Consider the following 56,324-nt stretch of genomic DNA (forward strand, 5'->3'; position numbering starts at 1 on the left):
CGTGCCGCCGCCCGTCCGGCGATGGCACGGCCGCGGCCCGGGTGCCGCCGCCGGGAGCGGGCCCCGAAGCATCCGCCGATCAGCGAAGAGGCCCGGTCCCCCACGCACCGGGCGAGCGAGTCCGAAAAGGAGACCCCTCGATGGCCGAACAGCAGGTGAACAGGTCCAGCCTGCCGATCGGGGACCCGCCCCGCCCGCCGGCGACGTCGATCGACGCGCGCGACCAGGACCCGCCCCACCGCCCGTCCGAACCGCCGCGGCCCCCGGCCGGCGCCCCGAACGTCGTGCTCGTCCTCCTCGACGACATGGGCTTCGGAGCGCCCAGCACGTTCGGCGGGCCCTGCGAGATGCCCGCCGCCGACAGGCTGGCCGGCGGCGGCCTCCGGTACACGCGCTTCCACGTCACCTCGCTGTGCTCGCCCACCCGCCAGTCCCTGCTCACCGGCCGCAACCACCACTCGGTGGGGATGGGCGTCACGACGGAGATGGCCAGTGCGGCACCCGGGTACTCCGGCATCCGGCCGCGCAGCGCGGCGACCCTCGCCCAGATCCTGCGCGCCAACGGCTACAGCACGGCCGCGTTCGGCAAATGGCACCAGACGCCCGCGCGCGACGTGAGCCCGGCCGGCCCGTTCGACCGCTGGCCCACCGGCGAGGGCTTCGAGAAGTTCTACGGCTTCCTGTGCGCCGAGATGAACCACTGGTACCCGGTGCTGTTCGACGGGACCACGCCGATCGAGCCCGAGAAGCGGCCCGAGGACGGCTACCACCTCTCCGAGGACCTCGTCGACCAGGCGATCGGCTGGCTGAACACCCAGCGGAGCCTCAAGCCCGACTCCCCCTTCTTCCTCTACCTCCCGTTCGGCGCCACACACGCGCCCTACCACGTGCCCCGGGCCTACCGGGACAAGTACAAGGGCCGGTTCGACCACGGGTGGGACCGGCAGCGGGAGATCACCATCCGGCGCCAGATGGAGCTCGGCGTCGTGCCGGAGGGCGCCGAACTCGCCCCGTGGGTCGACGGCGTACCGCACTGGGACGAGCTCTCCGAGGAGGAGCGCAGGGCCGCGGCATCGCTGATGGAGCTCTACGCCGGGTTCGCCGAGCACACCGATGTCCAGGTGGGGCGGCTGGTCGACGCGCTGACCGAGGCCGGGGCCCTGGAGGACACGCTGTTCGTCTACGTCCTCGGCGACAACGGGGCCTCGGGGGAGGGCGGCCTGGGCGGAACCCTCAACGAGCACCGCATCGCCAGCGGGATCCCCGACTCCGCCGAGTTCATCAACGCCCACGCCGACGCGCTCGGCGACGCGACGACCCACGCCCACTACCCGGCCGGGTGGGCCCTGGCGATGAACACCCCCTACCCGTGGACCAAGCAGGTCGCCTCGCACCTCGGGGGGACGCGCGACGGGATGGTGGTGCACTGGCCGAACGGCATCGGCGAGCGCGGCGGGATCCGCCACCAGTTCCACCACGTCATCGACGTGATGCCGACGATCCTGGAGGCCGCCGGCATCCCCGCGCCCGACGCGGTGGACGGGATCGCCCAGCAGGCCATCGAGGGCACCAGCATGCTCTACAGCTTCAACGACGTCGGAGCGCCCGACCGCCGGCGCCTCCAGTACTTCGAGATGGTGGGCAACCGCGGCATCTACCACGACGGCTGGATGGCGGTCACCCGGCACGGAACGCCCTGGGAGATGGTGCAGACCGGGCGCCGCTACTTCGACGACGACGTCTGGGAGCTGTACGACACCGGCGTCGACTGGACGCAGGCCCGCGACATCTCCGCCGAGCACCCCGGCAGGCTGCACCAGCTCCGGCAGCTGTTCCTCATCGAGGCCGCCAAGTACAGCGTGTTCCCGCTGGACGACCGGATGACCGAGCGGGAGAACCCGAAGGAGGCGGGCCGGCTCGACCTGTTCGGCGACCGCCCCACGGTGACCTTCCACGGCCCCGGTCTGCGGCTCACCGAGGAGACCGCGCCGAACGTGAAGAACCGCTCGCACACGATCACCGCGATCGTCGACGTGCCTCCGGGGGGCGGCGAGGGGGTGATCGTCGCGCAGGGGGGCCGCTTCGGCGGCTGGTCGCTGTACGTCCACGAGGGACGGCCCGCCTACGCCTACAACTACTTCGGCCTGCGGGTGGACAAGGTGTCGGGCGGCGGCGTCCTGACGCCCGGACCGCACGAGATCCGACTGGACTTCGGCTACGACGGCGGGGGCGTCGGCAAGGGGGGAACCGTCACGCTCCTGGCCGACGGGGTGGAGACCGCCGCCGGCCGGGTGGAGGCCACCATCCCCTACTACTTCGCCTTCGACGAGACCTTCGACATCGGGGTCGACCGCGCCTCACCGGTGACCGACGACTACCCCACCGCCGACAACGCGTTCACCGGGCGGCTGCACCGGCTGCGCCTCGACCTCGCCGACGACCAGTGCAGCGACTCGCGGAGCGAGGACGACCGCGAACGGTTCAGGGCCGCCCATGACTGACGAGCGGCAGCGCCCGCGCGGCGGGTGCTGTGCCCCGTCGGCCGACCGGCGGGGCGCCCCCGCCCTGGCGCCCCCCGCCGGCGCCACCGCGTCCGCTGCGGGCGGACCCGACGGGCTCGTGCCGCTCGCAGGCGGCGAGTTCCTCATGGGCAGCGCCGATGCCCGCGCCTACCCCGAGGACGGCGAGGGGCCCGTCCGGCGGGTGCGGATCGCCCCGTTCCGGATCAGCCCGGCGGCGGTGACCAACGCGGAGTTCGCGGAGTTCGCCGACGCCACCGGGTACCGGACGGAGGCGGAGCGGTTCGGGTGGTCCTTCGTCTTCGGCGGGCTGCTCCCCGACGACTTCCCGCCCACCCGCGGCGTGGCGGCGGCGCCGTGGTGGCGCCAGGTGGAGGACGCGAGCTGGCGCCGTCCCGCGGGGCCGCGGTCGGACCTGGACGGCCTCGCCGACCATCCGGTGGTCCACGTGTCCTGGAACGACGCCGAAGCGTACTGCGCCTGGGCGGGCCTGCGGCTGCCCACGGAGGCCGAATGGGAGTTCGCGGCGCGCGGCGGGCTGGAGCAGTGCGCGTACCCGTGGGGCGACGAGCGCGAGCCCGGCGGGGAGCACCGGATGAACGTGTGGCAGGGGACGTTCCCCGCGGAGAACACCCGCGACGACGGCTGGTACGGCACGTGTCCCGCCCGCGCGTTCCCGCCCAACGGCTTCGGGCTGTACAACACGACCGGCAACGTGTGGGAGTGGTGCCGCGACCGGTTCTCCGCGGGCGGCTCGCCGGACCCCGCAGGGGGGACCCGCCGCAGCGCACGGGGCGGCTCCTACCTGTGCCACGACTCCTACTGCCGCCGCTACCGCGTCAGCGCCCGCCAGGGGATCGCCCCCGACTCATCGATGGGGAACACCGGCTTCCGCTGCGCCCGGGACGCCTAGCCGTGTTCCGCGGCGCCGCGGACGCCTAGCCGGCGCCCCCATCCGGCCCTGGGTCCGGGGCCGGGTCCGGATCCCGAGCGGGGTCGTGGTCCGGATCCAGGTCGGGGTCCGGGTCGGAGCCGGAGTCCGGGTCCGGGTCGCCGCCGTCGCGGGGCCAGGCCCGCACGAGGTCGATGAACGCCTGGGCCGCCGGCGAGAGCACATCGGGCGGCCAGACGAGGACGCCCCGGCGGGTCAGCGGCGGGCTGAGGGCGACGACCACGGCCCCGAGCCGGCCGGCCTCCCAGGCCAGCCGCCGCGGCAGCAGCGCCGCCCCGGCTCCGCCGAGGACCAGCGACACGATCGCGGCACGGTGCGTCGTCTCGACGGCGATCCGCGGGGACGCCCCGGCGAGGCTCAGCGCATTGTCGAGCGCGCTCCTGGTGGTGCTGCCGCTCGGCGTCGTGACGAAGTCGAGGTCCGCGAGCTCCTCCGGCCGGAGCGGGTCCTCGGGCGTATCGGCGGTGGGCGGCAGCACCGCCAAGACGTCCTGTTCGGGCAGGTCGAGAAGGTGCATCCCGGCGGCGGGGGTGCCGTGCTCGGTGAGTCCCACCTCGCACTGGCCCCGCCGGACGACGTCGACGACCGCGGCGGCGCTCTCCGCGTCGACGATGTTGAACCTCACCCCGGGATGCCGGCGCCGGAAGGCGCCCACGAAGGACGCGAGCGGATCGACGGCCAGGGTGGTGGCCGCGACGATGTCGATCCGTCCCGAGACGAGCCCGGTCACCTGCCGTGCCGCGCTCCGCACGAGCGCGAAGTCGTCGATCACCTGCCGGGCGGGCGCGAGCAGCGCCTCCCCCAGCGGCGTCAGCACCGCCCCGCGGCCGACGCGGCGGAAGAGCGGCGACCCGACCTCCCGTTCCAGAACGTTGATGGCGTAGGAGAGCGACGGCTGTGCGATCCGCAGTGAGCTCGCGGCGCTGGTGAAGCTCCCGTGGCTCGCTATCGCGAGGAAGTACTCCAGGTGCTTTCGCTCCACAAGACCTTCCAACGGTTGGGGACGGGGACAGCCGCCGCTACCGGCCGGCCGGCGCACATCCGGGCGCGCTCCACGCCGGCGGCGGCCGCTCCGGGCGCCTTGTAGCAGGGTACGCCGCACACCCCGCCGGCGAGCCGTCACGGGCACCCCGGGACCGGCCCCCGGGACCGGAGCCGTCCGGGGCTCTGGTGCCACCGCCCGAGCACGGCGGCAAGCCCGCCGGAACCCCTATCGGCGATCCGGTCCCGACGACGCGAAGGACCCCGGCGCCCGCCGAGGCCGGTTCCCTCCACCGCTCTCCCTCCATCGGTGAGCCCTGGGACACCCGCCACGCGGCAGGCCCCGCCCCGCCGCCCCTCACCCAGCGCCGACCGGAACCCGGCACCAGAACCGAACCCGGCACCAGAACGGAACCCTTCGGAAACCGCCGGCCACCGGTCGCGCACGATCACGCGACCCGCAACGCGCGCTGTCCGCGATCCGCACCCAGCCGGCGTGAACGACCCGGCTCACACCGGGGGCCTCGCTCCGTCCGCCGGTCCCCCGCGCTCCAGCGGCCCTGATGTCGCGTGCCGGCCGTGGACGCGCACGTCCGACGGCGGGCACCGTTGCCCGTGGCACCGGCACCTGCTCGACCGCCCGCCTGCTTCCCCGCTGCGCCGAGGCGGTCGCCGCCCGATTCCCGCGGCGAGCCGCGGGGGCGGTGCGGCGGGTCAGGGGTGCATGCGGGCGCCCTTCAGCACCTTGTCGACCGCGTTGCGGGGACCGAATACGGCCATCCCCACCAGGTCGAGCCGGTCCTTGCCCACGGCGCGTACCGCCGCCCGGTTGGCACGGTCATTGCCCGTGGCGAACAGGTCGGAGGTGAACACGGCCGTCCGCAGCGACCGGGAGACCGCACGGCCGTGCGCGGTGGTCAGGGTCTCCTTCGCCGCCTCGAAGACCAGGACCGGCTGGCGGAACATCGGTAGATACGGGGTGTCGTCGGCGTCCGCGTACGGTGCGCCGACCACCTCGGGCGCCGTCGTGCCCAGCCCGCTGACCAGAAAGGCGGTCACGTTCAGCCGCTGCCAGGTCTCCAGGTCGTCGCGCAGCACGACGGCGATCTTGGTGTCGAACCGGACGGGCGCGTCCCGGTCCTCCGCTCCGGTCGCGGCGGCGGCTCCGGCTTCCGGCGCCGCGGCGGCTCCGGCTTCGTTCGTGGTCGTCATCCTCCCAGCATGCGACGCCTCCGACCTGCGCGTCTTGTACGTTTTAAACGTGCCGTCCCAGCAGGAGGTCTCCGCCTGGCGCCCGCCGATCGCGGGCGTCGTGGAGGTGTTCCATGCCCGCTTCACCGAGCACGCGTACCCCATGCACGTCCACGACGCCTGGACCCTGCTGATCGTCGACGACGGCGCGGTCCGCTACGACCTGGACCGCCACGAGCACGGGACGCCGACGGACACCGTGACCCTGCTCCCGCCGCAGGTCCCGCACAACGGCTCGCCCGCCACCGCCGGCGGGTTCCGCAAGCGCGTGCTCTACCTCGACACGACGCTCCTGGACGAGCGCTTCATCGGTCCGGCGGTCGACCGCCCGGATATCGCCGACCCCGTGCTGCGCCGGCGCATCGGCCTGCTGCACACCGCCCTCGCGGCGCGGGGCGAGGAGTTGGAGGCGGAGAGCCGGCTGGCCCTCATCGGCGAGCGGCTGCGCACGCACCTGCGTCCCGCCCCGGCCTCCGGCCGCGCGGCGGCGCCCGGCCGCGGCGTCGCCGACGGACTGCGCGGCCTGCTCGACGAACGGCTGACCGAGGGTGTCACCCTGGCCGAGGCGGCGCGCTCGCTCCACGCCCACCCGGCGCATCTCGTGCGCGCCTTCAACGGCGCTTTCGGGATGGCGCCGCACCGGTACGTGGTGTCGCGCCGCGTCGACCTGGCCCGCCGGCTGCTGCTCGACGGGTGGCCGCCGAGCGAGGCGGCGACGGCCGCGGGCTTCCACGACCAGTCGCACCTCACCCGGCACTTCAAGCGGATCATCGGCACCACTCCGGGGCGCTACGCCCGGGCCGTCCCCTGAGCCCGACCGCCCAGGTGTCGATCGGCGCTCCGAAGCGGCGCGCCAGGTCCGTCCTCTAAGCGCGACCGCCCACGCGTCAATCGGCGATGCCGGAGAAGGCGATCACCTTGTCGACGTCGGCGCGGACGAGGAGCGCGCCGGGGCCGCTATTGCGGGCGGCGTACTCCTCCGCCCGGTCCTCGCCCATGTAGCGGGCGCCGAGCCGGCCGGCCCAGTGCCGTAGCTCCTCCTGGGACCCGGACACCTCGGCGTGCCCCTGGAGGATGACGAAGGCGAAGGGCGAGCGGTCGTCGTCCACACAGAGGGCGAAGCGGCCGTCGCGGACCAGGCTGCGGCCCTTGACGCTGTCGCCGGCGGTGGTGAACACCACGTCGTCGCCGTCGAGGAGGAACCAGATCGGCGTCACGTGGGGACTGCCGTCGGAGCGGACCGTCGACAGCTTCCCGGTCCGCGTCCCGTGGGAGACGAAGGCGCGCCACTCCTCGTCGGTCATCTCCTGCATGCGTCCGCCCTCCGTGTACCGGGCCGCGGGCCCCCGGCCGCGGATCCGTCCTCTCAGGTCGACTCTACGAGCGGCCGGGTCCGGCGCCAGGGCGATTCACGACGTGTCGCCCGGGCCGCCGCGGGCCCGGTTCCCTCCCTTGACAGGGGTCCTTCCCGCGGAAAATCTGGGAGCGCTCCCACATTCGACGTCCAGGAGGCTCGATGAAGAACACCACCGCCATCGTCGCGGCCGGAGCACTGGCGGCCGGGCTCATGGTGGCGGCGCCGCCGCCGGCGTCCGCCGGTTCATCGCCACCCTCCCCCTGGACTGGTGACCGGGTCGCGGGCCGTCACCGGCCGCCCGACCGTGCGGGCGGACGGACGCGCCGGAGGGCCGGCCGACCGGGCACACCATCGACCGCAGGGACATCCCGCCCCCTCGACCACCCATCGTCACCGTGCGGCGCCGGGCGAACGCCGACCGCCACGGTCTTGACGCGCCCATGGCACCCTCCTACTGTGGTAAGCGCTTTCCTGCTCACCTCCCGGCTCTCCTGCCGAGAGCCGGCTCCCCCACCTGCCCCACACAGGTCCCCCTGGAGAAGGAGAAGCACCCCATGATCCCCACTTCCCCGCTGCCCTTACTGGCGAGCGCCGCTCTGGCACTCGGCTCCGTCGTGGCCCTGCCCGGAGCCGCGGCGAGCGCCGAGCCCCTCGGTCCCGAAACGGTCTCCCCGTCGTCGGCGCAGGCCGAACTGTACGTCGCGCCCGGCGGCGGCGACGGCGCCGCCGGAACGGAGTCGGACCCGACGACCCTGGTCTCGGCCATCGACCGCGTCAGCCCCGGCGGGACCATCTACCTGCGCGGCGGGACCTACCGCCACTCGGAAACGGTCACGATCCCACCGGGCAACAACGGAACCTCGGGCGACCGCACCGAACTGTCCGCCTACCCGGGCGAGACCCCGGTCCTGAACTTCTCCGCCCAGAGCGAGGACTCGGCGAACCGCGGGCTCGCCGTCAACGGAGCGTTCTGGCACATCTCCGGCATCGTGGTCGAGCGCGCCGGCGACAACGGGATCTTCATCGGCGGCAGCGACAACATCGTCGAGCGCACGGTGACCCGCTTCAACCGCGACACGGGGTTGCAGATCTCCCGGATCGCCTCCAGCACCCCCGATGACGAATGGCCGTCCGGCAACCTCGTCCTGAGCGTGGAGTCGCACGACAACGCCGACTCCGACGGCGAGGACGCCGACGGCTTCGCCGCGAAGCTCACCTCGGGCCCCGGGAACGTCTTCCGCTACGCGGTCTCCCACAACAACATCGACGACGGCTGGGACCTGTACACCAAGGACGACACGGGGCCCATCGGCGAGGTGACGATCGAGGACTCCCTCGCCTACGGCAACGGCACGCTCAGCGACGGATCCCAGGCCGGGAACGGCGACCGCAACGGCTTCAAGCTCGGCGGGGAGGACATCGGGGTCGACCACGTCATCCGGGGCAACATCGCCTACGACAACGGCAAGCACGGCTTCACCTACAACCGCAACCTCGGCACGCAGACGATCTCGGGCAATGTCAGCATCGGCAACGAGGAGCGCAACTTCAACTTCGACGGCGGCTCCTCCGTCTTCCGGAACAACACCTCGTGCGACAGCGGGTCGAACGACCGGATCATCGGCAACTCCGACGGCTCGAACCAGTTCTGGTCCGGCTCGAACGGGTCCCGGTGCTCCTCGTACAGCGGCGGCCTCGACTGGTCCTTCGCCAACGACGGCAGCCTCGTCGTGACCTTCGGCGGCAACCGCGTAACGCCGTAACCGCCCACCGCCGGCCGGTGGGGCGGGGGCCGTGCGGCCCCCGCCCCGTGGGCGCGGTGGCTGCGCGTGGTCCCCGCCCTCGCAATCAGCACGGCGCTACTCGGCCTCCTGGCCTGCGTGTGAGGGGGCGGGGCGGGCCGGGCGCACGGCCTCGGAGCGACCGGCGGTCACGGCCGGTGCGTGACGGGGGCCTGCCACATGCCGACGATCGCGTCGATGAGGCCGGTCGCGGTGTCGTGCCAGGTCTCGCGGGTGGTGGGGGTGCCGTCGGCCAGGGCGCGTTCCCGGTCGACGGTCACCTGCGCGATGAGGTGGCGCGCCATGGCGCCGCGTTCGGCGCGCACCTCGGCCGGGAGGTCGGGCAGGCACCGGTGCATGCCGTCGACCAGTGTCCCCAGGGAGGTGGAGGTGGCGAGGGACTCCTCCGTGACGATCTCCTGGAGGGCCGGGTCCGCGGTCGTCTGGGCGAGGAACCGCGCGTACCAGGTGGGGCTGCCCAGGTCGGCCAGGTGCTCGGTGACCGGGCGGACGAGGCAGGCGACCCAGTCCCGCAGGTCCGTGGAGTCGCCGACCTCGGTGACGAGGCGGACGCGGATCAGCTCCATCTGCTCGGAGTGCCTGCGGGCGATCGCGCGGACCAGGTCGGCCTTGGGGCCGAAGTGGTAGCTGACCGCCGCGTTGTTCCCCTGTCCGGCGGCTTCGCTGATCTGACGGTTGGCCACCGCGTGGACACCGTGTTCGGCGAACAGCCGCTCCGCTGCGGCCAGGAGCGCCCCCCGCGTCGCACTGACCTGTTCATCCCGCTTCGTCCTACCCGTCATGGTCACCACCGCATCGGAACGTCGGCCACCGCCGCGACGCCCCCGTCCCACAGGCCGCCGCGGGTCCTCCGCGCGATCCGGCGGAGTCGAACGACGGAAGCCTACGCAACCGCACGTCGGGGGCGGTCCGCCCCATGCGGTGGCCCGCCCGGAAGCCCGGCGCGTCCGTCGGATCGGATCAAAAAGTCAATCAAATAATTTAAACCTTTGCCAGGGGTGTACCCGCATCGGTTCGGCGGGGCGGACCCTCCGGTGTGGGGATCGGGCCCATCCGACACGTCCGCGCCGACCGCGGGCCGCCCTCGCTCCGCCGCGGCGGTCGACCGCCCGGTCGGACCCGCCCTCCGGATCCGGCCTCCCGGGACCGGCCGGTGAACGGCCCCGGGAGACGGGAGCGACCGGCGGTGCGCGCCGCGCCCCCGGCGGACCCGGTCACGCCGCCCGTTCCAAGGCCAGCAGGGCGAGCTTGGCCGCTTCCCCGCCGGCGTAGCCGCCCGGGGACCCGTCGGAGCGCACGACCCGGTGGCAGGGCACCACGACCGGCAGCGGATTGGTCGCGCACGCGGTGCCCACCGCGCGCACGGCCTTCGGGCTCCCCGAGGCGGCGGCCACCTCGGCGTAGCTCTCGGTGCGCCCGTAGGCGATCCGGGGCAGGTGGTCCAGGACGTCGCGGCGGAACCCCCGGGACAGCCGCCGGTCCAGCGGGAGGTCGAAGCGGGTGCGCCGGCCGGCGAAGTACTCCTCCATCTGCCGCACGGCGTCCTCCAAGCGGGGCGGCGCCTCCAGGATGCGCGGCCCGACCTTGTCGGCCAGCTGCGCCAGGACCGCTTGGTGGTCCTGCACCGCGTAGGCGACCCTGATCAGCCCCTCCTCGGTCGACGCCAGGAGCAGCGAGCCCACGGGGGTGTCGATCGTGCGGTAGGCGACGTCCAGGATCCCCTCCCGCCCCGCCCGCGCCGCCAGACGTTCGCGCAGCCGGGCCAGCGCGGGCTCCTCCCGCTCGGACACCCCCGCGAGGAGCCGTTCAGCCTCCGGGTTCGATGCGGTCGTCATCGGGCCGCTCCCTTCTCTCCGTCCCCGTCCACGGGGTAGGTGGCGCGCAGGGTCCGGACGCCGTCGGAGGCGGCCCTGCGCACGGCCTCGGCGGTGCCCCCGATCAGCGCGGCGACCTCCTTGTACGGCAGCCCCGCCAGATAGTGGTAGGCCACCGCCTGGCGCTGCCGCGGCGGCAGCCGCTTCAGCGCCGCCCAGAGGTCGCCGTCCCATGCCTCCGGCCGCCCCGTTTCACCCGGGCGTTCGGGAACATCCTCCACCGCCACGGGGCGGCGCGCGTTGGCCCGGGTGACGTCGATGGCCTTGCGGTGCGCGATCGTCACCAGCCAGGCCTCGATGTTGGCACCGGGATCGAGGCGCGGATATGCCTTCATCGCCGCGAGGAACGTCTCCGACCAGGCGTCTTCGGCGTCCTGCGGGCCCAGGACCGCGCGGCACACGCGCAGCACCATGGGCCCGTAGTCGCGCACGATCAGCTCGAATGGTTGCAACGTCACCCCCTGTAGACGCTCCGCGGTGCCGGGGTGTGAGGCCGCACGGCCGAGAAATCCCGTCCGGCGCGGAGGCGCCGGTTCCGGCGCCTCCGCGCCGGACGGGAACGGGGTGCGGTCCGGACCGCCCGCACGGCCGGTCCGACGCCCGTCGCCGCCCACTACCCGGCGGTACGGTGCGATCACCCGCAACGGGTCGCGGGCATCCGCCGCGCCCACGGCGTGCCGTCCCATCGCCGCCTCCCCTCCGCCCGCCGCGGCCGTCCCCCGGCGGAACCCTCAACGGGAAGACGCCGGCTCCGGCGGGAACGTGAGGTCGGCCGCTGACACCGGCCGCCGCAGCGGGGCGCCCGGCACAGCGGGCGGGGCGGTTCAGACGGCGAAGACCTGGGAGTCGTCGGCGAACGCCTTGAACTCCAGGGCGTTGCCGGCCGGGTCGAGGAGGAACATGGTCCACTGCTCGCCGGGTTCGCCCTCGAAGCGCACGTAGGGTTCGATGACGAACGCGGTGTCCGCGGCGCGCAGCCGGCCGGCGAGGTCGTGGAATTCCGGGACCGTCAGGATGAGGCCGAAGTGCGGTACGGGGACGTCGTGGCCGTCGACCGGGTTGTGGATCCGCTGGGACCGGGCCGGGGCGATGTGGGTCACGAACTGGTGGCCGTGCAGGTTCCAGTCCACCCAGGTGTCGGAGCTGCGGCCCTGCTCCAGGCCGAGCACCCCGCCGTAGAAGCCGCGGGCGGCGTCGAGGTCGTCGACCGGCACGGCCAGGTGGAACCGGGGGATCGGTGAGTCGAGCGTGGTCATGGCGGTGGCCTGCCTTCCTGAGGGACGCCTCCGGCGGACCCGCCGGAGCGCGGATGTAGGAATGTTAACATTAGGACAATCGAGGGAGGCAAGGGAGCATGGGTGAGCAGGGCAGGGTGGCCCCCGCCCGCCGGCGGGGACTGGCCGACGAGGTGGCGGACCGCGTCCGGGAGGCCGTCTTCAGCGGCGCCTACCCCCCGGGGGCCCAGTTGCGCGAGGTGGAGCTGTCGAACGCGCTGGACGTCAGCCGCGGCCCGGTGCGCGAGGCGCTGCTGCGGCTGGAGCGCGAGGGCCTGGTCCGCAGCGAATGGCACCGCGGTGCCACGGTGACGGCGCTCTCCGCCGACGACGTCGCCGAACTCGACAGCCTGCGCGGCGCACTGGAGCACCTCGCCGTCCGGCGGGTGGTCGACCACGCCTCCGACGCCGACATCGCGGCCATCGGGCGGGCGGCCGAGGACATGGCGCGCGCCGGGGACGAGCACGCGATGGTGCGCTGCGACATCGCGTTCCACGACGCCGTCTACGCGGCGGCCCGGCACGGACGGCTCCAGGAGGCGTGGGAGGCGATCCGCTCCCAGGTCCACCTGTTCCTGCTGACCCGGATCGGCTTCAGCTCCGCGGACTACCTCGCGCACATCCCGGGCGAGCACCGCGACCTCGCCGCGGCCCTGCGGGCACGCGACTCCGAGGCGGCGCTGGAGCTCTTCGCCGCCCACCGCCGCCACGCGTTCGACGTACTCACCGGCGCCCACCGCCCCGACCCGGCCGACGGTTCCCCCACCGGGACCCCGTGAGGTGGCCCCCGTGAGGGGGGTCCGATTCCGCCGCTGCCAGGCCCGTTCACGCGGGCCGTCCGTTCCGACCACATCCCCCACCACCGAGGCCCACCGCCCCAGGCCGGAGGCCCGTCCCTCCGCCTCCCTCGTTACTGGGCCGTTCAGCGGGCCCGGAAACCGTTCCGGTCACGCCGACCCCGATCCGGTCGCGCGGACCCGGGTCCGTCCGTTCCGCCCGCCCTGGCCGAGGGGCCGGGCCGGGCGCGGTCCACCGCGATCGCGATGGCGACCACGCCCCGTTCTCGGACCGAGGCCGGGTCGGGCGGTGTGGTCCCGAGGCCGCGTCGGTCGGCGGGCGCCCCCCGGCCCCGGGCCGTCGCGGCGCCGCGGCGGTCCGGGCCCGCGTCTCCCGGGCCCCCGGGCTCAGCGGATGTCGCCGCCGTAGACGTGGTCCACCGCGATCGCGATGAGGACCCGCCGGTCGGCGACCATCACCGACCGGTACTCGTCCCAGTCCGGGTGCTCCCCCGCCGCCGCGCGGTAGTAGTCCACGAGCGCCTCGACCTCCGGTCCGCGGGGATCGGTTCCCGGCCCGGTGAGCGTCGCCGTGCCCTCGGCCGTGGCCCACACCCGGCCGTCCGGTCCGGTCACCTCCAGAGCGGCCCGCGGGTCGCGGCGCAGGTTCGCCGTCTTGGCCAGTCCCTCCCTGGTCGAGACGTAGATGACGCCCGCCTCCCGGTCGTAGAAGGGCGTGACGGGAGAGAGCTGGGGGCGGCCGTCCGCCTTGATCGTCGCGAGCACGCCGAGTCGGCTCCCGGCGAGCAGCGTGCGCGGGTCGAAGGGCGCGCCGGCGGTCACGTCCGCGCTCCGGAGGACGCGCGGAACCGCTCGACCATCGCGGCGTATCCGTCGCCGCCGTGTCCGTCGGCCACGGCCCGGTCGGCCAGGGCCTTGATGAACCGCGGGAGTTCGGCGCTGACGCCGTGGGCCTCGCTCTCGTGGATGAGGTGGTCCATCGCGGCCAGGTGGGTGTCGATGGTGGAATCGGGGGCCGGGTAGGTCCCCTCGTCGACCTGCCGGGCCAGGCCGGGCAGCCAGCCGGTCACGGTCCCGATGCCCTCGACCGCGATGCGGGTGAAGGCCGCGGCGTCCACGCCCGCGGAGCCGAGCAGCGCGGCACCGTGGAGGAATCCGTTGAGGATGTTCCACATCAGGCCCATGACGGCCGCTTCGTGCAGCGACGACAGGCCGGGGTCCGCGCCGAGGTGCGTGGCCGCGCCGAGGACCCGTAGCGCCGGCTCGTGCCGGTCGAAGGCGGGGCGCGGCCCGCTGTAGGCGATGGTGGCGTCGCCCGTGCCGATGGCCTCGGGAGCCGCCATGATCGCGCCGTCGAGGTAGGCGGCGCCCTCCCGCCGTGCCCACTCGGCCGTTTCGCGTGCCTGGGCCGACGTCCCTGAGGTCAGGTTCACCACGACGCGGCCCGCCGCGACGCCGCTCAGTGGTTCGAGGAGCCCGCGCACGGCGTCGTTGTCCGAGACGCAGATGACCACCAGCGGGCTGGAGGCGATCGCGGCGCCGGCCGAGTCGGCGGGCTCCGCTCCCTGGGCGACGAGGCCGTCGGCCTTGGCCGCGGTGCGGTTCCACACGGTGGTGGGGTGGCCGGCGCGCAGGAAGGCCCGTGCCAGTGCCCCGCCCATCAGTCCCAGCCCGATGACCGCGACGGCGGTACGGCCGGAATCGGGGTTCCGCGTCGCGCGTTCGTTAACAGGTGGATCGGTGCTCATGGCCGCATCATCGACGTTCACACCGGTATCAAGGTCAAGGAGTGGTGCGCGTGTTGATCGGGGAGCTGAGCCGGCTGACCGGGGTCCCGGCGTACCGGCTGCGCTACTACGAGTCCCAGGGCCTGCTCGAACCCGGCCGCGGCGCCAACGGCTACCGCGATTACGACGACGCCGCCGTTGTGACGGTGACGCAGATCAGGAGGCTGCTCGACGCCGGGCTGTCGACCCGGGAGATCGGGTTCCTGCTGCCCTGCGCCACTGGCGCGGACCCCGTTCTGGAGCCCTGCCCCGAACTCCTCACCGCCCTCAGAAGGCGCCTGCGCCGGCTGGACGAGCACATCGACACGCTCGACCACTCCCGCCGGGTGCTCCGCGACTACATCGGCGCCGCTGAGCGCCGGATCCCGCAGGGCCACCGCGAATGCGCCCCCACCACCGCGGAGCCGGCCCCGAGCTGACCGGGTGGCGTCCACGCACGCTCTTCATCCCGCACCGGAACTCGAAGAGGCGCCACGGCTCGGCGTCCTCGCCGGAGGCAATGTCGGCGTCCAGGGGCGATCCGTCGGTCAGCCTCCGCTGGTAGTCGAGGGTGCCGATCACGGCGAGCGGGTGCGGGTCGGGCCCGGCGTCGTCGGCGCCGCCCTCGTCGTAGGGCTGCGGCCGGCCGGCGGACGCGCCGGGCTCGGGCGCGACCGGGCAGACCTGCGAGGGCGGGGGCGGCTCGGGGCCGAGACCGGGCAGGTTCCCGGACAGCACGAACACCAGCGCGACGGCCGGCCCGAAGGCGAGGCCCCACCAACCCGCACGCGGCGACATCGCCGCACGGTGGTACTCCGGTCCGGCGCGTACCGCCGCCCCGGCCGCCATCCCCCGCCCCATCCGTGGGTCCCGCACCGGGCTGCCCGCCCCGCGGCCGCCTGTACAGCGGGTGGACGCCTATGGACCACTCCTCAGCCGAACCCATTATGTGCATACGTATGCACATGATGCTAGATTGGCGTGCCGTGGACCAGCGCAACCGATGGCGCCGGCGATCGGATCACGGGAGGCCGACGATGCTCGGGGTACTGCGGAACCGGACCTACCGGCACCTGTTCACCGCCCAGGTCGTGGCGCTGGTGGGCACCGGGCTGGCCACGGTGGCGCTGGGGCTGCTGGCCTACGACATCGCCGGCGCGTCCGCGGGAGCGGTGCTCGGGACGGCCATGACCATCAAGATGGTGGCCTACGTGGGCATCTCCCCGTTCGTCGGCGCGGTTGCCGACCGGGTGCCGCGCCGGGCCCTCCTCGTCTCCGCCGACCTCATCCGCGCGGCCGTCGCGCTGTGCCTGCCGTTCGTCGACTCCGTCTGGCAGGTCTACGCACTGATCTTCGTGCTCCAGGCGGCCTCGGCCTCGTTCACCCCGGTCTTCCAGGCCGCCATCCCCGACGTCCTGCCCGACGAGCGCGACTACACGCGCGCCCTGTCGCTGTCGCGCCTGGCCTACGACCTGGAGAGCCTGTTCAGCCCCGCGCTGGCAGCGGCGCTCCTGACGCTGGTCACCTACCAGGGGCTGTTCGCCGGCACCGTCGCGGGGTTCCTCGCCTCGGCCGCACTGGTGGTCTCCGTCCTGCTGCCCAAGGCGACCCCCTCCGAGCGGAAGGAGGGGGTGCTGCGCCGGACCACCCTGGGCGCCCGCGTCTTCCTGGCCACCCCGCGCCTGCGCGCGCTGCTGGCCATGAACCTGGCCGTCGCCGCGGCGAGCGGCACCGTTATCGTCAACACCATCGTCATCGTCCGCGACGTCCTGTCCCGTTCCGAGGGGGACGTGGCCGTCGCACTCGGCTGCTACGGCGCGGGATCCATGCTCGTGGCGCTCGGCCTGCCCCGCGTCCTGGACCGCCTCGGCGACCGGCCGGTCATGCTGCCCGCCGGTTTCCTGCTCGCCGCGGTCCTGTCCGCGGCGGCGGCGATCGTGTCCGCGGACCCGGGCACCGCCTGGCCCCTGCTCCTCGCGGTGTGGGCGCTCCTCGGCGCCGGCACCGCGCTGATCCTCACCCCCGGGGCGCGCCTGCTGCGCCGCTCCTGTGGCCCGGCCGAACGGCCCGCGGTCTTCGCCGCGCAGTTCTCCCTCTCCCACGCCTGCTTCCTCATCACCTACCCCCTGGCCGGGTGGCTGGGCGCGGCGGCGGGCATGGGCACCACGCTGCTCCTTCTGGCCGGGCTGACCCTGGCGGCGGCGCTGGCCGCGGTCCGCGCCTGGCCCGCAGGCGATCCCCGCACCCTCCCCCACGTCCACACCGGCCTGGAGCCCGGCCACCCCCACCTGCACGACGCCGAAACCGCCGAGGCGGGGTGGGGGCACACCCACACCTTCGTCATCGACGACCTCCACGAGCGGTGGCCGACCCGCGCCGGCGAACCGGTCGACGCCCGCTGACCCCGTGGTGCGCGCCGGGGCCCGGGACGGCCGCCGCCCCGGGCCCGGCGGGCGGGGGCGGCGACGGCGCGTCCGCACCTGCGGCGGCCCGTCGCCGGCGGCGCCCGGCGCCCGTCAGTCGAGGTAGACGGCGTCGTGGAACCGGATCTCCGCGCGGAGCATGCCGGTGAACCACGCGTGGACCGTGGCGTCGGGGAGGTCGGCGGGGAGCGCGTCCACCTCCCCGCGCAGGAACGCCACCTGGTCGGTGAACGGGGAGCGGGCGTGCAACTCGATCCAGTCCTGGACCATCGGCGGCCGTGCCACGTCGCGGTCCGCCGCAGCCGAACACCAGGTCAGATACAGCTGTTCGGCCGCGAACATCGCGACGACGATCGCCGGGTAGCCGTGGTCGGCCGCGCCCGCCAGCACGTGGTCGGACAGGGTGTCGGCGGCGCGCCGCCCTTCGGCGCTCAGCCCGGCCCGGACCGGCCATTCCTCGCGGGCCCGGGCGAAGTAGTCCCGCTGCTCGGTGACCAGGCCGTGCAGGGAACGGGCGTGGCCCACCGCCGCCTCCCAGCCGGGCGCGTGCCACACGGCCGCTCCCAGCACGCGCGCGGCGGTGTGCACGAACCCCTCCTCGATCAGCAGGTAGCGCGCGTAGGCGACGGGGTCGACCCGGCCGGCGGTGAGGTCGGCGAGCAGCCGCGCCCCCGCGGCCCGGTCGAGTTCGTCCGCCGTCGCGGCGAGCAGCCGCTCGCTGCGCGTCGCACCGGCCCGGATGCCCGCGCCGTCTCCGGAGTGCGCGCCGGTGCCGGGCACGGCACCGGCGCCTCCCCCGGTGCCGCCGCTCCCGCTCCCGGGCGCCCGCGCCCCGCCGGTCAGCCGGTCAGCCATCGCACCAGCCCGTCGAAGACGCGTCCGTAGCCGTCCCACTCCTCGCAGAAGGCGGGCGGAGCCCAGTGCGGCGAGCAGTCGGAGGTGAACGCGGCGGTGCGCCCGCGCCCGTGCTCGCCGACCACCACGAGCGGGTCGCCGTTGATCGTGGCCAGGGTCGCGGCGCCGCCGCGCGCGGTGACGCGGTTGTAGCCGAGCAGGTGCGGCCACGTCCCGCCGGCGCCGCCGAGGGCGGGGTGGGCGGCGTCGACCGCAACGGGCTCGGCGCCGGCGGGAAGCTCCACCCGGTCGTCGTCGGGCAGCAGCTCCACCGGCAGGGCGTCGGCGATCGGGGTCTGCCGGAACGCGGCCTTGGCCTGGAAGCCCGTGAAGGACAGGTAGCCCCCGATCATCAGCAGGGCGCCGCCGTCGGCCACCCAGGCGGCCAGGTTGGCCAGGCGGTCGCGGCCGCGCTCGGAACGGTCGAGGACCGCCGGGTCGAGCTGGATGGAGTTGGCCCCGATGTCGGAGAGGATCACCAGGTCGTGGGCTGCGAGCGCCGCGGCGTCGCCGGGGAAGTCCGTGGGGACGAGGTGGGCGGGCAGGTGGGTGACCGTGTGCCCGGCCGCGGTCAGGGCGTCGCGCAAGGGGCCGACCCCCTCCACGTAGGAGTGCACGGTGAACGAGTCCACCCCCTTGACGTGCGTCGATTCGGTCATCCAGCTCTCGCCGGCGATGAGGACGCGACTCACGAGGGCTCCTTTCCATTCGGTGCCGGCGCGCGGTTCGCGCCGGTCTCGGTGATCACGGGGCCGGCGGTCACGCGCCGCCGCGGGCGGCGGCCTCGAAGAGCGAACGCGGGTTCGCCGTCAGCACCCGGTCGACGGCGGTGGCGTCCGCGCCCAGGTCGCGCAGCCGCTCGGCGAAGAGCACCGGCACATACGCGAAGCCGTTGCCGCCGTAGCGGGTCAGCATGCTCTTCAGGAAGACGTCGTGGCTGAGCAGCAGCCGGCCCCCGTGGCCGGCGCCGATGAGCCCGTGCACGGCGAGGGCGGTGTCGGCCGGCGCCGGCGACTGGCCCTCGCCGGGGTAGCGGAACGCCATGCCCACCATGTCGAACTCCAGCCACACGCCCCGCTCGGCGACGGCGCGCTGGTAGCCGGGGTCGCCGCCGGAGGGGTCCATGTGGCACAGCACGACCGCCCCCGGTGCCACGCCCTGCTCGTCGAGCACGATGTCGAGCACCTCGAAGGCGCGCCGCTGCCAGCCGGGCAGGTGCACGAACAGCGGGACGCCCACCTCGCGCTGCGCCGCGCAGGCCGCGCGCAGGGCGGTCCGCTCGGCCGGGGTGAACGCCGGGGAGACCCCGATCTCGCCGATGACGCCGGGCCGGACCTCCCCGGGGCCGGCCGCGCGGAACTCCGCGGCCAGTTCGGCTGCCAGCGCGTCGACCGTCGCCGTCGCGAGGTGGGGCGGGTGGAACCGCTCCAGGTACCAGCCGGCGCCCATGATGACGTTGAGGCCGGTCCGCCGGGCGATCCCGCGCAGCGCCGCGGGGTCGCGGCCGATGCCGGGCGGGGTCAGGTCGATCACGCTGCGGCCCCCGGCCGCGGCGAACACCTCCAGGTCGGCGGCCACGGCGTCGGTGTCGTCGAGCACGCAGTGGTCGCGGCAGGCGTAGGGGTCCTCGCGCAGCAGCCAGGCCAGCTCGGGCGTCACCGCGGCGTCGGCCAGGAACGCCCGCTCGGGCCGGCCGGGCGGCACGACCGCGGCCCGCAGGTCGTTGGCCAGGTGCTCGTGGGGCAGGGTCAGGCCGAGCCGGTCGCTGCCGATCGTGCCCGTGACCGTGCGCACCTCCACCGCGTCCACCGCGCCGCTCATGTGCCCCTGCCCAGCAGGGTGGCCGCCAGCCGGCCGATGTCGCGGCCGCGCAGGTTGATCCAGATGGCGAGGATCAGCACGCACCCGGTGATGATCGGTGTGAGGAAGGGGCTCATGCCCAGCAGGGTCAGCCCGTTGGCGATCGCCCCGGTGATCACGGCGCCGATGACCGTCCCCGCGATCGAGCCGCGCCCGCCGAAGAGGTCGGTGCCGCCGAGCACCACGGCGGCGATGACGGTCAGCTCGAACGCCTGCGCGGAGTTCGCCGACCCCGACCCCAGCCGGGCCGCGATCAGCAGCCCCGCCACCCCGGCGGCCGCGCCGGTGAGCATGAGCGCGAGCATCTTGATCCGCCGGGTGTCGACCCCGGCCCGGCGCACCGATTCCTCCTGGGAGCCGATGCCGGTGACGTACTGGCCGAAGCGCGTCCGGTGCATGAGCACCGCGCCGAGAACGGCGACCACCAATGCGATCCAGGCCGACGCGGAGAACCCGAGGAAGCCGGCGTCGCCGATCCGGGCCAGGAACAGCCGGCTGTCGATCGGCACCGAGAAGCCCTCGGTCCGCAGCAGCGCGATGCCGCGGATGACGGACATGGTCGCCAGCGTCACCACGAACGGCGGGATGCGGTTGTAGGCCGACAGCCAGCCGTTGACCACGCCCCAGAAGGCGCCCGCGGCGATGCCGATCACGATGACCAGCGAGGAGTCCAGCCCCGAGACCAGCAGTTCGGCGGAGACGGCGGCGACGAAGGCGATGGTGGAGCCCACCGACAGGTCGATCTGCCCGGAGGTGATGACGAACGTCATCGCCACGCCCACGATCACCACGGGGGCGATCTGGGTGGCCAGGTTGGACAGGTTCCCGAAGGTCAGGAAGGTCGGCTCGACCATGCCGAACAGGGCGAACAGGGCCGCTGTGACGCCGAGCATGATCAGGGTGGCCTTGTTGGTGCCCCGCCACAGCGCGGCCGCGCGCCCGGCCGGGCCGCCGGGCCCGTCCTCGCGCGCCGGCCCCGCCGCGGGCGCGGGCGCGGTCTCGGTGGTCATGAGTGGGTCTCCGTTCCCAGCGCGGCGGGTTCGTGCGCGGGCTCCGCGTCGGCCCGGGTGATCAGGGCGACGAGCTTCTCGATGTCCAGGTCGGAGATCCGCGCGTCGTCCACGCTGCGCCCCTCGTACATGACGGTGATGCGGTCGCACACCCGGAAGAGGTCCTGGAGGCGGTGGGTGATGAGGATGACGCCGACCCCCCGGGCGGCGACCTCGCCGATCAGCCGCAGCACCGATTCCACCTCGGCGACGGCCAGCGCGGCCGTGGGCTCGTCGAGGATGAGGACGTCGGGCCGGGTCGAGACGGCGCGGGCGATCGCCACGGTCTGGCGCTGCCCGCCGGAGAGGGTGCCGATCTCCTGGCGGGTCGAGGTGACCCGCACGTGCAGGTCCGCCAGGATCCGCGCGGACCGGGCGTGCATCTCCCGCCGGTCCAGGAACGGCCCTTTGCGGGGTTCGCGGCCCAGGAACAGGTTGCCGGCGACGTCGAGCGTGTCGCACAGGGCGAGGTCCTGGTAGACGATGCCGATCCCGGCGCGCCGGGCGTCGGCGGGGCTCGCGAACCGCGCCTTCTCGCCCTTGACCAGGATGTCGCCGTCGTCGTGGCGGACCGCGCCGGCGAGGACCTTCATGAGGGTGGACTTGCCGGCCCCGTTGTCGCCGACGAGCCCGAGCACCTCGCCGCGGGCGAGGGTGAGGTCGACGCCGTCGAGCGACCGCACGGGCCCGAAGGACTTGCGGATACCGCGCAGCTCGACGAGCGGCTGTTGGTCGCTCATGTCACTTCTCCAGGTAGTAGAGGTAGTCCTCGAAGTTGTCGGGGGTGACGATCTGGATCGGGACGGGCACCTCGGCGTCGGTGTCCTCGCCGCACGCCAGCCGGATCGCCGATGCCATGGACGCGTAGCCGAACTCGAAGGTGTTCTGCTGGACGACCCCGCTGATCCACCCGTCGCGCAGGCCCTCGACGGCGGGCTCCGACAGGTCCCAGCCCACGACGTTCACGCGGTCGGTGGCGTCCTGCCCGCGTACGGCGGCGGCCAGGCCGATCAGGGCGGGCTCGCCGGTGGCGTAGATGTAGGTCCCGTCGGGGTCCCCGGTGAGCAGGTTCTCGGCGGAGGTCTGGGCGTCCTCCTGGATGTTGCGGCCGTCAACCACGGTGTCGACGGCCATGCCGCCGTCCTCCACCGCCTCGGTGAAGCCCTCCTGGCGCTCCAGCTGGATGGTGCTGTTGAGCGCGCTGACGATGTCGACCTCGCCCTCGCCGCCCGACTGCGCGAGCAGGTGCTCGCCGATCTGCCCGCCGCCTTCGCGGTTCTCCACGCCGACCTGGACGGACACCGCGGGGTCGTCCACGGTGGCGTCGACCGCAACCACGGGCACGCCCGCGGCGTCGGCCGCGCGGATCGCGGGCTTGATGCCCTCGGTGTCGATGGCGTCGACGATGACCGCGTCGGCGCCTCCGGCGACCAGGTCGCTGATCGCGTTGGCCTGGGTGACGGCGTCGTCGTCGCCGTTGACCACCTGCAGCGTGGCCCCGGCCTCGTCGGCGACGCGCTGGGCGCCGCTGATGATCTGGTTGAAGAAGAGGGCCTGGAGGTTGATGGTGACCAGGCCGATCTCCAGCGGTGCGCCGTCGGCCTCGCAGGCGGTGGGGACGTCCTCGGGGTCCGGCGGCCCCTGGGCGGCGGCCGCCTCCTCGGCGGCCTGCTGCTCGCGGACCTCGGCGTCGCAGGCGGTACCGGCCAGCAGCAGGAGCGCGCACAAGGCCGCGATCCCCGGATTCCTGATCATGGTGTGCTCCGAATCGGCGTGGGCGGTCGGTCGGGGTCGGCGGGCGCGGACAGCAGCGCCTCGACGGCGTCGCGGCCGGGCGCGCCGCGGGCTCCGGGGACGGTGCAGGACAGGGCCGCCGCCGCGGCCGCCCGGCGGGCGGCCGCGGCGGGGGCGAGCCCGGCGTCGAGCCCGGCGAGGTAGGCGCCGGAGAAGCAGTCGCCGGCCCCGGTGGCGTCGACCGCGTCGACGGGGAAGGCGGCGCCCCGCCCGGTCTCGCCGCCGGGGCCGAACAGCCGCCAGCCGTCGGCGCCGTCGGTGACGATCAGGACGACGCCGTGCCCGGCGGCGAGTTCGGCGGCGGTGTCCTCGACCGGGCCGAACAGGGATTCCAGCTGGGCCCGCCCAGCGACCGCGTGCCCCGCGCTGGAGAGCGCGGTGCGGGCGGCGTCGGGGTCCGCGCAGCCGTCGAGGTCGACGAAGAGCGACGTCCGGCCCCCGGGGTCGGCGAGCGCGAGCGCCGTCGCGGCCCCGGGCCAGCGGTAGCCGTCGAGGTAGAGCCATCCCCCGCCGCGGGCGGCCAGGCGCCGGACCCCTGCGGCGATGCGGGCGGCGTCGAGGTCGTCGTCGCGGCTGATGACGGCGCGTTCTCCGTCGGGGGTGACCAGGACGACCGCGGTGGCGACGGCGGCGTCGGTGTGGCACCAGGAGGTGTCGACGCCGTCGGCGGCCAGCGCGGCGAGGAAGTCCCGGTCGGCCGGCGCCGTGCCGACGGCTCCGCCGAAGGCGGCCCGCGCGCCCATGCGGGCGGCGGCGACGGCGGCGTTGGCCCCCATGCCGCCGTGGCGGTGGTCGATCGCGGTCGCCTGCACCCGGTCGCCGCCCTTGGGGAGGGCGGGGACGCGGGCCACGACGTCGACGTTGGCGTAGCCGCAGAAGAGGATCACGGGAGGTCGGCCCCCGCGCGTTCGGCGGCGGCGGTCAGTTCGCGCACCTTGCGGGGGTCGACCCGGCCCCACCAGCGGTTGTTGTCCTTGAGCGAGGAGGCGACGATGACCCCGTCGCAGGCCGGCAGGAGGCCGCCGATGTTGCCGGCGCTGATCCCGGAGCCGATGACGACCGGCAGCCGGGTGTGGGCGGTGATGCCCTCGACCTCGCCGAGGGAGGCGGCGTCGCCCGTCCGGGAGCCGGTGGCGATGAGGACGTCGGCGTCGAAGAACTCGGCGTCCTCGGTCTGCTCGGCGAGGGTGCGGTCGGCGACGATGGCGTGGGAGCCGTGCTTGACGTGCACGTCGGCGAAGACCCGGACGCCGTCGGCGCCGATCCGGTGCCGGTAGCGGGTGGCCCGGGCCGCCTGGCCCTCGATGATGCCCTCGTTGGCCACGTAGGCGTTGGCCCACTGGTTGACGCGCACCCACCCGGATCCGGCCGCCCACGCCGAGGCGATGGAGCACTCGGCGGCGTTGGACAGCACGCTGACCCCGACCCCCCGGCCCGTCGATTCGCGCACCCGTGCGGTGACGACCGCCATCGCGGCGGCGGTCTCGTACCCGTGCTCGCCGGGCTTGAGGAAGGGGATGTCCCAGTGGTTCTCGACGATGACGCCGTGGCAACCGTTTTCACGATAGGCCGCCGCCTCCTCGATCGCGAAGCGCGAGATATCGTCGAGGGGCTGCCCGCGGTAGTGCGGGCTCCCCGGCAGCGGCGGGAGGTGGACGGCCCCGATGACCACGCGTGATGTCCCGAAGAGTTCCTGGATGGCGTTGTCCTTGAGCGGGAATACGCCGGGCTGCTGATGCTGCACCATGATCCTCACACCGATGTAATCGATTGCCGAAGAAGGTGCTGAGAATGTACGACCGCGTTCCGGCGCCGGTCAATACCTATGCTGTAAACCCGCAGTTAAGCCGCAATTCCCCCCACTCATGGAAGGCACGCGCGTGCACCGCGTAACCATCGCCCAGGTGGCGGCCCGAGCCGGTGTCTCAACGGCCACGGTGTCCCGGGCGCTTTCGGGCAACCGCCCGGTCTCAGCGGAGATCCGCCGCAGGGTCGACGCCGCGGCCGGGGAACTCGGCTATGCGGGCAACACCATCGCCAGCGCGCTGCGGCGCAGCCGCACCGACACCGTCGGCATGGTCGTCCCCAGCATCCGCAACCCGTTCTTCACCTCGCTGGTCGAGAGCGTGGAGCACGCCCTCCAGGACCAGGGCAAGCAGCTCTTCCTCTGCGATTCCCGGCAGGACGTCGCGGTCGAGGCGGGGCACCTGCGCTCCCTCGCCGCCCGCCAGGTCGACGGCATCATCATCAGCCCGTGCCACGGCACCGGCAGCACCCCCGCCGTCGAGGCCGCGGCCGCGGCCATCCCCCTCGTCCAACTGGACCGCCACGTCGCCGGGACCAACACCGACTGGGTGGGCGTCGACGACGGCGTGTCCATGCGGCTGGTCCTGGACCACCTGCACGCCGCGGGCGCGCGCTCGGCCGCGTTCATCAGCTCGACGCTGACCAACTCCTCGACCGAGCTGCGCCTGGCCGGGTTCCGCCGGCAGACCGAGCGGCTGGGCATGCGCACGCGCGACGCCTGGATCCTGCTGGGCGACTACTCGGTGGAGTGGGGCCGGCGCGCCGCCGGCGACCTGCTCGCGGGTCCGGGCCTGCCCGACGCGATCGTGTGCGCCGACGACCTCATCGCGCTCGGGGTGCTGCGCGCCTGCCGCGACCACGGGGTCGCCGTGCCCGCCGACGTCCAGGTCACCGGCTATGACGACATCGACTTCGCCGCGCTCTCCGAGCCGGGGCTGACGACCGTCGGCCAGCCGCGCGACCGCATCGCGGCCGAAGCGGTCCGGCTGCTGGCCACCGCCGCCGGCACGGGTGCGACCGCCGCCCACATCGCCCTCGCGCCGACCCTGGTCGTGCGGGAGAGCACCGCGCCCGTGCCGCCGCCCGGCCCGGCCCCGGCCGGTACGCCCGGCGCGGCGGCGGCGCCCGTGGCCGGCTCGGAGGTGCGGATCCGCACGGGTCAGCCCAGGTCGAGCAGGTCCGAGGCGGGCGCGCACCAGGAGTCGAGCAGCCGGCCGTAGACGTCGACCGCCTGCTCCAGGCGGGTGAGCGAGCACCACTCGTCGACCACATGGCACTGGGCGGGCTCGCCCGGCCCCAGCACCACCGTGCCCGCGGCGCCCAGCGACCGTGCGAGGACCGAGGCGTCGGTGAAGAACCGCGCCGGCGGCGACGGCTCGTCGTCGAGCCCGGCCGCGCGCAGCACCGCGCGCGCGGCACCGACGAGGGGCGAGTCGAGCGGCGTGCTCACCAGCGGGAGGTCGACCAGGTCGGCGACCTCCACCTCGGGCCCGACGATCTCGCGGACCCGCCCCCGCAGCTCCGCGGGCCCCGCTCCCGGCACCGTGCGCAGGTCCAGCAGCAGTTCGGCGGCGTCGGGGACCACGTTGGGCTGGGTCCCCCCGCTCATGCGCCCCACGTTGGCCGTCACCGCGCCGAACCCCTCGCTGTGCGGCCAGCCCGGCGCGTCGTGCAGCGCCACGGCCGCCCGCGCCAGCGCGACCACCGCGTTGCGGCCCAGATCGGGGGCCGACCCGTGCGCGGAGACGCCGCGCGTGCGCAGCCGCAGCCACAGCGCGCCCTTGTGCGCGCGGACCACGCGGTTGGCGGTGGGCTCGCCCACCACCAGCCAGCCGCCGCCGCGCAGCAGGCCGCCGGGGATGCGGGCGGCGCCCTCGCACCCGGTCTCCTCGCCCGCGGTCAGCACCACCTGCACACCGCGGCATCGGTGCGGCCGGGCGCGGTGCGCGCGCAGCGCCACCAGGAACGCCGCGACGCCCGACTTCATGTCGCTGGCCCCGCGGCCCACCAGGTGGTCGCCGTCGGTCTCGGCACGCCACGGATCCCCGTGCCAGTCACGGGCGTCGGCCGGGACGGTGTCGAGGTGGCCGGTGAAGGTCAGCGGCGGCGCCCCGGCCTCCTCGGGAGTGACGGCGACCACCTGCTCGCGGCCCTGTTCCCAGCCCACCATGCGGGTGGACAGCCCTGCGTCCTCCAGCACGCCGGCGGTCAGCGCCGCCGCCGCGCCCTCGCCGGCCGCGACCGTGTCCAGGGCGATGAGCGCCCGCACCAGGCCGACGGCATCGCGTTCGTGCTCCACGTCACCCTCCGCTCTCCCCGGGACGGGGCCGGGGGAAGATCATCATAGGAACGCCGCCAGTGGCGGCACCACGGGGTGCCCCGCCGCTGTGAGATTCTGGACGCATGGCGGAGGGGGGAACCGGGGAGGCGGCGGTCCGCCGCGGCCGTCCCGGCTACGACCAGGCGACCGTCCTGCGGCGCGCGATCGAGCTGTTCAACCGCCAGGGCTACGACGGGACGAGCATGGGCGACCTCGCCAAGGACCTCGGCCTGAGCAAGTCGGCGATCTACCACCACGTGCCCGGCAAGGAGCACCTGCTCGCCGCCGCGCTCGACGAGGCCCTGGACGGCTTGAGCGCGGCCGTCGACTCCGCGGTCGCCGACACCGCCGGGGAGAGCGCCTACACCCGCCTCCAGACGGTCGTCCGGCAGTCGGTCGAGATCCTGGTGGCGCACCTGCCGGCCGTCACGCTGCTGCTGCGGGTACGCGGCAACAGCGAGGTCGAGCTGGCGGCGCTGGAGCGCCGGCGCGCCATCGACGAGAAACTGGCGGGCCTGGTCCAGGGGGCCGTCGACGAAGGCGCGCTGCGCGCCGACATCGACCCCGATCTCATCAGCCGGCTCCTGTTCGGCATGGTGAACTCGCTGACCGAGTGGTACCGCCCCGGGGGTCCCGTCGACGCGCCGGTGCTGGCGTCGGCCATCGCGTCGCTGGCGTTCGAAGGGCTGGCTCGGCCGGAGGCGAGGTAGGCGCCGGACGTCAGGCGTCAGGCGTCGAAGTCCACGGTGACGGCGTCGCTCGCGGCCGACGCCTGGCAGGTCAGGATGAACCCCTGGGCGAGTTCGGACGCGTCGAGCGCGTAGTTGCGCCGCATGCCGGCCTCGCCCGCGACCAGCCGCGCCCGGCAGGTGCCGCACACCCCGCCCTTGCAGGCGAACGGCAGGTCGCCGCGGACGGCCTGCGCGCCGTCGAGGATGCTGCGGCCCCGCGGCAGCGGCGCTGTGGTCGTGCGGCCGTCGAGGACGATCGTGACGTCGCTGGTGTCGCCGGCCGCGACCGGGTCGGCGCGGTGCGGCTCCGGCGGCGGCTCGTCGACGAAGAACAGCTCGGCGTGGACGCGGCCGGGCGCCACGCCCAGTTCCGCCAGGACCTCGCGGGCACCGGTGATCATGCCGAAGGGGCCGCACAGCCAGACGTGGTCGAGCGACCCCAGCGGCACGAGCGCGGTCAGCAGCCGGCGCAGCCGGCCGGTGTCGAGCCGCCCGGAGAACAGCTCGACGTCGCGCGGCTCCCGCGAGAGCACGTGCACGAGGTCGAACCGCGGCCCGTACCGGTTCTTCAGGTCGGCCAGCTCCTCGGCGAACATCACCGACCCGGCCGTGCGGTTGCCGTAGAGCAGCGTCATGCGGGCCGCGGGGTGCGCCAGGACGCTCGACGCGATGGAGAGCAGGGGCGTGATACCGGATCCGGCGGCGACGCACAGGTGGCGCCCGCCGGCGGAGGGGTCGGCGCACATGGCGCCGGTGGGGGTCCCGACGTCGATCCGGTCGCCCGGCCGCACGTCGTGCGCGAGCCACGTGGAGAAGAGGCCGCCGGGGATCTCGCGGACGCCGATGCGCGGCCGGTCGCCGACGGCGGCGCAGATGGAGTACGAACGGCGGTGCTCGCGCCCGTCGACGACGCGGCGCAGCGTGAGCGACTGGCCGGCCCGGAAGGCGAACGCGTCGCGCAGCCCGGCGGGGACGTCGAACCCGACGGCCACCGCGTCGTCGGTCAGGCGGTCCACCGACGCGACGGTGAGCGTGTGGAACGCGGCACGGGTCCGGCGGGCCGGCGGGGAGGTCGTCGGGGGCACGGTCGGTCAGACCTCCTTGACGTGCTGGAACGGTTCGAGGCAGGACGCGCAGCGGTAGAGCGCCGTGCAGGCGGTGGGGCCGAACTCCGACACCGGCTCGGTGTCGCGCGCACCGCACCGCGGGCACGCGAGGTCGCGCCGCACGGGCAGCAGGGTGAGCGGGACGGGGCCGCCGCGGTGCGGTGCGGGGCCGGGGGCGGAGAGCCCGTGTTCGGCGAGCGCCCGCCGGCCGCGCGGCGTGATCCAGTCGCTCGACCAGGCCGGGTGGAGGCTGACGCGCACCCGGACCGCGGGGAACCCGTGGTCGCGCAGCCGGGCGACGAGGTCGTCGCGCATGGCGGCCATGGCCGGGCACCCGGAGTAGGTGGGCGTGATGGTGGCGGTCACCGTGCCGTCGCCGGCGAGGTCGACGCCGCGCAACACGCCCAGGTCGGCCAGTGTCAGCATCGGCATCTCCGGGTCGGCCACCGATTCCGCGGCGCGGCGCGCGGTGTCCAGGAGGCCCGAGCGGGTCGCGGTACCGTCCGCCATGGCGCTCACCACCGCCCCAGGGGGTGGGCCCGCGCCACGCCCTGCATGTCGGCCAGCATCGGGGCGAACGCGGCGGTGTGCGCGCCGTCGCGGCCGCGCGCGCCGTCCGCGCCGGCGGGCGCGGCAGCGGGCGGGCGCCCCACCCCGCTCGCCGCGAAGACCTGGTCGAGTACCGTGTCGACCTCCGCCGCGACGTGCGCCGGATCGACACCGACGCCGGAATCGGCGGCGGCGCGCTCCACGGCGTGGCCGGCGAACAGCTCGCCGCGGAGGGGCCACACGCCGGCCAGGCCCGCTGCCACCCGGCGGCGGGACTCGCCGGTGCCCCGGGCGAGGGTCACGAACCAGCGGCCGGCGTAGTCGCGGTGGTAGGCGAGCTCCTTGACGCCCTTGGCCGCGACGGCCGACAGCACGCTGTCGCGGCTGTCGCGGAGCCGCTGGAACAGCGCGAGCCGCCAGGCCGAGAACACCAGCAGCCGCGCGGTGGTGGCGCCGAAGTCGCCGTTCTCGGCCTCGGCCAGCCACACGTTGCGGAACTCCCCTTCGGCCCGGAAGAACGCCAGGGCGTCCTCGGGCGGGACGGGCGAGCCCGCCGGCAGTTCCGGGACCAGCGAGGGGTCGGCGGCGGCCGCACGCGCCAAGAGCAGCCGCGCCTGGCCCAGCAGGTCGAGGGCGATGTTGGCCAGGGCGATGTCGTCTTCGAGGTCGGGGGCGCTGCCCGTCCACTCCCCGAGGCGCTGGGACAGCACGAGCGCGTCGTCGCCCAGCATGAGGCAGTACGCCCCCAGCCGCCGCGGGTCGACGCCGTCGGGGACGGTGGTGTCGACACCCGCGAGGGGGTCCTCGAAGTCGGTGCCGAAGGCCCACCGGGACGGGTCGCCGCCGAGCAGCCCGTCGTAGACGGAGCCGCGGCCCGCTTCTTCAGCCATCGGGGTCCTCACATGTGGGGGACGTCGTCGGGGATCTCGTAGAACGTGGGGTGGCGGTAGACCTTGTCGCCGCTGGGTGCGAACAGGGGGTCCTTCTCGTCCGGGCTGGAGGCCGTGATGTCGCCGGCGCGCACCACCCAGATGCTGACGCCCTCGTTGCGCCGGGTGTAGACGTCGCGCGCGCGGCGCACCGCCATCTCGTCGTCGGCGGCGTGCAGGGAGCCGACGTGCACGTGGTTCAGGCCGCGCTTGCCGCGGACGAACACCTCGTACAGCGGCCATTCGCCGTCGACCGCGCCGCCGGCGCTCATCGGCCGTCCTCCTCGGGCCGCGGGCCGCGCCGGGCGAACGCCATGGCGGCGTCGCGCACCCACGCGCCCTCCTCCCACGCGCGGCGGCGGTGTGCCAGGCGCTGCGCGTTGCGCGGCCCGTCGCCGCGCAGGACCGCCTTGAACTCCGCCCAGTCGGGCTCGCCGAAGTCGTAGGACCCGCGCTCCTCGTTCCAGCGCAGATCGGGGTCGGGCGGCGTGACGCCGAGCGCCTCGGCCTGCGGGACCGTCATGTCGACGAAGCGCTGCCGGAGGTCGTCGTTGGTGTTGCGCTTGATGTTCCAGGCCATGGACTGCGCGGTGTTGGGGGACTCCGCGTCGGGCGGGCCGAACATCATCAGCGACGGCCACCAGAACCGGTCGACCGACTCCTGCACCATGGCGCGCTGCTCATCGGTGCCGCGCATCATCGTGGCGAGCAGTTCGTAGCCCTGGCGCTGGTGGAACGACTCCTCCTTGCAGATGCGGATCATGGCCCGCCCGTAGGGGCCGTAGGAGGTGCGGCACAGCGGGACCTGGTTGCAGATGGCCGCGCCGTCGACCAGCCAGCCGATCGTGCCGACATCGGCGTAGGTCAGGGCGGGGTAGTTGAAGATCGAGGAGTACTTCTGCCGCCCGTCGATCAGCTTGCGCATGAGGTCGGCCCGGGCGACCCCCAGCGTCTCGCACGCCGAGTACAGGTACAGCCCGTGCCCGGCTTCGTCCTGGACCTTCGCCAGCAGGATGGCCTTGCGCCGCAGCGACGGGGCGCGGCCGATCCAGTGGCCCTCGGGCTGCATGCCGATGATCTCGGAGTGGGCGTGCTGGGCGACCTGGCGTACCAGCGTCCTGCGGTAGGCGTCGGGCATCCAGTCGCGCGGTTCGATGCGGTCGTTGCGGCGGATGGTGTCCTCGAACGATGTGAGCAGCGGATCCTCGGCCACCTCGGGTGGCTGCGCCATGTCCCCTCCCCACGGAAAGCCCTGCGCGACCGATTTACTGACCGAACGGTCTGTAATAGTCTGGCACGCGTCAGCCGGTCGCGCAATGAAGGGAACGGGGAACACAGCCGATGAGCGCACTGCTTGAGAGCTATGCCGCGGGGTCGTGGTTCCGTGCCGCCGACGACGGCGCGCCGCTGCTCGACGCCGCCACCGGCGACGAAGTCGCCCGGATCTCCTCGACCGGCCTCGACCTCGACGCCATGGCCGCCCACGCCCGCAACGTCGGCGGCCCCGCCCTGCGCGCGCTGACCTTCCACGAGCGGGCGAGCCTGCTCAAGCGGCTGGCCAAGCACCTCTCGGCCGACAAGGACGAGCTGTACGCGCTCTCGGCGCGCACCGGCGCGACACTCCGCGACTCCCAGATCGACATCGACGGCGGCTTCGGCACCCTCTTCAGCTACGCGAGCAAGGGGCTCCGGGAGCTGCCCAACGACACCGTCGTCCTCGACGGCGGCCTGGAGCGGCTCGGCCGCACCGGCGTCTTCGTCGGCCAGCACGTCCACACGTCCCGCCCCGGCATCGCCGTGCAGATCAACGCCTTCAACTTCCCCGTGTGGGGCATGCTCGAGAAGCTCGCCCCCGCCTTCCTCGCGGGGCTGCCGACCATCGTCAAGCCCGCCGGGCAGTCCGCCTACCTGGCCGAGGCCGTCGTCCGGCGCGTCATCGCGTCCGGCATCCTGCCCGAGGGCACCCTGCAACTGCTGTCCGGCGGTCCGCAGGGGCTGCTCGACGTCCTCGGCCCGCAGGACTCGGTGGCGTTCACCGGCTCGGCCGCCACCGGTTCCGCCCTGCGCCGGCACCCCGCCGTCCTCGACCGCGGCGTCCGCCTCGGGGTCGAGGCCGACTCCCTGAACTGCTCCATCCTCGGACCCGATGTCGGCCCCGACGACCCCGAGTTCGCCCTGTTCGTCAAGGGCGTCGTCACGGAGATGACCGTCAAGGCCGGCCAGAAGTGCACCGCGATCCGCCGCACGATCGTCCCGGCGGGCATCGCCGACCGGGTCGCCGAGGCCATCGCGGCGCGGCTCGCCGCCGTCACCGTCGGCGACCCGCGCAACCCCGACGTCCGCATGGGCGCGCTGGCGGGCCTGGGCCAGCGCGACGAAGTGCGCACGGCCGTGCGGGCGCTGCGCGCCTCGGCCGAGATCGTCTTCGGCGACCCCGACTCCGTCGACGCGATCGACGCCGACTCCGCCAAGGGCGCCTTCATGTCGCCGATCCTGCTGCGCGCCGGCTCCGACGCGCCCGAGCCGCACGAGGTCGAACCGTTCGGCCCCGTCAGCACCCTGCTCACCTACCGGACCGCGGATGAAGCCGTCGCGCTCGCCGCCCGCGGCAAGGGCAGCCTGGCCGGCTCCGTCGTCACCCGCGACCCCGACATCGCGCGCACGGTCGTGCTCGGCCTCGCGCCCTGGCACGGGCGCATCCTGGTCCTGGACCGCGACGCCGCACCGGAGTCCACCGGGCACGGCTCGCCCCTGCCGACCCTCGTGCACGGAGGGCCGGGCCGGGCCGGCGGCGGCGAGGAGCTCGGCGGCATCCGCGGCGTCCTCCACCACATGCAGCGCACGGCGATCCAGGCCTCGCCCGACCTGCTCACCGCCATCACCGGGCGGTGGACCGCCGGCGCCGCCCGGCTGCCCGACGACGAGCACCCGTTCCGCAAGAGCCTCGCCGAGCTGCGGATCGGCGATACCGTCCGATCCGCGGCACGCGAGGTCACGCTCGCCGACATCGAGCACTTCGCCGAGTTCACCGGCGACACCTTCTACGCGCACACCGATCCCGTTGCGGCGGCGGCCAACCCGCTGTTCGGCGGGATCGTCGCGCACGGCTACCTGGTGGTGTCCCTGGCCGCCGGGCTGTTCGTCGACCCCGCCCCCGGCCCGGTGCTGGCGAACTTCGGGGTCGACGGCCTGCGCTTCCTGACCCCGGTCAAGGCGGGCGACACGATCGACGTCACGCTCACCGTCAAGCAGATCACCCCGCGCATCAGCGCCGACTACGGCGAGGTCCGCTGGGACGCCGTGGTCGCCAACGGCGCGGGCGAACCCGTGGCCACCTACGACGTCCTCACACTCGTCGCCAAGACCCGTTCAGACTGACCCGGCGGGCCACGCCGGCCAAGGATCGCCGCGGGCCACGCCGCCGGGAACCGCCGTGCACCGGACCGACCGACCGGCGGCCCGTTCCCGGCCCGTGAAGGGGCCGGGCCCCAGCCGTGAGGGGGCCGGACCCGGGCCGGTTCCGGCCGTCGCGCGTCCGTCCGCCCTCCCCTGGACGGGAAACACCGTCCACGGCCACCGAGATCAGCGTCCGGGGCGGTCGTCCACGATGCGGCGCATCTTTCCCGCGGACCGCTCCACGGCGCCGGGGGCGACCACGTCGACGCCGACGCTCACCCCGATCGCGTCCTTCACCCGGCGTTTGAGCAGGGTGCCCGCCTGCGCCGCGCCCTCCGCCGTCACCGCGGCGCGGCGTTCGACGCGGACCGTCAGCGAGTCCAGGCTGCCGGTACGGGCGAGCACGCACTGGAAGTGCGGCGACAGGTCCGGCATGCGCAGGATCAGCTCTTCGATCTGGGTCGGGAACAGGTTCACGCCGCGCAGGATGATCATGTCGTCGGTGCGGCCGGTGATCCGCTCGATGCGGCGCATGGTGCGCGCGGTGCCCGGTAGCAGCCGGGTCAGATCGCCGGTCCGGTAGCGGATCACCGGCATCGCCTGCTTGGTCAGCGAGGTGAGCACCAGCTCGCCGTGTTCGCCGTCGGGCAGGACCTCGCCGGTGAGGGGGTCGATGATCTCGGGGTAGAAGTGGTCCTCCCACACGTGCAGGCCGTCCTTGGTCTCCACGCACTCGCTCGCCACGCCCGGGCCGATGACCTCCGAGAGGCCGTAGATGTCGACGGCGTGCATGTCGAGCCGTCGCTCCATCTCCCCGCGCATCGCCTCGGTCCAGGGCTCCGCGCCGAAGATCCCGGCGCGCAACGAGGTCGACCGCGGGTCGATGCCCTGCCGCTCCATCTCGTCGACCAGAGCGAGCATGTACGAGGGGGTGGCCATGATGACGTCGGGCCGAAGGTCGTCGATCAGCCGCACCTGCCGCTCCGACATCCCGCCCGAGGCCGGCACGACGGTGCAGCCCAGCCTCTCGGCCCCGTAGTGGGCGCCGAGTCCGCCGGTGAACAGGCCGTAGCCGTAGGCGTTGTGCACGGTGTCCCCGGCGCGCCCTCCTGCGGCGCGGATGCTCCGGGCCATCACGTCGCCCCACGTCTCCAGGTCGCCGCGGGTATAGCCGACCACCGTGGGCGTCCCCGTGGTCCCTGAAGACGCGTGCACCCGCACCACCTGTTCCCGGGGCACGGCGAACATCCCGAAGGGGTGGTTCGCCCGCAGGTCGCCCTTTGTGGTGAACGGCAGCCGGCCCAGGTCCGACAGCTCCACGACGTCCTCGGGCCGCACCCCGGCGGCGTCGAACACGGACCGGTAGTGCGCGACATTGCCATGGGCATGCCGCACCGACCACCGCAACCGCTCCGCTTGGAGCGCGCGCAACTCATCGACGGAAGCGGCCTCGACAGGATCAAGCCCATCCTGCCGCGAACCCACACCACGCACAGCGCCTCCCGGGGGGACGAGGAGCAGTCCCTCCACCATGCCAAATCGACGGGCTCCGGAACAGGTCTCGAACCGCGCAACCGGAACGGCCGGCCGGGCCGGGGATCGGCGGGGCCGGCCGGCCGCGTGGGTCACCCCGTGGGGAAGGGCTCCCCCAGGGCTTCGGCGATGGCGGCGCGGGCGGCGTCCTCTTGGGCGTTCTTGGCCTCGGCCTTCTCGGCGATGTCGGTGGCGGTGGCCGGGGTGACCACGGCGACCCCGTCGTCGTCGCCGAGGACGTAGTCGCCCGGGGAGACGACCACGCCGCCGATGGCCACGGGGACGTCGAGGGCGCCGGGGCCGTTCTTGTAGGGGCCGGCCGGTGTCACGGCGCGGGCGAAGACCGGCATCCCGAGGGCGCGGATGACGGCGACGTCGCGGACCGCGCCGTCGAGCACGAAGCCCGCGCATCCGGCGGCCTTGGCGCGGCCGGCGATGAGCTCGCCGATCAGCGCGCGGGTCTCGTCGCCGCCGCCCGCGACCACGATGACCTGCCCCGGCCGCACGGCCTCGATGGCGCGGTGGACGTAGAGGTTGTCACCCGGGCGGGTGAGAACGGTCAGGGCGGGACCGGCCAGGCGGGCGCCCTCCCAGGTGGACCGCACGGCGGAGTGGCAGACGTTGAGCCGTTCCATGGCGTCGCCGATGTTGGCGACGGGCAGGCGCGACAGGCGTTCCAGGGCGGGTGAGTCGGTGGTGGTCATCGCGGTCGTTCTCCGTTTCGGTGCGGACGCCCCGGACCGCGCGGTCAGATGAGGCGTCGGGTGATGGCGTCGGCGGCGCGTTGCACCTCCGCCACGAGGGGGTGGAACCGTTCTTCGGGGACCTCTTCGCTGAGGCCGGTGACGGCGGCGGCGGCGACCGCGCGCCCGGCCGCATCGTTGACCGGGGCGGCGACGGAGGTGACGCCGATGGCGCGTTCGTTGACCGACACCGAGTAGCCGTCCCGGCGGATCCGGGCGAGTTCTTCGTGCAGGCGCTCGTGGGTGATCACCTCCCCGGTGACGCGGGTGATGGTGCCGGTTGCCGTGAGCAGGTCGTCGAGGTCGGCCTGGTCCATGTCCGCGGCGAGCACCTTGCCCGCCCCGGCGTGCAGGGGCATGCGCTCGCCGATGGGCAGCTGGTAGCGCAGGACCCGGGCGCCCGGCACGCGGCTGATGACGACGCGGTCCCGGCCGGAGCGCACGAACAGCGACGCGGTCAGCCCGGTGGCGGTGGCCAGCTCCTGGAGGACCGTCGCCGCCGCCGCGCTGAGGGGGTTGTTGGTGAGGTAGGAGTGTGCGGGGAACAGCGGGGTCAGGCCCACGCGGTAGCCGAGTTCGGACTTCTCGGCGTAGCCGCGCCCCTCCAATACGGTGAGGATGCGCTGGGTGGTTGCGATGTGCAGGCCGGCGCGGCGGGCGATCTCCGAGAGCCGCATCGGCACCGGGCCTCGGGTCAGGACGTCGAGCACGTCGAAGGCGCGCTCCAGGGACCGCATCGTCGAGGCCGGCTGATCGGGCGACATGGTTGCTCTCTCACTGTCATCGGACGGCACGTCTTCTCAGACAATGAGAGTAATGAGCGAACCGTGCGACTTCGGTGGCGCGGGCCCCCTGGCGCGGGCGTCACTCCGCCGATGACCACCCCTTGGCGTAGGCGAGCAGCAGCGTGACGACGCCGAGCGCGGCCGCGATCCCGAACGTGTAGGGGTCGAGCGCGGCGGACACGCCGGTCACCACCGCCGGTGAGACGGCGACCAGCCCCGCCGCCTGCACGAGAACGGTGACCGTTCCCAGCGCGAACATGGCGAGCAGCAGGACCTTGAAGAGGGCCTCCAGGGCGGCGGCCACTCGGGCGCGCGGAGAGGCGGGCGCGGCGTCCGCGCCGTCGGTGTTCGGGGTTTCGGACACGGTGACTCCTTGAGGTGGTCGGCGGCGCTCACGCCGGGACGGGCAGCAGGCCGAGGGCGATGGCGGCCCCGATGAACAGGAAGGGCACCACGTAGAACCAGATCAGGGGGACGAACGTCTTGACCGGGTTGACCTGGGCGATGGAGGTCGCGATATAGATCGCCGACGCTCCCGGCGGAGACGCCCCCTCGGTGGAGGCGAACACGAGGATCGCGCAGGCGGCGAGGATCGGATCCACGCCGGCCGCCACGAGGACCGAGAACGCCACGCCGCCCACCGTGGCGATGGTGGCCGTGGAGCTGAGCGGGCCGGCGATCACGATCACGATGACGCCGACGATCAGCGCGGCGACCGGCGCGGGGGCGTCGAGCCCGTTGAGCGAGGATGTGAGCTGTTCGGAGAGCCCGAGTCCGGTCAGCGCGCCGCCGCCGGCGAACGCGAAGACGAGGGTGGCGCCGACGTCCTTGTAGCGGGGTGCGGTGTCGCCGATGAACCGGGACCAGCCGGCCGCGGTGCGCGGCAGCCTTCGCCATCCCAGCGCGAGCGCGAAGGCGCCCAGCAGCACCGGCATCCAGATGAGGATGCTGACGGCCTCGACCGCGGCCTCCCCCATCGCACCGGTGAGCGCTTCGCCGCCGGGGCCGAAGGTGAGCGCCACCGGGATGGCGATGCCGAGGAACACCAGCAGGGAGGTCCACCCGCTGCGGAAGGTCGCGGCGAAGGGCCGGATGTCCTCGGCGGCGACCCGGTCGATCCGGTACCGGCGCACGAAGATGAAGACGTTGACCATCCGCCACAGCACGCACCACGCCGCGGCGGCGAACATCGCGAGCAGGAGTTCGTCGACGTCGACGAACGGGGCGACCGAGGCCGACCCGACCAGGATGAAGAAGGAGGCGCTGGGCGGGATGACGGTGCCGTTGCCGGCGTTGCCCGCGACGACGGTGGCCGCCACCCGGGGCTCCCAGTTGGACCGCTTCATCCAGGGGATGACGACGGACCCCATGGTGGCGGCGTTGGCGGAGCCGGAGTGGGCGACGCTGCCGAACAGGGCGGACCCGGCGGTGGCGACGTAGCCGGCCCCGCCCTTCACCCGGCCGAGGAGCGAGTTGAGCATGTCGACCTGCCGGTCGATCAGGCCGGTCTGCTGCAGCAGGAAGCCGATGAAGGTGAAGGAGAGCGCGGCGAACACGATGTCCTGGCTCACGGCCTCGGCCGCTCCGGCCGCGGCCAGGTCCAGGAACCGGGTGCCGCCGAACGCGCAGACGACGGCGAAGCCGACGATCATCGCCTCGCCGATGCTGCGTTTCAGCACCGCGTTCCAGATGACGATGGTGGTGATGTAGGCGATGAGCGCCCACACGGCGATTCCCATGACCGCCTCCTTACTCTCGCCACCCGGGGGTGGCCGTACGGGTGAATGGGGATCGGCGGGGCAGGGCCGGAGGGCTCCGGCGGGGGCCGGATGCGGTGGGGGCGGGCGCGCCGGTGGAACGGGCACGCCGGGCGGGGTGTGCGGGTGGCGGCGGGGCGGGTGCCCGGTGTCAGCGGGAGGCGAGCGCGCCGGGGTTGACGAGGCCGTCGGGGGTCTCGCCCTTGAGGACGCTGACGACGTTGCGGGCGGCTCCGATGCCGCTGCGCGCGCGGGCCTGGTCGGTGGTCCCGCCCAGGTGCGGGGTGATGTGGCAGTTGGGCAGCCCGCGCAGGGGGTTGTCCGCGCGCATGGGCTCGACCTCGACCACGTCCAGGCCGGCCCCCGCGATGGTGCCGTCCCGCAGGGCGGCGGCCAGCGCGGTCTCGTCGACGACGGGGCCCCGGGAGGTGTTGACGACGTAGGCGGTCGGCTTCATCAGCGCGAGCCGCTCCGCGTTGAGCCAGTGGCGGTTGGCGTCGTTGAGGAACAGGTGCAGGCTCAGGAAGTCGCTCGTGGCCAGCACCTCCTCCGCCGTGGTGAACGTCAGGCCGGTGCGGGCGGCGAACTCGTGGTCGGGGTAGGGGTCGTGGGCGATCAGCCGCATGCCGAAGGCCGCGGCGCGCTCGGCGACCGCCTTGCCGATGGCCCCGGCGCCGATCAGCCCGAGCGTCGCCCCGTGGAGTTCGCGGCCCTGGATGCGCCGCCAGTTGCCGGCGGCCACGTCGGCGAGGTTGGCGGGGATGTGCCGGGCGCAGAGCAGCAGGAGCGCGATCGTCATCTCGGCGACGCTGATGCGGTTGACCCCGGGCATGTTGCACACCGCGATCCCGCGGGCCGTGGCCGCCTCGACGTCGATCGAGTCGTAGCCGACTCCGCAGCGGGCGATGACGCGCAGCCGGGGCGCGGCGTCGAGGACGTCCGCCGTGTAGGCGTCACCCGCGGCGACGACGCCGTCGACGTCGGCGAGCAGGGCCTCCAGCTCACCCGCCCGGCGGGGGCCGCTCCACTGGCTGTGGACGACCTCGCACCCCTGGTCGCGGAGGTACCGGTCGACGTCGTCGCCCTCGCGCAGGAACTGCGCCGTGACCAGGACACGCGGGGTGCCGCCCATGGAACCTCCAAAGGGATCAAATTCATGAGATCGATTCTCATAGAATGATATGAACTATCGCCCCATGGAGTGTGGCACGGCCCACAGCAGATGTAAAGGGGGTGTTTCCGGGCGCCTCCAGCCGGCCGCCCCTGCTCAGCGGCGCACCGGCAAAGAGGAGTGCCTTGATCGCCTGCGGCGGGCCACCGCAGAGGAGCGACCCGCTGGGGGCGCGTCCGGCCGGCGTGTCAGAGCGGCGGCGCTGCGGCCGGCTCCCGCCGTCGGCCACGGCCTAGGGGCGGGCGGACCCGTGTTCGGCGGCGACGCCTCCGAGGCCGGGGAGGGCGGGCTCGCGCAGGGACCGCAGGAGGAGCAGGCCCAGAGCGGGCAGCGCGATCAGCGGGGCGAGCGCCGTTTGCAGCGAGCTCGCGTCGGCGGCGGCCCCGATGAGGGGCGCGGCCACGCCGCCGATGCTGACGGTCAGGCCCAGCGTCACGCCCGCCGCGGTGCCGGCCCGGCGCGGCAGGTAGTCCTGCCCGAGGGTGACGTGCAGCGAGAACGGGACGTACAGCCCCGCCGACGCCAGAGCCACGAAGGCGTAGACGAGCGGCCCGGGAACGAACACCACCCCGGCGACGGCCAGGACCGTGGCGGCGTAGGACCAGCGCACCACCGTGATCCGGTCCCAGCGGGTGGCCAGCGCGCCCCCGAGAACGGTCCCCACCGCACCGCCGAGGTATAGGACGGACAGGGCGGCGGTCCCCGCGAGCTCACCGCCGCCGGCCTGCTGGCGGACGTGCAGGGCGATGAACGCGCTCAGGCCGACGAACACGATCGAACGGCACACGATGGCCCCCGACAGCCGGACGAACGAGGTCCAGTCGTCGGCGGCCCGCGGACCAGCGGACCGGGAGGCCGCGTACCCGGGTCGCGCCGTGGCGCGCACGGCCGCCAGACACAGCGCGCCGCCCGCCAGAGCGGGCACGACCAGCAGGGGGGATGCGTGCAGGCCGCCCGTTGCGACGACCGCGGCGACCATGAGCGGCGCGGTCGCGAAGCCGATGTTGCCCCCGAGGGAGTACCACCCCATCGCCGTATGGCTGCCCCCGCTCGCCGCGCGCGCCACCCGGGCGGACTCGGGGTGGAAGGCCGCGACGCCGAGCCCGGACAGCGCGATGGCCGCGAGGGTCAGCGGGTAGGAGCCGGCGACACCGCTGAGAGCGACTCCGGCCCCGCCGACGACCGTGCTCACCGGCAGCAGCCAGGGCATCGGCCGCCGGTCGGTCAGCGCGCCGAACAGCGGCTGCACGACCGAGGAGAGCAGGGAGGCGGCCAGGACGAGACCGGCCGCGGCGGCGTAGGTGTAGGCGCGCTCGGCGACGAAGAACGGCACGAGCGCGGCCACCGCACCCTGGTACACGTCCACGCAGGCGTGGCCGAGCGACAGCAGGATGATGAGTCCGCGCCGGACGGCGGGCTGGTGATTCGGCATGTCCCCGATCGTCCTCCGGGCATATGGTGTCGTGCTTCCGATAAAGTGCCAAAATATGCCGGATATCCGCCATCTGCCCGTCGCCCCCACCCACAGCAGGTCGCTGGCGGCCGGGGAGGTCGTCGACGCCCACCGCCACGACGACCACCAGATCGTCTACGCGGGTTCCGGCGTGCTGTCCGTCACCACGGAGGCCGGAACCTGGTTCGCACCGGGGACCCGCGCCATCTGGGTTCCGGCCGGCACCGTCCACGCCCCCCGCGCCCACGGCAATCTCGACATGCACACGCTCGGCCTGCCCGCGACCGAGAACCCGCTCGGCCTGGACATGCCGACGGTGCTGGCGGTCGGGCCGCTGCTGCGCGAGCTGATCATCGCCTACACCCGCGGTCCGCGCGACGACTGCCCCGAGCGCGGGAGGATGCGCGCCGTCCTGCTCGACCAGCTGCGGGCCTCCCCCCAGCAGCCGGGCCAGCTCCCCGCCCCCGCCGACCCCCGGCTGGCGGCGGTGTGCGCGGCCCTGCACCGCGACCCCGCCGACGGCCGCACGCTCGCCGCCCTCGGAGCGGAGGCCGGCGCCGGCGAGCGCACCCTCACCCGCCTCTTCCGCTCCGAGCTCGGCATGACCTACCCGCAGTGGCGCACCCAGCTGCGCCTGTACCACGCGCTGCGGATGCTCGCCGACGGCATGCCGGTGACCGCGGTGGCCCACCGCTGCGGCTGGTCCTCCACCAGCGCCTTCATCGACGTCTTCCGCCGCGCCTTCGGCCACACCCCCGGCGCCCACGCTCGCGAGCGCGGGTGACAGGCGCCCGTCGGCGGCCGGCGGCCGGGGCGGGGCCTCTGGGCTCCCCACCGCCGCGGAGGCGGCCCGCTGTACCGCGGGCCGCCCGGATCGCCCGCCCGCCCTGGCGGGCGGTCGCCGAGCGCGGCGGTCAGTGCTGCTGCTCGTTCAGGTCCAGCGATTTCGGGATCAGGACGAACACCACCGCGGCCGTCGCCAGCAGGACCACCCCGCCCACCAGTCCCATCCGGGCGAGGGATTCGGTGAACGCCTGCCGGGCGATACCGGCCAGCTCCGGCGAGCCGATCTCCCGGGCGAAGCCCAGGGCGCCGCCCAGGGACTCGTGGACCCGGTAGGTGTCCTCCTCGGTCAGGAGATGGTCCCCGACGAGGAGGTCCGGACCCAGGACGGACCGGTAGGCCGCCGCCGCGAAGCTGCCCAGGACGGCCACGCCGAGAACGTTCCCGAGGTCGTAGGAGGTCTCCTCGATGGCCGCCGCGTTGCCCGCCTTCTCCGGCGGGGTGCCCGACATGATGATGGCCGACGCGATCGCCAGTGACCCCGACCCGCCCCCCAGCAGCGCGAGCGCCACGAGGACCACCGGGTAGGTCAGCTCCCCCGGGGCGGCGAACAGCAGCAGGAAGCCCACGGCCGCGACGGCCAGGCCGCCGGCCAGGACGGTGCGGGCACCCACGAGCCGCGCCAGAGCGGGGGCCATCGGACTGACGACGACCGCGGCGACGGCCATCGGCAGCAGGTGGACCCCCGCGCTCAGCGGGGAGTGCCCCTCGACGAGCTGGAGCCACTGCGCGACGAGAAGGAGCAGCGCCGCCATCGCGAACATCGACGCCATCGCCGTCAGCGAGCCCGCTGTGAAGGGCGCGCGGGTGAACAGCCGGACGTCCAGCAGCGGGTCGGGGCGCCGCAGGCACCGCAGCACGAACCACACCAGCACCGCCAAGGCGAGGGCCAGGACGGCGATCGCGGCCGCGTCGGCGATCCCGGCCTTGGCGAACCGCTTGATCGACCACACCAGGGCGGTCATCCCCACGATCGACGCCACGACGGCGGGCACGTCCCAGCGGCCCGGGTTCGGGTCGCGGGCGTCGGGCAGCAGGACGGCGCCCGCCACCAGGGCCGCGAGCATGAGGGGCACGTTGACCAGGAACCCCGCGTGCCAGGAGGAGTACTCCAGCAGGAGGCCGCCGACGATGGGGCCCACGGCCGCGCCCAGGGAGGACACGGCCGCCCACACCGCCAGGGCGGTGGCGCGCTCGGCGGGGTCGCTGAACACGGTGCGGATCATCGACAGCGTCGCGGGCATGACCATCGCCCCGCCGACCCCCAGCAGGGCGCGCACGGCGATGACCACCGCCGGGCTGTCGGCGGCGAGCACCAGCAGGGACGCGCCGCCGAACACGGCGAACCCGGCCAGCAGCAGCTTCTTGCGGCCCCAGCGGTCGCCGAGCGTGCTCATCGAGACCAGCAGCCCGGCGAGCACCAGGGAGTAGACGTCCACGATCCACAGCTGCTGCTCGGCGGTGGGCCGGAGATCGGCGGCCAGTTCGGGCAGGGCCACGTTGAGGATGGTCATGTCCATGGTGACCACCAGCAGGCTGGCCGAGAGGACGGCCAGGGACGCCCATCGGCGCCGGACGGAGAACGCGGCGGCCCCGTCTGCGGGCGGCTGGGGGAGGGATCGCGTGCTCAACGGTCTCTCCCAGGTGTGGTCGATGCGGCGGGGGCCGCTCCCATCAGCGCGGTCACCGCGCGGGTGATGGCGGCCATGTCCAGCGGTTCGTCGTGGACGAGGGCGTGCATCATCGCCCCGTCCGCGTAGACCGCCACGGCCCGCGCCGCCTCCGGGTCGGTGTGGGCCGACAGGATCCGGGTCATCCCGTCGAACCAGCGCAGCGCCAGTGGCCGCAGTTCCGAGTGCTGGGCGCCGGCGAAGTACAGCGCGCTGTCGGCCTGAACCCGCCGGGGGTCGGCCAGGTAGTCGGACAGCGAGCGGGCCACTGCGGCGGGGGCGCCGCCGCCGGCGGCGAGGTACCCCTCCATCTCGCGCAGCGCCTCGTCGGCGAGTTCGGCCAAGTGGTGCAGGGCCGCCGTCGTCAGGTCGGCCAGCGTGGCGAAGTAGTAGGTGGTGGCGCCGAGCGGCACCTGGGCGCGCTCGGCCACGCGCCGGTGGGTCAGGTCCGTGGAGGCGGACTCGACGATCAGGTCGGCGGCCGCCTCGACGATGGCCTGCCGACGCCCACTGGGGTCGCGCCGCGCACTCACTGTGCACCCATCACATGGCGAATCGGACGGTACATGCAGGTCATCTCCGTGGTGAGCGAAGCCGGGAAGTACTAGTACGTTCGTACATGTACAAGTGTACTAGATCGTTCTGGGCGGGATGGGCCGCGCCCGCCGGCGACCCCGCCACCGGCCCGACCCACCGAAGGGGACCGCCCTTCCGCCCCCGGCCACAGGCGCCCACGGCGAATGCGGATGGGAATCCACCGCATTCCCCGATCGCCCACCGCGCGCTGCCGCACCGGCCGCACCGGGATTCCCGATGCGCGCGATCAGCGGATTCCGTGTGTTCACCCGCGGTCGCCGATCGCCGAATTCGTCGGCGTTCGAGGAGGTCGACCGAAACGCGGGTGTCCGCCCCTTACCGGAATCATCCGCGGCACAGAAGAAAAGCGGTCCTATATCCTCCGGCCGCACGACCGCGGCGCACGTCGCCCTTGTCACCGGCAGGAAGGGCATCGACCCGGCCGGCGCCCACGCACACGGATACGGCCCACCGCCCGGAACGGGCGGTGGGCCGGAGGACTGCCGGGCGCCGCTGTCGGTGGCGCACGATGGGGACCGTGCGTGGGCTATTCGCGGGGGTCGAACTCGATGCCCTCGGGCTTGGCGCGGTCGAGGGCGTTCTCGAAGACGCCGTCCTTCAGGTCGAGCGTGGCGGAGCCGAAGTCGGCCGAGGTCAGCCGGTCGCGGATCCCGGCCGGGAAGTTGTTCCAGCTCACCAGGTCGGGATACTGCCACTCGCCGTAGTGGTTCTCGGGCGGGTCGTCGTGGTCGGCGGCGAACCGGAAGGCGTGGGTGCTCGCGCCGTCCTTGTGGTAGACGATCTTGGCGTGGGTCCCCTCGAACCGGAGCTCAGAGGCGGGCCGGGTGTCGTAGTCGCCGTGCGCCGAGGCGGAGACGTACCGCGCCTGGTCGTCGCGCACCCACACCACGACGTGTTCGAGGTCGTGCCGGTGTCCGCAGCAGCCCGGGAGGACCTGGTCCTTCTCGAAGTACAGGGCGTACATGTAGGCGCACCACCCGTTCGCGTTGCACTTCGAGCGCGAATACGCGTTGGTGTTGTCGAGGTCGGACTGGTCGCGGCAGTTCCCGTTGAGCGCACCGGAGGTGTTCAGCCCTTCGGCGATGGTGCCGTCGGGGCCGATGGCCGGGGTGGGGTAGCAGCCGTCGGTGTCGTAGTCGAAGGCCGGCTGCCACGTGCCGTCGGGTTCGGCGAAGCTGGCGGGCAGCGCCTGGGGCGGCGCGGCCCAGGCGATGGCCGGGGGCATGACGACGACCAGCGCGACGGCGCCGGCGAGGGCCCGCGCGGCCAGGGACGCCGCTCTGCGCCACGGCCCCCCGCGGGCCGATGCCCGCACGGTACCGGGGGCGCCGGCCGGGCGGCGCACGAGGCGCCGTCGTCTTCGCCGCCGCTCACCGGGGGGTACGGCCCGGTCGCCTGTTCCCGCGTTGTCCGCCACACTCATGAGTTCGGCACCTTCCGATCGACGGGGGCATGGTCCACCTGGCCTGATGGCGTCATCGGAAATGGCCGGGGGGATGGGTCCGGGCGGCTGCGCACACGCACGTTGTCGTCGGTGGCGACCGAAGTCGAGTGCGAATGCGACCGACCGCGGGAGAATTCGTCGGTATCGCGCGAAATGTCAATATAATGGTGCACCACAGTCACCGCAAGAGGCGGTGGGATTACGTTTCGTACGATCGCGGACTACATATTCGAAATTCGACGAACCGACATTCTTTCCCTGGGAATGGACCGCGAAAACATCGGCGGCCAGGCGCGGGCGTGAAGCCGGGGCGAAGCGCCGGTGGCAGCCGGAGCCTCCCGTCCCTCCTCCGTCGAATGGGGGGCGGGCCTGTTCCCTCCGGAGGGTGGCGCGGTCGCCGGGCGTCCCGGGCGGCTAAGCTTCCCCTACCGCCCTGCCCGCCCGAGACCCGCTGAAGGACCCCGTCTGCGACGATGCCAACCAATGACCTCGCTCGCAGCACGGACATTCGCGGACGGAACGGCTAGGATGTGACTATTTGGGGAGAGCCGGAGAGCCGGAGAGCCGGAGAGCCGGAGAGCCGGAGAGCCGGAGAGCCGGAGAGCCGGAGAGCCGGAGAGCCGGAGAGCCGGAGAGCCGGAGAGCCGGAGAGCCGGAGAGCCGGAGAGCCGGAGGTGGTCGACGTTTCACCACTGCCGCACCGTGCTCGTCATCGCGAGGACGTTCACCTCGACCATCCGCGTCCTCGAAGCGCTCGACTGCCTGCGTGACGACGTCCGGCTGCGCGTCCGGTTCTGCTTCGACGACACCTCGGCCTTCCACGGCGGCGTCGCCGAACTGCTGAGCCGCCTGGAGACACCCCAGGTGACCTGGGATGAAGCGGTCAAGGCCGGCCACGACCTGATCATCACCGCCAGCGAGAACGTCGACCTCACCCCCTTCAACGCACCGGTGGTCGTCCTGCCGCACGGTGTCGGGTTCCAGAAGCTCGTGCCCGACTCCAACGGCAGTGGGCGCCGCCTGTCCGGGGTCGTCCCGGCGGCGTCGCGGGACTCCGCCGACGTCCGGCCCGTGGTCTCCCACCCCGACCAGCGCGAGCGGCTCCGCTCCATCTCGCCGCGCCTCGCCGAGCACACGACCGTCGTCGGCGACCTCGCCTACGACCGGGCGCGGGCCGGGCTGCGCCTGCGCGACCGCTACCGGGACGCGCTCGGGGTCGCCCCCGGCCGGCGGCTCGTACTGCTCACCTCGACGTGGAAAGACGAGTCCGCCCTCGGCGCCCACAACGACCTCCCGGCCCGGCTGCTGGCCGACCTGCCGTTCGACGGCCACCGCGTGGCGGCGGTCCTGCACCCCAATATCTGGTCCGAGCACAGCCCCTGGGAGGTGCGCCGCCTGTACTCCGCGGCGCTGGAGGCCGGGCTCCTGCTGATCCCCCCGGACGACGGCTGGGCCGCGGCACTGGCCGCCGCCGACTGCGTGATCGGCGACCACGGATCGGTCACGCTGTACGCGGCGGGGCTGGACCGCCCGCTGCTGCTCGCCGCCTTCGGCGACGAAGCCGTCCCGGGGACGGCGATCGCGCGGCTGGCCGCGCGGACGGGGCGTCTCGACGTCCATGCGCCTCTCGCCCCCCAGATCGACCGGGCCATCGCCGGGCACGTTCCCGGGCGGCACACCGAGGCGGTCGACCAGGCGTTCGCGTACGTGGACGAGGCCGCGCCCCGGTTCGCCCGCATGGTCTACGGGCTGCTGGGACTGGAGGCTCCCGCCGCCGGCCCGCGCACGCTCGCGCCGGGGCCGCCGGTCCCCCACCACGCTCGGCGGGTGACGGCGTTCGAGGTCCGCTCGCACATCGACGCCGACGGCGGCGTGCACGTGGCGCGCTACCCGGCCGCGGTCCGTTCCGTCCACGAGGAGCCGGACGGCCTGCGCCACCTGTGCGCCGCGGAGTCGGAGCCCGACTCGCGCTTCGTCGAGAACGCCTCCGTCGTCCACCGCGATACGGCGCCCGGAAGCGCGGCGCCCGCGGAGCTCCGCCGGCTGCTGGACCTGTACCCCGGCGCGCTGCTGTCGGCGGTCCCCGCGGAGGGCGGCTGCGATTGCCTGGCGCGCGACGGCGCCGCCATCCGGGTGCGGTCCGCCCCCGGCGTGGCGCTGCCCGTCCTGACCGGAGTGGTCTACACCCTGCTCCGCACCGGCCGGCTCACCAGCGGGGACGTCCCGCTGCGCCTGGGCGGGGTCCCTTGGGAAGCGGCCGGGGTGCGGGTGCACGTCGAGGTCGATCCCCCGCCCGGCTGACGCCGTCGAGCGCGGCCCCGCCGCCGCGGCCGTGGTCAGTCGAGCGCGTCGATGCGTGCCTGCACCCGGGCCGCACGCGGGCTGTTCATCTCGGCGAAGAGGTCGCGCGCCCGCGACCAGTGCTCGCGCGCCTCACCGGTCTGCTCCATGTCGGCGCGGAACAGCCCGAGGCGTTCCAGGTTCTCGGCCTCGTAGTACGGGTTGTCGCGCGCGTGCAGCGCCTCGACGGCCGCGGTGCAGGCTGCGACGGCGTCCTCCATCAGGCCGGCCGCCGCATAGGCCGCGGCAAGGCTGCCCCGCGCCCGCGCCGCCATCCTCAGGTCGGCGGGCTCCAGGGCTTCGAAGGCCGCGACGGCGTCCTCCAGTTCGGCGATCGCCCTCCCCGGGTCCGGCAGCTCCAGCCAGGTGTGCCCGGCGAAGTAGCGCGCGAGGGCGAGGCCGCGGGGCGCCTGGGGGTGGTGCGAACGCTCGTTCAGGCGGCGGGCTCGCGCGAAGGCGTCGAGGGCCGCGTGCTTGTCGACCGTGTTCGCGAAGCGGCCGTGGAACTCGTGTACGGACGCCGCCAGCAGCAGGTCGTCCTCGTCGCGCACCAGGTGGAGGGCGCGCTCCAGCTGCTCGCGCGCGTCGTCGGTGCGGCCGAGGTCGGTCAGCGGCCTCGACACCAGGGAGCGCAGGCGGGCCTCGGCCGCGCCGGCGCCCTGCCGCCGGGCCGCGTCGGCGCCCTGCGTGCCGGTCTCCACCCAGTCGGCCAGATAGCGGTGGTTGAGGTAGAGCGCGGTCGCCAGTTCCGCGATGCGGTAGGCGCGGGTGTCCAGGCCGCGGCGCACGGCCACCCGGACGGCGATGAGGATGGTGTCGCGTTCGGCGTTCAGCCAGCGCAGCGCCCTCCCCCGGTCGCCGCCGAACGGATCCGGGACCCCGGCGGTCACCGCCGTGAGGTCGACCGTGCGCAGCCGCGGCCCCATGACGGCCGCGTCCGCATGGGCGAGCGTGGCGGCGTAGGCGTCAAGGCAGTCGGTGAGGACGGTGTCGCGGGTCTCGGCGCCGTCGTGCTCCAGCGCCAGGTCGGCGGCGTGCAGCCGGAGCAGGCCGTGCGCGAACCGGAATCTGCCCTCGGTGTCGGCTTCCGCGATGAGTTCGGCTCTGCTCAGGGCGGCCAGGAGGTCCGCCACCGCCCCGGGTTCCCCGCGGCCGGCGGTCGCCGCCAGCGCCAGGTCGAACGCCGAGCCGGGCCAGCAGCCCAGCGCACGGTAGAGCGCGGCCGCCTCCGCCGTCAGCCCGTCGTAGGCCACGTTGAACACGGTGGTCAACGTGACGTCGTCGGTCAGCGACAGCGATGTGAGGCGCCTGCGCTCATCGGTCAGTTCGGCCGCCAGCACCGACAGGCCGGACCTGGAGCCGGAACCGGGTCTGAGCCGTCCCGCGGCGATCACGAGGGCGAGCGGGAGCCCCTCGCAGGCCGCCACGACCGACGCCAGGCTCTCCTGGTCGAGGTCGTCGCCCAGCTTGTGTCCGCACTGCTTGGTGAACAGCTCCCCGGCCTCCCGGGGCTCCAGCGGCGGGAGTGTCAGCCATTCGGCGTGGTCGAGGGTGAGTTCGCCCAGCCGCGCCCGGCTGCCGACGGCGAGCACGGCACTCTGCGGCCCGTGGGGGATCAGCTCCCTGACCTGCGCGGCCTGGGTGGCGCCGTCCACGACGACGAGCAGCCGACGGTCGCGGGTGACGGTGCGGAACTGCGCGGCCCGGCCGTGGAGGCCGGCCTTCATGTCCTCCTTGGGGAGGCCGAGCGACCCCAGGAGTTCACCGAGGGCTTCGCCCGGGCCGGCGGAGCCCTCCGGGTCGAGCCGTTCGTAGTCGACGTAGAGCTGGCCGCCGTCGAACTCGCGGACCGTTTCGGCGGCGAACCGGTGCACCAGCGCGGACTTCCCCATCCCGCGCGCCCCTCCGACAACGGTGATGCGGGCGCCGGGCTCCCGGCCGTCCGGCGGCCGGACCGCCCTGCGGACGGCTTCGAGTTCCGCGACGCGGTTGTGCCACCTGCTCGGCGGGTCCGGTACCTCTCCGGGGACCGTCGGCCGGTGCGGCGGCCGGGGTCCGCCTCCATGGTTGTTCACGATGGTGACGCCTCCCGCGATCGAGTTCGCCTGGACCACCGAGTCGGCCGAGTGCGCGGAGTTGCGCACGCCTGGGGGAAGCGGGTCGGGGGTCACCGGATCGCTCACTGCGTCCTCCTGGGCCGCGGGTCCGCGGGAACCTTGGTCACTGATGTTCACCCTATGGGCCACGGGATGTGACCGGGTAGCGGAACCCGCTTCCGCATGCGGCCACCCGCGCGGACGGCGCCGCCGTCCGCCCCCGCCGGCGCCCGCTTCCTGCCGCGATGCCGGTGCGGCCGGGTTTGTCGCCGTCGTGCGGTATACCTACCGGACCGCTGATCGCCTGCCGGGCACGGGCTCGGGCTCCGGTCGGCGGGTCCCCCCGTGATCCATCGTCTGGAGGTCGATGCCGTGGACGCTGAAGGCACCGAAGCAGGGATCGGGCAAAGGAGCGTGGTGAGCGTGCTGCCACCCGCCCGGCCCCGCAAGCTGGCGAAGGTCCCCTTCGTCGAACTGGCGGACGGGCGGTTGCAAGGGGTGGTGTCGAGCGGGTCCGACATCGCCCGGGTGTACGTCTCCTCGATCGCCGCCGAGTCCCACGCCCTCACATGCAGCACCAACAACAACAGGCCGTGCGGCGGCCTCGGCTCGTCGCCCTGCAAGCACCTGCGCAGCCTCGTGGACGAGGCCGTGCTCCAGTACGGGATCGAGCGCGTCGCCGGCTACCTGCGGATCGGCATCGACGCGGATGTCACGTCGGGGACCGATCTCGTCCACCGGATGGACCCGCGCCGCGGATCCGCGCAGTCGGGCGTCGTGTTCAGCCGGTTCCTGCGCTACCTGTCCTACCTGGAGGTACCGGCGACCACCGCGCCCCTTCCCGAGATGCACTGGTTCCCGGCGACGAGGGCGGGCCGCTGATGCTGTCCTCACAACTCGCCGAGCTGCTCGAATCCGAGCCGGCCGGGACCGCCGACGCCCTCGACGTCGTCGACGGGTTCGACGCGGCGCTCGAACGCGGCCTGGCCCGCCCCGATCCCGCCAACTCCGCGGCCCTGGCCGCGCTGGCGGGCGCCATGGCGGCCACACCGCTCGGCACCGCAGTGGGCGAGTCGGTCGACAAGCTCGCCACCGGCGCCGTCGGCGACGGCCGATTCGCCGCGCTGGCGGGCGCCCGCACCGCCCTGCTCGGCGCGGTCCACGACGCCCTGCTCTCGGGGCTGGACACCGCGCGCGGACAGGCCCGGGACGCCCTCCCCGCGGCCGATGCGCCGGCGCCCGCGGCCGACAACGTGCTCGCCGGCAGCCGCGCCTGGCTCTCCGAACTCGCCATCACCGGATGGCTCGGGGTCGACCGCGACATCGCCTCCGGCGGCGGCCGAACAATCGACGCGCTGCTGGCGGATCCCGCCCGCCGCAGGCTGGCGGTGCTGCTCGACGGCCTGGCCGCCGAACTCCAGGCGTCGTGCCCGGTCGCGGCGATGGACGGCCTGCCGGCCCGCCGCTGGGCCGACCTGTGGACGCGCGCCGTCATGCTCTCGCAGGACGGCGGGCTCGCGCCCGCGCAGCCCGCCGCCGAGGCCACCGGCCGGCTGCTGCCCCTCGGCGCCGATGTCCATGAACACGGCACGGCCGTGCAGGTGCAGGTCCACGCCGTCTTCGAGCCCGCCGACGGCGCCCCGCCCCGGCTGGTGCGCGCCAATCTGGCCGCCGCGAAGGTGGACGCCGTCGTGGGCCCGGCGGTGTGGAAGCTGCTGGCCGACCACCCCGTGCTGCTGGGGGCGCTGGCCGGGCACCGCTCCGTCGACATCACCACGATGCCGCTGCTGGACACCGGCGACCTGCTCTGGCACGACGACCGTGCCGCCGAGGGCGATCCCGCCGACCCCTTCGCCACGGCCCGGCTCCGGCTCGCCGACGCGGTGGCGCCCGCCGTCCCGGCGCTCGACCGCCACCCGGTGCGCATCGCCGAGCCGGTGCTGGTCGAGGGCTACAAGGCCACCAAGCCCAAGGGCGACGGCCCGCCCCGCGTCACCTTCGTCCTCGACGGCGTCGAACTGCCCGTCGACACCGTCCGCCTGCCCGCCGCCGGCCCGCTCACCGCGAAGCTGGTGGCCGCGTCGTCGGCCTGCATCGGCCTGATGCGCTGGGACGCCGGCGGCTGGTCGCTGCAACCCCTCGGCGTCCAGACGGCGGTGAAGCGGCAGCCGACCCCGGTCCACAACGGCGACTGGGCGCTGGGCCCCACGGATCCCAAGGTCGCCAAGGCCGAGGCGCGCAACGACGCCCTGGCCGTGCTCCGCGAGCGCGCAGGACGGTTGCTGAGACGATGAACGACACCACCGCGACGGCGGCGGACGGCACCGCGGCCGACGCCGACCGCAACCGGCGCCAAGTGCTCTACTGGCGGCTGCTGGCCAAGCTCTTCTCCGGCGAGGAACAACCCGCCCTGGAGAAGGCGAGCGTGGCCATCGTCGACGACATCGGGCTGCCCGCGGCGCTGCTCGACCCGGGCGTGACCGTCGACACCGTTGTCCAGCGCTTCCCCGAACTCGCCGCGGAGTTCGACGGCCTGACCGCGAGCGGCGACGCCGCCGAGCCGGGCACGGCCGCCGTGGGCGCCGACGAGGTGCGGCGCGCCGCCCTGGTGTCCAAGCTGCTGCTCAACGCGTTCAGCACCGGCACCGGCGACGTCAGCGCCACCCGGCTCGCCGAATGGCAGGCCGACGCCGGCTGGCTGAAGCGCGCGATGTGCGGGCAGCCGGGCGCCTCCCCCGCCGGTGCCTCCCCGAGCGGGGCCGACGGCGGCGGGCTCGGCAACGGACTGGACGGCGTGCTCGGCGACCTGGAGGGCGACCTCGTCCGGCGGATGCGCCTGCGCGAGGTCCTGGCCGACCCCGCCCTCGCCGCCCGCCTGACCCCCAGCCTGTCGCTGATCGAGCAGCTGCTGCGGGACAAGGCCAACCTGTCGGGCACCGCGCTGGCCAACGCCAAGGCGCTGATCCGCCGCTATGTCGACGAGGTCGCCGAGGTGCTGCGGACCCAGGTCCAGCAGACCAGCGCCGGCGCCGTCGACCGGTCGGTGCCGCCGAAGCGCGTGTTCCGCAACCTCGACATCGACCGCACGATCTGGAAGAACCTCACCAACTGGGACCCGGAGGCGGAGCGGCTCTACGTCGACCGGCTGTTCTACCGGCACACCGCCAAGCGGGTCAGCCCGGCGCGGCTGATCGTGGTCGTGGACCAGTCCGGGTCCATGGTCGACTCGATGGTCAACTGCACCATCCTCGCGTCGATCTTCGCCGGCCTGCCCAAGGTGGACGTGCACCTGATCGCCTACGACACCCGCGCGATCGACCTGACCCCGTGGGTGGACGACCCGTTCGAGATGCTGCTGCGGACCAAGCTCGGCGGCGGCAACGACGGCCCGGTCGCCATGGCCATGGCGCGGCCGAAGATCACCGACCCGCACGACACCGTGATGGTCTGGATCTCGGACTTCTACGAGTTCGACCGGTCGCAGCCCCTGTTCACCTCCATCGAGGCGCTGCACCGGTCCGGGGTCAGGTTCATCCCGGTGGGCTCGGTGACCAGCAGCGGCCGCCAGCACGTCGACCCGTGGTTCCGGCAGCGGTTCAAGGACCTGGGCACCCCGGTGGTCTCGGGCCACATCAGCAAGCTCGTGTTCGAACTCAAGACATTCCTCGGCTAGGAGAACCGAACGACATGACCGACGAACTGCTACGCGCGCCCGCCGAGGTCAAGTACGCCGACGAGCTGGACTGGCTGGAGTCCGTCGACGACGGCGCCAAGCCGTTCTCGTGGCGGCTCAGCCCCAAGATGGCGCGGCTGTTCATCCTCGGCTCCGAGCCCGCCGACGGCCTCGACCGCGAGATCTCGCAGAAGTGGTTCGGCGACCGCACCTTCGTCGAGCGAAGCATCGTGACCCTGGCGTCGGACCGCGGCCTGCTGCTCATCGGCGACCCCGGCACCGGCAAGAGCTGGCTGGCCGAGCTGCTGTCGGCCGCCATCAGCCGCAACTCCACCCTCGTCGTCCAGGGCACCGCGGGGACCACCGAGGACCACATCAAGTACTCGTGGAACATCTCCATGGTGATCGCCAAGGGGCAGTCCCGGGAGTCCATGATCCCCTCGCCGATCATGACCGCGATGGAGACCGGGCAGATCGGCCGGTTCGAGGAGCTGACCCGGTCGACCAGCGACGTGCAGGACGCGCTGATCTCGATCCTCTCCGAGAAGTACGTGTCCATCCCCGAGCTGGACGACGACAACACCGTGTTCGCCAAGCCCGGGTTCTCGATCATCGCCACGGCCAACAGCCGCGACAAGGGCGTCAACGACCTGTCCTCGGCGCTGAAGCGGCGGTTCAACTTCGTCAAGATCCCGGTGGTGACCAACAAGCGCAGCGAGACCGAGATCGTCCGGTTCCGCACCACGGAGCTGCTGCGCCGGCACCGCATCGAGCTGGACGTCCCGCCGACGCTGCTGGACATCCTGCTGCAGAGCTTCGCCGACCTGCGCACCGCCGCGGCATCGGCCACCAGCGACGACGAGAAGCTCGAATCGGCGCTGTCCACGGCCGAGCAGATCGGCGTCCTGGAGGACGCCATCCTGCACAGCCACTTCTTCGGCGACCGCACCCTGCGGGCCCAGACCCTCGCGGGGTCGATGGTCGGCTCGCTGGCCCGCCGCTCCCCGGAGGACCTGACCATCCTCAACAAGTTCTGGCACGGGGTCGTCGAGCCCCGCAGCAAGGCCGACGGCGGGGCCTGGACGGAGTTCCTGGCCGGCGGCAAGCAGGCGATCGACACCCTGTCATGAGCACGGGAGCCACGGCCGCCGGCACCGACGCCGGCACAGATGCCACCGGCCCCTTCGGCTCCCTGCGCGAGCAGCTGCGCGGCGCCGCCACCGCCTTCGCGGGCGGGCCCGGCGCCGTGCCCGGCATCCTGTCGGGCATGGTCGACGACGTCGACCGGGCACTGCGCGAGGAGCTGGAGATCTTCCCGGTGTGCCACCACTCCCCCGCCTCCGCGCTCGCCATGGCGCGGCGGCTGCGGGAGAAGCGGCCCAAGGTCGTCTACATGGAGCTGTGCGAGGACCTCGCCCCCCTCTTGGACGAGCTGCGCAACTGCCGCCTCCCTGTGGCGCTCCAGGCCTACGCCGGCGACCTTGACGGCTTCCCCGACGGCGCGGGCCCGCTCAGCGTGATCGCCCCCATCACCGAGACCTCCGCCGAGTACCAGGCGATCGCCTACGCCCTGGAGACCCCGGGGGTGGAGCTGGTGCTCGTGGACCGGTCGGTGGACCACCTGTTCCAGTGGGAGCTTCCCGCACCGGACGGGTCCGCCCCCGACGCGTCCGATCCGGGCGCGTCCGGGGCCGGTGCGCCCGCGGCGTCCGCGGCGCCCGGCGAGGCGACCGCGCACGAGGAGAGCGCCGGCCTGCACGGCGACGCCGTCGGCGTGGAGCTCGGCGAGCTGCGGCCGCGGTTCGCCGAGCTCGAAGAGCACCTGCTGCACCACGGGAAGGTCCGGCACTGGTCGGAGTGGTGGGACCAGTACGTCGAGCAGCCCCTGGCGGGCGCCGGGTACGACACCTACCGCCAGGTGATGGTGCTGATCGGCAGCCTGTTCCGGCGCCTCGCCCCGTCGGACGGCGACCGGCTGTCGCGCGACGAGGACCGCGAGCGCTACATGTGGACCCGGATCCGCGCGCACCTCGCGCGGACCGGCGGCGACCCGGCCGAGTGCATGTACGTGTGCGGCGCGTTCCACGCCGCCAGCCGGGTGGAGGAGTTCGGGCTGGCGGCGCCGGAGACCGGCTGGGAGATCGGCCCCGCCACGGCCACCGAGTGGCTCTACGGGCTCATCCCCTCCAGCCACTCCGCCATCGAGGCTCAGTTCGGGCTGGCCGGGGGCTCGGTGTCGATCTCCGCGGCGACCTGGGAGAAGCAGGTCTCCGCAGGGGGAGCCGTGCCCTTCCGGCTGAAGGGGCAGAGGACCGGGAAGGGCGGGGCCGGCACGGGGAAGGCGAAGGGCGCCGGACGCGCCCGCGCGGCGGCCGCCCCGGCCGGCGTCACCGACCGGCTGTCGGAGTTCCTGTCGAGCCCGCCCGCAGCGGGCGACCTCGACGAGTCCGAACTGCTCGGCTGGTGCGTCGACATCGTCCGGCTGGCGCGCCGCAACGGGTACACGTCGAGCACGGCCGACGCCATCGCGGTGTTCGAGACGTCGATCCTGCTGGCCGGGATCCGCGGCCGGGCGCGTCCCACGCCGTACGACTTCCAGGACGCCGCGATCACGTGCATCGAGAAGGACACCGTGCCCGGCCGGCGCGATGTTCGCCACCTGTGCGAGATCCTGCTGGGCGGCGACCGGATCGGCGAGGTCGGCTACAGCGCGATGCCGCCGCTGGCCCGCGACGTCTTCGACCGGCTGGCCCCCCTGGGGATCGGCCCGAGCAAGCGGACGGTCCGGC

Annotated in this window: 51 protein-coding genes (1 of these 51 running past the window's edge); 17 read left to right on the plus strand and 34 right to left on the minus strand. The window is 73.9% G+C overall.

Going from position 1 to position 56,324, the window contains the following annotated elements:
- Positions 1-140: 140 nt before the first annotated feature.
- Together ACFO4E_RS23780 and ACFO4E_RS23785 are read left to right on the plus strand one after the other, a co-directional pair.
- Entirely contained in the window at positions 141-2,501 is a 2,361-nt protein-coding gene (locus ACFO4E_RS23780; protein WP_378578430.1) for a sulfatase-like hydrolase/transferase, read from the plus strand.
- Positions 2,494-3,432 carry a formylglycine-generating enzyme family protein gene (locus ACFO4E_RS23785; RefSeq protein WP_378578433.1) on the plus strand — a complete coding sequence of 313 codons (939 nt, stop codon included), beginning with the start codon at positions 2,494-2,496 and terminating at the stop codon, positions 3,430-3,432. The genes ACFO4E_RS23780 and ACFO4E_RS23785 overlap by 8 nt, the downstream gene beginning before the upstream one ends.
- A 25-nt stretch (positions 3,433-3,457) precedes the next feature.
- Here ACFO4E_RS23785 and ACFO4E_RS23790 read toward each other — a convergent pair whose 3' ends face one another.
- Both ACFO4E_RS23790 and ACFO4E_RS23795 read right to left on the minus strand, forming a co-directional pair.
- Positions 3,458-4,453: a LysR family transcriptional regulator gene (locus ACFO4E_RS23790; protein ID WP_378578436.1), complete on the minus strand. Its 996-nt coding sequence runs from the start codon at positions 4,451-4,453 to the stop codon at positions 3,458-3,460.
- 713 nt (positions 4,454-5,166) lie between these two features.
- Positions 5,167-5,664, minus strand: coding sequence for a DUF2000 family protein (locus ACFO4E_RS23795; protein ID WP_378578438.1), 498 nt, complete (start codon positions 5,662-5,664; stop codon positions 5,167-5,169).
- 49 nt (positions 5,665-5,713) lie between these two features.
- Between ACFO4E_RS23795 and ACFO4E_RS23800 the strand changes: the two genes are divergently transcribed.
- Positions 5,714-6,514, plus strand: a complete 801-nt coding sequence (locus ACFO4E_RS23800) for a helix-turn-helix domain-containing protein (protein ID WP_378578439.1) — start codon at positions 5,714-5,716, stop codon at positions 6,512-6,514.
- 76 nt (positions 6,515-6,590) lie between these two features.
- On the opposite strand, the gene ACFO4E_RS23805 is transcribed toward ACFO4E_RS23800, so the two are convergent.
- The gene (locus tag ACFO4E_RS23805) at positions 6,591-7,016 is read right to left on the minus strand and encodes a PPOX class F420-dependent oxidoreductase (protein WP_378578441.1); all 426 of its coding nucleotides are present in this window, start codon (positions 7,014-7,016) and stop codon (positions 6,591-6,593) included.
- A gap of 598 nt (positions 7,017-7,614) precedes the next feature.
- Here ACFO4E_RS23805 and ACFO4E_RS23810 point away from each other — a divergent pair.
- A complete protein-coding gene (locus ACFO4E_RS23810; RefSeq protein ID WP_378578443.1) occupies positions 7,615-8,823 on the plus strand; it encodes a right-handed parallel beta-helix repeat-containing protein in 1,209 nt (402 codons plus the stop codon).
- 167 nt (positions 8,824-8,990) lie between these two features.
- Here the strand turns inward: ACFO4E_RS23810 and ACFO4E_RS23815 are convergent, their stop codons facing one another.
- The 4 genes from ACFO4E_RS23815 to ACFO4E_RS23830 form a co-directional block, all read right to left on the minus strand.
- Positions 8,991-9,644 (minus strand): TetR/AcrR family transcriptional regulator, encoded by a 654-nt coding sequence (locus tag ACFO4E_RS23815; RefSeq protein ID WP_378578446.1) that lies wholly within the window; start codon positions 9,642-9,644, stop codon positions 8,991-8,993.
- 432 nt (positions 9,645-10,076) lie between these two features.
- The gene (locus ACFO4E_RS23820; protein ID WP_378578447.1) at positions 10,077-10,697 is read right to left on the minus strand and encodes a methylated-DNA--[protein]-cysteine S-methyltransferase; all 621 of its coding nucleotides are present in this window, start codon (positions 10,695-10,697) and stop codon (positions 10,077-10,079) included.
- Positions 10,694-11,194 carry an RNA polymerase sigma factor gene (locus ACFO4E_RS23825; RefSeq protein ID WP_378578449.1) on the minus strand — a complete coding sequence of 167 codons (501 nt, stop codon included), beginning with the start codon at positions 11,192-11,194 and terminating at the stop codon, positions 10,694-10,696. Before ACFO4E_RS23825 ends, ACFO4E_RS23820 begins: the two co-directional genes overlap by 4 nt.
- 366 nt (positions 11,195-11,560) lie before the next feature.
- Positions 11,561-11,992 (minus strand): VOC family protein, encoded by a 432-nt coding sequence (locus ACFO4E_RS23830; RefSeq protein WP_378578450.1) that lies wholly within the window; start codon positions 11,990-11,992, stop codon positions 11,561-11,563.
- Positions 11,993-12,090: 98 nt separating this feature from the next.
- On the opposite strand from ACFO4E_RS23830, the gene ACFO4E_RS23835 reads away from it, so the two are divergent.
- Entirely contained in the window at positions 12,091-12,789 is a 699-nt protein-coding gene (locus ACFO4E_RS23835) for a GntR family transcriptional regulator (protein ID WP_378578452.1), read from the plus strand.
- Between the two features lie 405 nt (positions 12,790-13,194).
- On the opposite strand, the gene ACFO4E_RS23840 is transcribed toward ACFO4E_RS23835, so the two are convergent.
- Together ACFO4E_RS23840 and ACFO4E_RS23845 are read right to left on the minus strand one after the other, a co-directional pair.
- A complete protein-coding gene (locus tag ACFO4E_RS23840; RefSeq protein WP_378578454.1) occupies positions 13,195-13,629 on the minus strand; it encodes a PPOX class F420-dependent oxidoreductase in 435 nt (144 codons plus the stop codon).
- A complete protein-coding gene (locus ACFO4E_RS23845; protein ID WP_378578456.1) occupies positions 13,626-14,555 on the minus strand; it encodes an NAD(P)-dependent oxidoreductase in 930 nt (309 codons plus the stop codon). Before ACFO4E_RS23845 ends, ACFO4E_RS23840 begins: the two co-directional genes overlap by 4 nt.
- Positions 14,556-14,599: 44 nt before the next feature.
- Between ACFO4E_RS23845 and ACFO4E_RS23850 the strand changes: the two genes are divergently transcribed.
- On the plus strand, positions 14,600-15,013 hold the full coding sequence (locus ACFO4E_RS23850) for a MerR family transcriptional regulator (protein WP_378578458.1): 414 nt from the start codon (positions 14,600-14,602) through the stop codon (positions 15,011-15,013).
- A gap of 597 nt (positions 15,014-15,610) precedes the next feature.
- Positions 15,611-16,975, plus strand: a complete 1,365-nt coding sequence (locus tag ACFO4E_RS23855) for an MFS transporter (protein WP_378578459.1) — start codon at positions 15,611-15,613, stop codon at positions 16,973-16,975.
- Between the two features lie 114 nt (positions 16,976-17,089).
- Here ACFO4E_RS23855 and ACFO4E_RS23860 read toward each other — a convergent pair whose 3' ends face one another.
- From ACFO4E_RS23860 to ACFO4E_RS23895, 8 genes are all read right to left on the minus strand, one after another.
- Entirely contained in the window at positions 17,090-17,776 is a 687-nt protein-coding gene (locus ACFO4E_RS23860; protein WP_378578461.1) for a TenA family protein, read from the minus strand.
- 59 nt (positions 17,777-17,835) lie between these two features.
- A complete protein-coding gene (locus ACFO4E_RS23865; RefSeq protein WP_378578462.1) occupies positions 17,836-18,582 on the minus strand; it encodes a glutamine amidotransferase in 747 nt (248 codons plus the stop codon).
- Between the two features lie 67 nt (positions 18,583-18,649).
- On the minus strand, positions 18,650-19,711 hold the full coding sequence (locus ACFO4E_RS23870) for a phosphotriesterase family protein (RefSeq protein WP_378578464.1): 1,062 nt from the start codon (positions 19,709-19,711) through the stop codon (positions 18,650-18,652).
- The gene (locus ACFO4E_RS23875) at positions 19,708-20,760 is read right to left on the minus strand and encodes an ABC transporter permease (protein ID WP_378578465.1); all 1,053 of its coding nucleotides are present in this window, start codon (positions 20,758-20,760) and stop codon (positions 19,708-19,710) included. The genes ACFO4E_RS23870 and ACFO4E_RS23875 overlap by 4 nt, the downstream gene beginning before the upstream one ends.
- Complete coding sequence (locus ACFO4E_RS23880) at positions 20,757-21,539, minus strand: ATP-binding cassette domain-containing protein (RefSeq protein ID WP_378578466.1); 783 nt, start codon at positions 21,537-21,539, stop codon at positions 20,757-20,759. Before ACFO4E_RS23880 ends, ACFO4E_RS23875 begins: the two co-directional genes overlap by 4 nt.
- Position 21,540: 1 nt before the next feature.
- Positions 21,541-22,554, minus strand: a complete 1,014-nt coding sequence (locus ACFO4E_RS23885; protein WP_378578468.1) for a substrate-binding domain-containing protein — start codon at positions 22,552-22,554, stop codon at positions 21,541-21,543.
- Positions 22,551-23,480 carry a carbohydrate kinase family protein gene (locus ACFO4E_RS23890; RefSeq protein ID WP_378578469.1) on the minus strand — a complete coding sequence of 310 codons (930 nt, stop codon included), beginning with the start codon at positions 23,478-23,480 and terminating at the stop codon, positions 22,551-22,553. Before ACFO4E_RS23890 ends, ACFO4E_RS23885 begins: the two co-directional genes overlap by 4 nt.
- On the minus strand, positions 23,477-24,340 hold the full coding sequence (locus tag ACFO4E_RS23895; RefSeq protein ID WP_378578471.1) for a BtpA/SgcQ family protein: 864 nt from the start codon (positions 24,338-24,340) through the stop codon (positions 23,477-23,479). The genes ACFO4E_RS23890 and ACFO4E_RS23895 overlap by 4 nt, the downstream gene beginning before the upstream one ends.
- A gap of 133 nt (positions 24,341-24,473) precedes the next feature.
- On the opposite strand from ACFO4E_RS23895, the gene ACFO4E_RS23900 reads away from it, so the two are divergent.
- Entirely contained in the window at positions 24,474-25,619 is a 1,146-nt protein-coding gene (locus ACFO4E_RS23900) for a LacI family DNA-binding transcriptional regulator (RefSeq protein WP_378578472.1), read from the plus strand.
- Here ACFO4E_RS23900 and ACFO4E_RS23905 read toward each other — a convergent pair.
- The gene (locus ACFO4E_RS23905) at positions 25,559-26,698 is read right to left on the minus strand and encodes a M20/M25/M40 family metallo-hydrolase (protein WP_378578473.1); all 1,140 of its coding nucleotides are present in this window, start codon (positions 26,696-26,698) and stop codon (positions 25,559-25,561) included. The two genes, ACFO4E_RS23900 and ACFO4E_RS23905, sit on opposite strands and share 61 nt — an antisense overlap.
- Positions 26,699-26,802: 104 nt before the next feature.
- On the opposite strand from ACFO4E_RS23905, the gene ACFO4E_RS23910 reads away from it, so the two are divergent.
- Positions 26,803-27,429 carry a TetR/AcrR family transcriptional regulator gene (locus ACFO4E_RS23910; RefSeq protein ID WP_378578475.1) on the plus strand — a complete coding sequence of 209 codons (627 nt, stop codon included), beginning with the start codon at positions 26,803-26,805 and terminating at the stop codon, positions 27,427-27,429.
- A 17-nt stretch (positions 27,430-27,446) separates the two neighbouring features.
- Here ACFO4E_RS23910 and paaE read toward each other — a convergent pair whose 3' ends face one another.
- The 5 genes from paaE to paaA are packed head-to-tail and all read right to left on the minus strand — an operon-like array spanning position 27,447 to position 31,265.
- Positions 27,447-28,535, minus strand: coding sequence for a 1,2-phenylacetyl-CoA epoxidase subunit PaaE (gene paaE / locus ACFO4E_RS23915; protein ID WP_378578476.1), 1,089 nt, complete (start codon positions 28,533-28,535; stop codon positions 27,447-27,449).
- A gap of 6 nt (positions 28,536-28,541) precedes the next feature.
- Positions 28,542-29,066: a 1,2-phenylacetyl-CoA epoxidase subunit PaaD gene (paaD, locus tag ACFO4E_RS23920; RefSeq protein ID WP_378578478.1), complete on the minus strand. Its 525-nt coding sequence runs from the start codon at positions 29,064-29,066 to the stop codon at positions 28,542-28,544.
- A gap of 5 nt (positions 29,067-29,071) precedes the next feature.
- Positions 29,072-29,995 (minus strand): 1,2-phenylacetyl-CoA epoxidase subunit PaaC, encoded by a 924-nt coding sequence (gene paaC / locus ACFO4E_RS23925; RefSeq protein WP_378578479.1) that lies wholly within the window; start codon positions 29,993-29,995, stop codon positions 29,072-29,074.
- A gap of 8 nt (positions 29,996-30,003) precedes the next feature.
- Positions 30,004-30,306 (minus strand): 1,2-phenylacetyl-CoA epoxidase subunit PaaB, encoded by a 303-nt coding sequence (paaB, locus tag ACFO4E_RS23930; RefSeq protein WP_378578480.1) that lies wholly within the window; start codon positions 30,304-30,306, stop codon positions 30,004-30,006.
- Positions 30,303-31,265 (minus strand): 1,2-phenylacetyl-CoA epoxidase subunit PaaA, encoded by a 963-nt coding sequence (gene paaA / locus ACFO4E_RS23935; RefSeq protein WP_378578482.1) that lies wholly within the window; start codon positions 31,263-31,265, stop codon positions 30,303-30,305. Before paaA ends, paaB begins: the two co-directional genes overlap by 4 nt.
- Positions 31,266-31,375: 110 nt before the next feature.
- On the opposite strand from paaA, the gene paaZ reads away from it, so the two are divergent.
- Positions 31,376-33,412, plus strand: coding sequence for a phenylacetic acid degradation bifunctional protein PaaZ (gene paaZ / locus ACFO4E_RS23940; RefSeq protein WP_378578483.1), 2,037 nt, complete (start codon positions 31,376-31,378; stop codon positions 33,410-33,412).
- Between the two features lie 204 nt (positions 33,413-33,616).
- Here paaZ and paaK read toward each other — a convergent pair whose 3' ends face one another.
- The 7 genes from paaK to ACFO4E_RS23975 form a co-directional block, all read right to left on the minus strand.
- A complete protein-coding gene (gene paaK / locus ACFO4E_RS23945; RefSeq protein ID WP_378578485.1) occupies positions 33,617-34,963 on the minus strand; it encodes a phenylacetate--CoA ligase PaaK in 1,347 nt (448 codons plus the stop codon).
- A gap of 92 nt (positions 34,964-35,055) precedes the next feature.
- Positions 35,056-35,667 carry an RraA family protein gene (locus tag ACFO4E_RS23950; protein ID WP_378578486.1) on the minus strand — a complete coding sequence of 204 codons (612 nt, stop codon included), beginning with the start codon at positions 35,665-35,667 and terminating at the stop codon, positions 35,056-35,058.
- Positions 35,668-35,711: 44 nt separating this feature from the next.
- Entirely contained in the window at positions 35,712-36,470 is a 759-nt protein-coding gene (locus tag ACFO4E_RS23955) for an IclR family transcriptional regulator (RefSeq protein ID WP_378578488.1), read from the minus strand.
- A 100-nt stretch (positions 36,471-36,570) separates the two neighbouring features.
- On the minus strand, positions 36,571-36,855 hold the full coding sequence (locus tag ACFO4E_RS23960) for a hypothetical protein (RefSeq protein ID WP_378578489.1): 285 nt from the start codon (positions 36,853-36,855) through the stop codon (positions 36,571-36,573).
- A gap of 28 nt (positions 36,856-36,883) precedes the next feature.
- On the minus strand, positions 36,884-38,230 hold the full coding sequence (locus ACFO4E_RS23965) for a TRAP transporter large permease subunit (protein ID WP_378578491.1): 1,347 nt from the start codon (positions 38,228-38,230) through the stop codon (positions 36,884-36,886).
- Between the two features lie 169 nt (positions 38,231-38,399).
- A complete protein-coding gene (locus ACFO4E_RS23970; RefSeq protein WP_378578492.1) occupies positions 38,400-39,380 on the minus strand; it encodes a phosphoglycerate dehydrogenase in 981 nt (326 codons plus the stop codon).
- A gap of 271 nt (positions 39,381-39,651) precedes the next feature.
- Positions 39,652-40,851: an MFS transporter gene (locus tag ACFO4E_RS23975; protein WP_378578493.1), complete on the minus strand. Its 1,200-nt coding sequence runs from the start codon at positions 40,849-40,851 to the stop codon at positions 39,652-39,654.
- A gap of 55 nt (positions 40,852-40,906) precedes the next feature.
- Here ACFO4E_RS23975 and ACFO4E_RS23980 point away from each other — a divergent pair, with 55 nt between their 5' ends.
- Entirely contained in the window at positions 40,907-41,656 is a 750-nt protein-coding gene (locus ACFO4E_RS23980) for an AraC family transcriptional regulator (protein ID WP_378578495.1), read from the plus strand.
- 130 nt (positions 41,657-41,786) lie between these two features.
- Here ACFO4E_RS23980 and ACFO4E_RS23985 read toward each other — a convergent pair whose 3' ends face one another.
- The 3 genes from ACFO4E_RS23985 to ACFO4E_RS23995 all read right to left on the minus strand — a co-directional run bounded on the left by ACFO4E_RS23985 (position 41,787) and on the right by ACFO4E_RS23995 (position 45,405).
- Positions 41,787-43,346 (minus strand): MFS transporter, encoded by a 1,560-nt coding sequence (locus ACFO4E_RS23985; protein WP_378578496.1) that lies wholly within the window; start codon positions 43,344-43,346, stop codon positions 41,787-41,789.
- Positions 43,343-43,918 (minus strand): TetR/AcrR family transcriptional regulator, encoded by a 576-nt coding sequence (locus tag ACFO4E_RS23990; protein ID WP_378578497.1) that lies wholly within the window; start codon positions 43,916-43,918, stop codon positions 43,343-43,345. Before ACFO4E_RS23990 ends, ACFO4E_RS23985 begins: the two co-directional genes overlap by 4 nt.
- 590 nt (positions 43,919-44,508) lie before the next feature.
- Positions 44,509-45,405, minus strand: coding sequence for an NPP1 family protein (locus tag ACFO4E_RS23995; RefSeq protein ID WP_378578499.1), 897 nt, complete (start codon positions 45,403-45,405; stop codon positions 44,509-44,511).
- A gap of 723 nt (positions 45,406-46,128) precedes the next feature.
- On the opposite strand from ACFO4E_RS23995, the gene ACFO4E_RS24000 reads away from it, so the two are divergent.
- On the plus strand, positions 46,129-47,727 hold the full coding sequence (locus ACFO4E_RS24000) for a hypothetical protein (RefSeq protein WP_378578500.1): 1,599 nt from the start codon (positions 46,129-46,131) through the stop codon (positions 47,725-47,727).
- Positions 47,728-47,762: 35 nt separating this feature from the next.
- Here ACFO4E_RS24000 and ACFO4E_RS24005 read toward each other — a convergent pair whose 3' ends face one another.
- On the minus strand, positions 47,763-49,949 hold the full coding sequence (locus ACFO4E_RS24005; RefSeq protein ID WP_378578501.1) for a hypothetical protein: 2,187 nt from the start codon (positions 49,947-49,949) through the stop codon (positions 47,763-47,765).
- A gap of 330 nt (positions 49,950-50,279) precedes the next feature.
- Here ACFO4E_RS24005 and ACFO4E_RS24010 point away from each other — a divergent pair, with 330 nt between their 5' ends.
- The 5 genes in view from ACFO4E_RS24010 to ACFO4E_RS24030 are tightly spaced (at most 14 nt apart) and all read left to right on the plus strand, a layout consistent with a single transcriptional unit that may run on beyond the window.
- Positions 50,280-50,744: a hypothetical protein gene (locus tag ACFO4E_RS24010; protein ID WP_378578503.1), complete on the plus strand. Its 465-nt coding sequence runs from the start codon at positions 50,280-50,282 to the stop codon at positions 50,742-50,744.
- On the plus strand, positions 50,744-52,156 hold the full coding sequence (locus ACFO4E_RS24015; protein WP_378578504.1) for a hypothetical protein: 1,413 nt from the start codon (positions 50,744-50,746) through the stop codon (positions 52,154-52,156). The genes ACFO4E_RS24010 and ACFO4E_RS24015 overlap by 1 nt, the downstream gene beginning before the upstream one ends.
- Positions 52,153-53,535, plus strand: coding sequence for a VWA domain-containing protein (locus ACFO4E_RS24020; protein ID WP_378578505.1), 1,383 nt, complete (start codon positions 52,153-52,155; stop codon positions 53,533-53,535). The genes ACFO4E_RS24015 and ACFO4E_RS24020 overlap by 4 nt, the downstream gene beginning before the upstream one ends.
- Before the next feature lie 14 nt (positions 53,536-53,549).
- Complete coding sequence (locus ACFO4E_RS24025; protein WP_378578507.1) at positions 53,550-54,665, plus strand: ATP-binding protein; 1,116 nt, start codon at positions 53,550-53,552, stop codon at positions 54,663-54,665.
- Positions 54,662-56,324: the 5' portion of a DUF5682 family protein gene (locus ACFO4E_RS24030; RefSeq protein WP_378578509.1), read on the plus strand. It continues 1,277 nt past the right edge of the window; the window shows 1,663 of its 2,940 coding nt (coding positions 1-1,663); its start codon is at positions 54,662-54,664; its stop codon lies beyond the right edge, outside the window. The genes ACFO4E_RS24025 and ACFO4E_RS24030 overlap by 4 nt, the downstream gene beginning before the upstream one ends.

Source organism: Nocardiopsis mangrovi, from assembly GCF_042653925.1.
Lineage (GTDB): Bacteria > Actinomycetota > Actinomycetes > Streptosporangiales > Streptosporangiaceae > Nocardiopsis_B > Nocardiopsis_B mangrovi.

Bases quoted from the DNA above. Each gene is read 5' to 3' on its own strand.
- ACFO4E_RS23780 (WP_378578430.1), top strand. From the start codon at position 141: ATGGCCGAACAGCAGGTGAACAGGTCCAGCCTGCCGATCGGGGACCCG.
- ACFO4E_RS23785 (WP_378578433.1), top strand. From the start codon at position 2,494: ATGACTGACGAGCGGCAGCGCCCGCGCGGCGGGTGCTGTGCCCCGTCG.
- ACFO4E_RS23795 (WP_378578438.1), bottom strand. From the start codon at position 5,664: ATGACGACCACGAACGAAGCCGGAGCCGCCGCGGCGCCGGAAGCCGGA.
- ACFO4E_RS23805 (WP_378578441.1), bottom strand. From the start codon at position 7,016: ATGCAGGAGATGACCGACGAGGAGTGGCGCGCCTTCGTCTCCCACGGG.
- ACFO4E_RS23810 (WP_378578443.1), top strand. From the start codon at position 7,615: ATGATCCCCACTTCCCCGCTGCCCTTACTGGCGAGCGCCGCTCTGGCA.
- ACFO4E_RS23815 (WP_378578446.1), bottom strand. From the start codon at position 9,644: ATGACGGGTAGGACGAAGCGGGATGAACAGGTCAGTGCGACGCGGGGG.
- ACFO4E_RS23820 (WP_378578447.1), bottom strand. From the start codon at position 10,697: ATGACGACCGCATCGAACCCGGAGGCTGAACGGCTCCTCGCGGGGGTG.
- ACFO4E_RS23830 (WP_378578450.1), bottom strand. From the start codon at position 11,992: ATGACCACGCTCGACTCACCGATCCCCCGGTTCCACCTGGCCGTGCCG.
- ACFO4E_RS23835 (WP_378578452.1), top strand. From the start codon at position 12,091: ATGGGTGAGCAGGGCAGGGTGGCCCCCGCCCGCCGGCGGGGACTGGCC.
- ACFO4E_RS23845 (WP_378578456.1), bottom strand. From the start codon at position 14,555: ATGAGCACCGATCCACCTGTTAACGAACGCGCGACGCGGAACCCCGAT.
- ACFO4E_RS23855 (WP_378578459.1), top strand. From the start codon at position 15,611: ATGCTCGGGGTACTGCGGAACCGGACCTACCGGCACCTGTTCACCGCC.
- ACFO4E_RS23870 (WP_378578464.1), bottom strand. From the start codon at position 19,711: ATGAGCGGCGCGGTGGACGCGGTGGAGGTGCGCACGGTCACGGGCACG.
- ACFO4E_RS23875 (WP_378578465.1), bottom strand. From the start codon at position 20,760: ATGACCACCGAGACCGCGCCCGCGCCCGCGGCGGGGCCGGCGCGCGAG.
- ACFO4E_RS23880 (WP_378578466.1), bottom strand. From the start codon at position 21,539: ATGAGCGACCAACAGCCGCTCGTCGAGCTGCGCGGTATCCGCAAGTCC.
- ACFO4E_RS23885 (WP_378578468.1), bottom strand. From the start codon at position 22,554: ATGATCAGGAATCCGGGGATCGCGGCCTTGTGCGCGCTCCTGCTGCTG.
- ACFO4E_RS23895 (WP_378578471.1), bottom strand. From the start codon at position 24,340: ATGGTGCAGCATCAGCAGCCCGGCGTATTCCCGCTCAAGGACAACGCC.
- ACFO4E_RS23910 (WP_378578475.1), top strand. From the start codon at position 26,803: ATGGCGGAGGGGGGAACCGGGGAGGCGGCGGTCCGCCGCGGCCGTCCC.
- paaD (WP_378578478.1), bottom strand. From the start codon at position 29,066: ATGGCGGACGGTACCGCGACCCGCTCGGGCCTCCTGGACACCGCGCGC.
- paaC (WP_378578479.1), bottom strand. From the start codon at position 29,995: ATGGCTGAAGAAGCGGGCCGCGGCTCCGTCTACGACGGGCTGCTCGGC.
- paaB (WP_378578480.1), bottom strand. From the start codon at position 30,306: ATGAGCGCCGGCGGCGCGGTCGACGGCGAATGGCCGCTGTACGAGGTG.
- paaA (WP_378578482.1), bottom strand. From the start codon at position 31,265: ATGGCGCAGCCACCCGAGGTGGCCGAGGATCCGCTGCTCACATCGTTC.
- paaZ (WP_378578483.1), top strand. From the start codon at position 31,376: ATGAGCGCACTGCTTGAGAGCTATGCCGCGGGGTCGTGGTTCCGTGCC.
- paaK (WP_378578485.1), bottom strand. From the start codon at position 34,963: ATGGTGGAGGGACTGCTCCTCGTCCCCCCGGGAGGCGCTGTGCGTGGT.
- ACFO4E_RS23950 (WP_378578486.1), bottom strand. From the start codon at position 35,667: ATGACCACCACCGACTCACCCGCCCTGGAACGCCTGTCGCGCCTGCCC.
- ACFO4E_RS23955 (WP_378578488.1), bottom strand. From the start codon at position 36,470: ATGTCGCCCGATCAGCCGGCCTCGACGATGCGGTCCCTGGAGCGCGCC.
- ACFO4E_RS23965 (WP_378578491.1), bottom strand. From the start codon at position 38,230: ATGGGAATCGCCGTGTGGGCGCTCATCGCCTACATCACCACCATCGTC.
- ACFO4E_RS23970 (WP_378578492.1), bottom strand. From the start codon at position 39,380: ATGGGCGGCACCCCGCGTGTCCTGGTCACGGCGCAGTTCCTGCGCGAG.
- ACFO4E_RS23975 (WP_378578493.1), bottom strand. From the start codon at position 40,851: ATGCCGAATCACCAGCCCGCCGTCCGGCGCGGACTCATCATCCTGCTG.
- ACFO4E_RS23980 (WP_378578495.1), top strand. From the start codon at position 40,907: ATGCCGGATATCCGCCATCTGCCCGTCGCCCCCACCCACAGCAGGTCG.
- ACFO4E_RS23995 (WP_378578499.1), bottom strand. From the start codon at position 45,405: ATGAGTGTGGCGGACAACGCGGGAACAGGCGACCGGGCCGTACCCCCC.
- ACFO4E_RS24015 (WP_378578504.1), top strand. From the start codon at position 50,744: ATGCTGTCCTCACAACTCGCCGAGCTGCTCGAATCCGAGCCGGCCGGG.
- ACFO4E_RS24020 (WP_378578505.1), top strand. From the start codon at position 52,153: ATGAACGACACCACCGCGACGGCGGCGGACGGCACCGCGGCCGACGCC.
- ACFO4E_RS24025 (WP_378578507.1), top strand. From the start codon at position 53,550: ATGACCGACGAACTGCTACGCGCGCCCGCCGAGGTCAAGTACGCCGAC.